Origin of the sequence: Marinobacter persicus (genome assembly GCF_002934325.1) — a bacterium.
In the GTDB taxonomy this organism is placed as follows: domain Bacteria; phylum Pseudomonadota; class Gammaproteobacteria; order Pseudomonadales; family Oleiphilaceae; genus Marinobacter; species Marinobacter persicus_A.
The window spans coordinates 1-56,995 of the sequence record NZ_PTIV01000005.1 but is presented as its reverse complement, the minus strand read 5'-3'; the positions used below and the strand labels follow the sequence as shown (position 1 = coordinate 56,995).

Genomic DNA, 56,995 nt, shown 5'->3' with positions numbered 1-56,995 from the left:
GTACCACCCGCAGCAGCGATGACACCCAGGCAGAAACCCTCAAGGCCCGGGCCCTGCAGGCCATGGCCGAAGCTCGTCAACGAGGGGCGGATACGGCCTGGTTTATTCCCGGAGAACCGGCGCAGGCATGACCGGAGACTGGCTGGCCAACATAACAGCCTGGGTAAGCGCCCACCCCGGCTGGCTGACTTTCGCACTCTTCGCCACCGCTTGCATCGAGTCGCTGGCCATCGCCGGCATTCTGGTGCCCGGCGTCGCCCTGCTGTTTGCGCTATCCATACTGGCCGGCAATGGCGGCGTGGCGCTTCCCGAGATTCTCTTCTGGGCGGGGACTGGCGCGGTCGTCGGCGACACACTGAGCTTTGCGCTGGGACGGCTCCTGCAAGGCCGCCTGCATTCAGTCTGGCCATTCAGCCGATACCCACGGGTTGTCGACCGGGGGGAGCATTTTTTCCAGATCCATGGCGGTAAAAGCGTGATCATTGGGCGCTTTGTCGGTCCCATACGCCCGGTGATGCCACTGATCGCCGGCGCCTTCCATATGTCGTGGGCCAGGTTTGTCGCCTTCAACGTGCTGTCCGCCGCTGGCTGGGCCATCGTCTATGTGATGCCGGGATATGCCCTGGGCACGGCCGTCGCCAGCGAGATTCAACCCCCGCCGCATTTCTATCCGGTTCTGGGGGTTGCCGGGGCAACCCTGTTAATCACCTACGTTGTCGCCCTGAGGCTGGGACTGGGCCTGGGAGAAGGCAGCCGGATCTATCGCTGGCTCGAGCAGCGCATGGTCAGCTACGACGCCACCCATCGTTTCTGGCGGCTTTACACCAACGAACGGCCGAGCCGCCGGGGCGAGTTTCCGCTGCCTTCACTGGTCATGGCGGCGGCGGGCGCTGCATTGTTCGCGATTTTAGCCGCGCTGGTATCCCATAGCCCGACACTGGCCAAGATCAATACCCAGGTGCTGGAATGGTTCACTCTGCTGCGCCAACCAGCTCTGGATCTTCCGATGGTGGCCGTTACCATGCTGGGAGACCCGCCCATCCTGCTGGCAGCGGCACTGCTGACGGTTCTGACCCTGGGCTTTCGGGGCTATTACGCTGCTGCTGGCCATGTTGCAGCCGCAGCCGTGGTTACAACGGTCACGGTAATGGCTCTGAAGAGCGGCATTGGCATTCCGCGCCCCAATCTGGTGGCTGAGCCGCCCCAGTCCGGAGGTTTTCCCAGCGGCCACACCGCCGGCGCCACTGTATTCTTCACTCTGGCCGCCAGCTTCGTTGCCGCCGAGGGTCGCAAAAAGCAGCGCTGGCAAACCTACCTGCTGATGTCATTGCCCCTGATACCCGTGGCGCTCAGCCGGCTGTATCTGGGAGTCCACTGGTTCACGGACGTACTGGGCGGATTGCTGCTGGGGCTGGCCATTACCGGCGCCACCCGGGCCAGCTACAGCCGTTATGACCGGGTTGCCCTGAAAGGGGACGTGTTTACCTGGGTCGCACTGGCGTTATGGCTGGGCTTTATTGCCCTGTACTTCACCAGCCACTGGCAAAGCGCCATTGCCGCTTATCGCCCCTGGCCGGGTTAGTCGCCCATCGGCCTCAGGAGCCTTTCAGGTTTTCCAGGAACGCCTGCAGACGCTCCAGTCGCTCCAACGGACTCTGCAACTCCAGCAGGTGCTGCTTCTGATGGCTCTCCAAAGGCAGAAGCTCGCTCAGGCGCCAGCCCACGTGACGTGCATCGTGGTAATCCACGTCCATATCCAGCTCCCGGATGGCGGGGTGCCGGCCCAATGCCTTGAGCACGGATGAGAGCTCGTACAGGTGCTCTGGCACCTCCGCGATTTCTTCAGGCGGCAGTTGCTCCACGTCCCCCAGGTTGAGGCCATCGCTCTGCTGGGCGTTTTTCAGAACCCGGACCTTCCGGTCGCCTTCCACTGTAATGCCCAGCAGGCCATTATCCAGTTGCTGAAAATCCACGATCCGCACATAGGTGCCAATGTCATAGAAGTCGGTCCTGAGTGACACCTCCGTGCCTTCACGTAGCAGGACCACCACAAAACCGCGATCCTCTTTGAGGCAACGAGTCAGCATGTCGAGATAACGGGGCTCGAACAACTGCATGGGAATACGCCCCCCTGGCAGAATTACCGAATTCAGGGGGAACAGCGGAATATCCTTGATCACATGGTTCACAACTCGACAGGCTCCGGCAGCGTTATCGTATCGACAGAAGCTTGTGCACTTCGTCCACTTTTTCACGGGCTTCGCTGAGCAGCTGCAGGCTCCGGGAAGCATTCAGGTCCAGCTCGCCCAGCCGTTGCCAGGCGGGCACCTGCTCAAAAGGCGGCAACTGATCATTCTGGCCACTGCCGATCATCGAGTGCAGCTGGGCCACAATCACCACGTCCGCCAGCTGAGGTTCGGGTTCCGGGCATTCGTGATGCCAGTCCTCGGCGTAGCGGGCCACATCGACAAACGCTTTCGGGAAAGCCCAGTTCTCCAGCACCGCACAACCAATATCGGCACGCAGATCGGCCACAGCATGCCGCAGGTTCTTTTCATCGGCAAACAGCTTGGGGTGGTGCTCGGCCTGGACCAGAATCGGCACTACGCCGATGTCATGCAGCAGCCCCGCCAGCATGGCCTGCTCCGGGTCGATGCGCGTGGCATGCTCTGCCAGCACGCGGGACAATGCCGCCACCTCGCGGGAATGCCGCCAGAGCTGCTCCATGTGAGCCTGCAGGGAGGCACGCCGTGTCTTGAACACCTCTTGCATGGCGAAAACCGTGACCAGCTGACGGGTGGTCTGCATGCCCAGACGAATCACTGCATCGCGAACATTGTGTACTTCGCCAAGGCCCCGGTAGAGCGGACTGTTACAGGCCCGCACCAGCTTTACCGCAATGGCCGGGTCAGCGGAGATCGCCGTGGCGACGTCCCCGGCCGATGTGTCCTCCCGGTCAACGATCCGGCGCACCTTCCAGGCCACATCCGGTACGCTGGGCAAGCGCACCTGGTTGGACCGTAGCTCGGCGTAGAACTCCATCAGCAGATGATTTTCCTCGGTCTCATCATCCACGGCATCACTGGACTGCATCTCGGATTGCAGCGCCGGGGCCGAGCGCAGCATCTGGCCGAGCACTTCCTGCTCCACCACCAGAAACTCGCAGTATTCCACGGCAGTCACGTCATACATTCGTGGCTGCAGGCGGGCGATAGGGTTAAGGGCCTTGTCTGTGCCGGCATCGATGGTCAACTGGCGGCCGTCCGGTGACTCCAGCTCCACCGCCCCCGTGATCAGAAAATACTCCAGCCCATCCCGGACTCCGCGCTCCATAACCCGTTCACCCACATTATGGGTTCGGCGCTCTGCCCGATGCGCCAGCAAGACCAATTGGTCATCCGTCAGGCGATTCAGGGGCTGGAACTGCTTCAGGCGACGCAGCGAGAGGCTTTGCCGGTCTGCCATAGATTATTCTCCGAAAATTGGTTAAAACTCACGACCCAACTGTTACTCAGTGTAAGCGCATGCCACCAAAACAGCCATGCGACCTGCGCCGAATCTGGTATCCTGTGTTTTTTTGACTCACCGCACAGCAAGAGAGAACCGCACACCATGCCTCAGTATCGTTCCTACACCTCCACCGGCGGTCGTAACATGGCCGGCGCCCGTGCACTCTGGCGTGCCACTGGCATGAAGAATGACGATTTCGGCAAGCCGATCATTGCCGTCGCCAACTCCTTCACCCAGTTTGTGCCCGGCCACGTACACCTGAAAGACCTGGGCCAGCTGGTGTGTCGGGAAATTGAAGAGGCCGGCGGTGTGGCCAAGGAATTCAATACCATTGCCGTCGACGATGGCATCGCCATGGGCCACGATGGCATGCTCTATTCCCTGCCGTCCCGGGAAATCATCGCCGATTCCGTGGAATACATGGTCAACGCCCATTGTGCCGACGCGCTGGTGTGTATCTCCAACTGCGACAAGATCACCCCGGGCATGCTCATGGCTGCCATGCGCCTCAACATTCCGGTGATTTTCGTCTCCGGCGGCCCCATGGAAGCCGGCAAGACCAAGCTCTCCGAGCACAAGCTGGACCTGGTGGATGCCATGGTCATCGCCGCCGACCCGTCCGTCTCCGATGAGCAGGTGGAAGAATACGAGCGCAGCGCCTGCCCCACCTGCGGCTCCTGCTCCGGCATGTTCACCGCCAACTCCATGAACTGCCTGACCGAAGCCATCGGCCTGTCGCTGCCGGGCAATGGCTCCCTGCTGGCCACCCACGCCGACCGGGAACAATTGTTCCTGAACGCCGGGCGTCAGATCGTCGAGAACGCCAAGCGCTACTATGAGCAGAATGATGCCAGCGTACTGCCCCGCAGCATTGCCTCCTTCGAGGCCTTCGAGAACGCCATGATCATGGACATCGCCATGGGCGGTTCCACCAACACCATCCTGCATCTGCTGGCTGCGGCCCAGGAAGGTGGCGTGGACTTCACCATGGCCCACATCGACAAACTCTCCCGCCAGGTACCGCAGCTGTGCAAGGTGGCCCCCAACTCGCCGCTGTACCACATGGAAGATGTACACCGGGCCGGTGGCATCATGGGCATCCTGGGTGAGCTGGAACGCGGGGGGCTGATCAATACCGATCTGCCCACTGTGCACAGCAAGACCATGAAAGAAGCGCTGGAAATCTGGGACATCATGCGCTCCCCGTCACCGGAAGTGGTGGAGTTCTATAAAGCTGGCCCGGCAGGCATTCCCACCCAAACCGCCTTCAGCCAGAGCACCCGCTGGCCGAGCCTGGACGGTGACCGGGAAAATGGCTGCATCCGCTCCGTGGCCAACGCCTACTCTTCCGAAGGCGGCCTGGCCGTGCTCTACGGCAACATCGCCCTGGACGGCTGCGTGGTGAAAACCGCCGGCGTGGATGAAAGCATCTACGTGTTTGAAGGCAAAGCCCGGGTCTTCGAAAGCCAGGACGCGGCGGTAAAAGGCATCCTGGACGACGAAGTGAAATCCGGCGAGGTGGTTATCATCCGCTACGAAGGCCCGAAAGGCGGGCCGGGCATGCAGGAAATGCTCTACCCCACCAGCTACCTGAAATCCAAGGGGCTGGGCAAGGAATGCGCCCTGCTGACCGACGGCCGCTTCTCCGGCGGCACTTCAGGACTGTCCATCGGCCACGCCTCGCCAGAAGCAGCGGCCGGCGGAGCCATTGGCCTGATCGAGACCGGCGACACCATCCTGATCGACATCCCGAACCGCAGCATCGACGTCAAGCTCACTAACGAAGAGCTGCAAAAACGCCGTGAGGCACGGGATGCCAAAGGCTGGAAGCCAGAACTGCCACGGGACCGCAAGGTATCTGGGGCGCTGAAGGCCTACGCCCTGCTGGCCACCAGCGCCGACAAGGGCGCGGTTCGCGATCTTGCCAAACTGGACTGATTGCAGCCCCGATAAAAAAGCCCGCCCGGGATTTCCCTGGCGGGCTTTTTTGTGGGCGAGTGGAACAGGCCCTGCCCCTGACGCCCGAGGTAACTGCGGCTCAACTTTCCCTCGTCGACGCATCCTCCCGGGCCGAAACATCGGTCTGAGCCGCCAGATGGGCCTCATGGCCGAACTCCCGAATGAAGATACCCCAGAACGCCATGAACAGGGCCGCGACCAACGGCCCCATCACAAACCCGTTGATGCCAAAGACAACGATGCCCCCCAGCGTGGAAAGCAACACCAGATAATCCGGCATCTTGGTATCCCGCCCGACGAAAATGGGGCGCAGCAGGTTGTCCGCCAGGCCGATAACCACCACGCCGTAACCCGTTAGCACGAGGGCTGGAATTGCCTCCCCTATCGCCGCCAGGTAAAGCGCAACGGGCACCCACACAATAGCTGCCCCGACAGCCGGCAACAGCGACACCACCGCCATCACCACGCCCCACAACAAGGCGCCGGTAATGCCCAGCACCCAGAAAATCAGACCACCCAGCGCCCCCTGAATCACGGCAATCAACAAGTTACCCTTGACCGTGGCCCGGGTTACTTCGGCAAATTTGGCAAACAGTAGACGCTCCCGTTCGTCGCCCAACGGCAATGCCCGGATCAACAGCTCAATCAGTTTCTGGCCGTCGCGGATCAGGAAAAACGTCAGGTACACCATCAACGCCAGCGCCAGGAAAAACTGGAAGGTATTCTGGCCAATGCCCAGGGCCTGCTTGGCCAGGAACTGACTCCCCCCCAGAAACGCGCTTACCGCGCGATCCCTCAACTCACCGAAGTTGACGTCAAACTGGGCGAGAAAGGCCTGTATGGCGGGGAAGGACTCGTTGATCTGGTCGATGTATTCCCCCGGGCGAATTTCGCCTTCCTGTATCTGCTGGTAGACCCCCATCCCCTCGGCGATCAGCGCGGCTCCAAGGCCCAGCACAGGGATCACCACAATAACAATACCGATCGCCAGGGTAATCAGGGCATTCAGGTTGGGCCGATCACCCAACCGCCTCTCCAGCAACCGCTCCACCGGGTGAAAGATCACCGCCATGGCCACCGCCCAGAAAATCGGGCCGAAAAACGGCTTCATCAGCAACACGAAGGCCAGGGAGACTCCAAGCAACATGGCAAGGAAGGTCCGTGTCTCAAGTTTCGCGTACATATTCCAGAGCATCCTGTTTGAGAATGGGCGTAAGGCAAATACCCGATTGGCCACAAGCCTACCACGGTGCTTGCCCGGTGTAGCCAACTTCGGGTTATAGTAGATGGCTGATTGTGCACCAATTAACCAGCCAGGTTGGAACTATTGGAGAATTTTACCGTCGAAACCGCTTTGGAAGCGGCTGCCGAGTTGCAAAAAATACTGGCCGCCCGCACTCATCGCCGCAAGGTGATGGGCCAGGAAGTGGAAGTGCCGGGACAACTGGGCGAAGCTCTGAAGCTACCGACCATCACTCGCCGTCTGAACAGCAAGCAGCAACGCCAGAGAGAGCTGGGGCTGGAAGCATTCGAGGCGCTGTGGCCAACGCTGTCCGGCCATACCCGCCAACAGGTTCTTGATGCCATCGGCTGGTATGACCCGGATGAGCTAGACTGGGAAGACAAACGCTCCAATCGACGGCCAGTGGTCGGTTCGGACGACTGATACGTAGTGTTGAAAGGAAAAACACACGCGTACGGGCTGATACTGACTTTGAAGTGTCACAATTCGCCCGTACTGTTAGCTAAGGAGGATTATCATGACAGACAACAATTACTATACGGCCCTTCTTGCAGAACGTAGCGCCGTACCGACTTTGCTTTGCGGCCATTGCCATTCCATCCTGTCCCGTGCCCGGATTTTCCGGAACCAGGGTGAAAACGAGCAGGACTTTGATTGCAGTGTCCTGGCACTGTGCTCCGCCGACGACTGCGGTGCCGTCAACTGCTGCGACGACGCGCTGGCCCACATCGACAACCCCGAACGTTCCTTCGACATTGCCTGCTGAGTGCAGCAGGCACCGCGTTCCCCGGCAATTACCTATCCAGCCCACCGCATTAAACGTGTTAAAGCCGCGCTAAAGTGACTATAATGCGCTGAAACCATGCATTGTCCCGCAATGCCATACCCTTCGAATACCGAGTACATTCATGTCAGAATTGTCTTTTGCCGAACTGGGGCTGGATCCAGCTGTACTGGAAGCCGTCTCCGCCGTTGGCTATGAAACACCCTCGCCCATCCAGGCGCAATCCATCCCGGCACTGATCGCCGGCAACCACCTGTTGGGCGTCGCCCAGACCGGCACCGGCAAAACCGCCGCGTTCGCGCTGCCGCTGTTGAGCCGCATTGATGCGTCGGTCGCGGAACCACAGATTCTGGTGCTCGCGCCTACCCGGGAACTCGCCATTCAGGTGGCCGAGGCGTTCACCACCTACGCCAGCAAGTTCAGCAACTTTCACGTTCTGCCGATTTACGGTGGCCAGGATTTCTCGCCCCAGATTCGCGGCCTGAAGCGTGGCGCCCAGGTGATCGTGGGCACGCCGGGCCGGATGCTGGACCACTTGCGCAAGGGCACACTGAAACTGGGCAGCCTGAAAGCCCTGGTGCTGGATGAAGCCGACGAAATGCTGCGCATGGGTTTCATTGACGACGTGGAAGCGATTCTGGCCAAGACCCCGGACAACTGCCAACGTGCACTGTTCTCCGCCACCATGCCGCCGCAGATCAAGAAGGTCGCCCAGACCTACCTGAAGAATGCGACAGAAGTAAAGATTGAGAGCGAAACCCGCACGGTTGAGCGCATCTCACAGTTCGTGCTGCCGGTGTACGCGGAGCGCAAGCTTGACGCCCTGACCCGTATTCTGGAAGTGGAACCGTTCGACGCCTCCATTATCTTCGTGCGCACCAAGGCCGAAACCACGCTGCTGGCCGAAAAACTGTCGGCCCGGGGCCATGCGGTCGCGCCGCTTAATGGTGATCTGAACCAGCGTCAGCGTGAAATGACGGTTGAAGATCTCAAGCGTGGCAAGAAAGACATCATCGTGGCCACCGACGTGGCCGCCCGTGGCCTCGACGTGCCCCGGATCACCCACGTGATCAACTACGATGTGCCCTACGACACCGAGGCTTACATTCACCGCGTGGGCCGAACCGGTCGTGCGGGACGCAAGGGCAAGGCAATCCTGCTGGTGACGCCCCGCGAGCGTAGCTGGCTGCGCACCCTGGAGCGAGCCACCAACTCGCCCATGGAACCGTACCAGCTGCCATCGCCGGACGCGCTGCAGAAGATGCGGGTGGAACAGTTCGAACAGCAACTGCTGAGCTTCACCGACGATCCGAGATCCGCCAAGGCCATCGCCCTGCTGGACGAAATTGCCGAGCGCAACGACATGGACATGGCTGCCGTCGCCGGCGCCCTGGCCTGCTGGATGGAAGCCTCCCAGCCGGATTCGCTGCCACTGAAGCAGCCCGAAGCCTTGCCGGAGATTTCCACGGCACCGCGTCGGGACCGCAACGGACCGCCACGGGGCAAGAAAAACTTCCGTAAAGGCCCCCCGGGCAAGAACTTCCGCAAGGGCGGCAAGCCCGGAGGTTTCTCGAAAGGTGGCAAGGGCAAGCCCAACGGCAAACCCTCAGGAAAAGGCCCCAAGCGCGGCTAACACCGCGCCTGTTCAACGCCGTCGGTCAGGCTGACTGGCGGCGTTGGTACACCACGAAACTGTAGTCATAGGGGTTGTTGTCAGACGCCTCGAAATCTTCCCGCCCGATTTCTTCCCACTCGTCCCAGTTCACTTCCGGAAACCAGGCATCGCCGTCCACATCGGCATGCACCAGAGTCACGTACATGCGATCCACCTGGGGCAACGCTTCGGCGTAGATCTGCCCACCGCCGATGATCATGACTTCGTCACTGCCATCGAGTGTGGCCTGGGCTTCGGCTTTGACCAAGGCGGCGTCCAGTGAGTCCGCCGGTGTTGTACCGGTCGGCGCCTGCCATTCCGGATTACGGGAAATCACCACGTTCATGCGCCCAGGCAGAGGTCGGCCAATGGAGTCCCAGGTTTTCCGGCCCATGACGATGGGCTTGCCCATGGTGGCCTGCTTGAAGTACTTCAGATCGCCCGGCAGGTACCAGGGCAGCTTGTTATTCCGGCCGATAACCCGGTTCTGGGCCATGGCCACGATCAGTGCCTTTCTCATTGGTTCGAATCCTGTTTTTTGGCTCAGATGGCAATCGGCGCTTTAATGACCGGGTATGGCTCATAACCCTCGAACTCGAAGTCCTCAAGTTCATAGTCAAAAATGGAGTCCGGCTTGCGCTTGATGACCAGTTTCGGCAAGGCCCGGGGCTCCCGCGTCAGTTGCTCAAAAACAATGTCATCGGTCAGGTGATTCTGGTACAGGTGGCAGTCTCCAAAGGTATGAACGAACTCACCGACGTCCAGATCACACTGCTGGGCAATCATGTGGGTCAACAGCGCATAGCTGGCGATGTTGAACGGCACACCAAGGAACAGGTCCGCGCTGCGCTGGTACAGCTGGCAGGAGAGCTTGCCGTCGGCCACGTAGAACTGGAACAGGCAGTGGCACGGCGCCAGGGCCATGCGGCCTTCGCGGACGTTGTCCTGGGGCCCAATGGTTTCATCCGGGAGCTCGGCCGGGTTCCAGGCGGAGACGATTAGCCGACGGGAGTTGGGCTTGGTGCGGATCTGCTCAATCACCTCGCTGATCTGGTCCACCGTGCTGCCATCCGGGCACTGCCAGCTGCGCCACTGTTTGCCGTAGATCGGACCAAGGTCACCGTTTTCCAGAGCCCACTCGTTCCAGATGGACACCTTGCGCTCTTTCAGCCAGTTGTTGTCGGTCGAACCCTGAAGAAACCAAAGCAGTTCGTAAATGATGCTGCGCAGGTGCACTTTCTTCGTGGTCACCAGGGGAAAGCCTTCATTCAGGTCGAAACGCAGCTGACGCCCGAACACCGAACGGGTGCCCACGCCGGTGCGATCCCCCTTGTCAATTCCGTTGTCGACGACGTCTTGCATCAGGTCGAGGTAGGCTTTCATCAGGCGTTTCTCCGATAAGCAATAAACATAAGCACGGCACCGGCCAGGATCATGGGCAGGGAAAGCACCTGCCCCATGGTCAGCCAGCCAAAGGCAAGGTAACCCAACTGCGGGTCCGGCTGGCGAACGAATTCCACCAGGAAACGGAACACCCCATAACCGATCAGGAACAGACCAGAGACGGCCATTTTCGGGCGAGGCTTCGACGAAAACCACCACAGGATCACAAATAGCGCCACGCCTTCGAGGGCGAACTGGTAAAGCTGGGAGGGATGACGCGCCAAACTGTCGGGCGCCATCGGAAACACCATGCCCCAGGGCACGTCCGTGGGTTTGCCCCAGAGCTCGCCGTTAATAAAGTTGCCAATACGTCCGGCACCCAATCCGATGGGCACCAGGGGTGCTACAAAATCAGCGATGCGCCAGAAGCCGGCATCGGTCTTGCGCCCATACCACCACATAGCCAGCATCACACCCAACAAGCCACCGTGGAAGGACATGCCACCTTCCCAAACCCTCAGCAACCAGAGCGGGTCGGCCAGGAAGGCATCAAAATTATAGAAAATCACATAACCAAAGCGCCCCCCGAGAATCACACCCAGCGCCAGGTAAAACAGCAGATCGCCCACCTGTTGCTCATCAAGCGGCGACCAGGGCTTGTGGCTTCTCATGCGCCCCAACAGCCACCCGGCCAGAAAACCAAAGAGGTAGGTCAGGCCATACCAGTGAATCTGCACCGGCCCCAGGGCAATCGCCACGGGGTCAAATTGTGGATGCTGAAGCATCAATAACCTCTCAGCTCAGAATAAAACGAAGCCCCACAACCAGGAGCACAATAGCGAAGATGCGTTTGAGTAGTTTGGCGTCCAGCCGGTGTGCGAGGTTGGCACCTACCCTGGCAAAAAACACGCTGGTCAGGATAACGCCAAACAGGGCGGGCAGATAGACATACCCCAAGCTGTAATCCGGCAGGTGCGGGTGTGACCAGCCCGTCCACATATTGCCGGCGGCACCCGCCAGGGCAATGGGCAAACCACAGGCAGACGACGTGCCCACGGCCTGCTGCATGCGCACATTACACCAGCTCAGGTACGGGACGGTCAGTGTGCCGCCGCCGATCCCAAAAATGGCCGACGCCCAGCCGATACCGCTACCAGCGACGCCCAGACCCACGCTCCCTGGCACATCACGTCCGGGCTTGGGGTTAACCATGACCAACATTTTCAGCCCCACTGAGATGGCAAAGATGCCGATGACCATCTGCAGCAGGTCGCCGCTCATGAAGGCGACGGTCCAGGCACCGAGAATGGCGCCACCAACAATGCCCACTGTCATCGGACGAAAGAGATCCCAGCGAACGGACCGGTGTTTATTATGCTGCCGGATGGAGGAGAGGGACGTGAACACAATGGTGGCCAGTGAGGTGCCGACGGCCAGGTGAGCGCTGACCTCCTCACTGATGCCCTGAAGCTCGAAACTGAAAATGAGCGCCGGGACAATCACCAGGCCGCCACCGATACCAAACAGCCCGGCCATCACACCAGCCAGAGCGCCCAGTCCCAGGTAACCTGCAAATACCGCTAACAAATCCATAAGTGTCCACACCCGCCTGAGTCAGGGCTGGTATGATACACATCGCATGCGGCGACTTCACTTCACCGTTGCCGTTTCTCAAAACCAGCGCCCGAATGATTTATGTGCCTGATTGCCTTCACTCTTGGTCAGAACCCACACTTCCCGCTCGTGCTCGCCGCCAATCGGGACGAAGTCTTTAATCGCCCAACCCGAGCCATGGACTGGTGGCGGACAGACGACGGCACCCGGATTCTTGCCGGCAAGGACCTGCGCTCCAATGGCACCTGGCTGGCGATTACCGAAGATGGCCGCATCAGCGCCGTGACCAACGTCCGCGAAGGCATGACCGATACCGCGGAACGCTCGCGGGGCGAATTACCCCTGCGCGCCCTGATCGAACCCAGGCACCAACTGTTCCAGAGCCTGAACAACCACGCCAGCCAATACGCCGGCTTCAACCTGATTCAACTGAACGCAGAAAGTGGTTGGTATTATAGCAACCGGGACGCACACCCTGGCCGCAGCATCTACCAGGGCGCTTTTGGGCTTAGCAATCATCTGCTCGAGACCCCCTGGCCCAAGTTGCTGCGCCTGCGCCAGGCCCTGACCAGAACAGTAACCACAGCCGACAACAATGCCGAAAAGCTGCATCGGGAGCTGATAGAACTGTTGCAGGACCCGACACCGGCGCCCGACCACCTGTTGCCGGATACAGGTGTGGGCCTGGATACCGAGCGCCTGCTGTCATCGCCGTTCATTACCGGTGAGCATTATGGCACCCGCGCCACCACTGTCTTCACCATCAGCGCCGAAGGACAGATTCGGGTAACCGAGCAAAGCTGGGGACCCATGGCAGAAAAAGCTGAATGTCGGCAATTTGGCTGGCAGCGATAGCCCTCGGGCTCTGATATAATCCCCGAAAATTCTGCCACCCGACCGGAGGGCCCGATGGCCGGTGACAATAAGACAACCTCCATAGCCGACTTCGAAAAGTCCCTGGATGAGCTGGAACAGCTCGTACGCAACCTTGAGCAGGGCGAATTATCGCTGGAGCAATCGCTGAGCGCCTTTGAACGGGGCGTCAAGCTTACCCGCGAATGCCAGCAGGCACTGAAAAGTGCCGAACAACGGGTGGAGCAACTGGTGCAGACCGGCGATGGCAGCCTGGAAACACGACCATTCTCACCGGACGATGCCAGCTAATGACCGAACAGAACCTGGCAGCAATGGAATTCCTCAATACCTGCCGTGAGCTGGTGGATACCGAACTGGACCGCTGCATTGAGCAGGACGGCGCCTCGGAGCGTCTGCAGGCGGCCATGCGTTACAGTGTCCTTGGCGGTGGAAAGCGCATTCGCCCGGCATTATGCCTGGCCGCAGCCCGGGCCATGGATGTCGCTCTGGAAGCCGCACTGGCCCCGGCCTGTGCGCTGGAGCTGGTGCATGCCTACTCCCTGATCCACGACGATCTGCCTGCCATGGACGACGACAACCTGCGCCGGGGCCGGCCGACCACCCACATCGCCTTTGACGAAGCCTCCGCCATCCTGGCGGGAGACGCCCTGCAGGCACTGGCGTTCGACCTGCTGGCCAATGACCATGACCGGACCAGCAAAGCGCGCCTGGCCATGGTCCGGGAACTCGCCCATGCCGCTGGCCACAAGGGCATGGTGGGAGGCCAGGCCATCGACCTGGAATCGGTTGGCAAAGCACTGACCCTCCACGAGCTGGAGAACATGCATCGTCACAAGACCGGCGCCCTGATTGAAGCCAGTGTCCGCATGGGCGCTCTGTGCAGCCCGGAACCCGATGCAGACCGGCTCGAGGCACTGACCACCTATGCCCGGGCCCTGGGTCTGGCCTTTCAGGTGCAGGATGACCTGCTGGATATCGAAGGCAGCACCGAGGTAATCGGCAAACCCCAGGGCTCCGATATGGCCCGGGAAAAGCCAACCTACCCGTCCCTGCTGGGCATCGAAGGCGCCAGGGAACACTTGCACAAACTACTTGCCCTGGCCCAGGACAGCCTGGCGGACTTTGGCCCCGAAGCCGATCCGTTGCGAACGATGGCAGATTACGTGGTCGCGCGCAGCCATTGAACCACCCCGAGCCAAAAGCGCACACTTGGTCGTAACCGACTATACAATCACCGGATAGCCCATAAGACCCGAGCAGATGCAGGACATTTACACATTCAAAGAAATCCCGTCACAGCGGCCCAACACTCCGCTGCTGGACCGGATTGAGCTTCCGGCCCAACTCCGCGAGCTTCCGGCAGAAGACCTGCCGCGCCTTGCCCGTGAACTGCGGGCCTTCCTGTTGTGGTCCGTGGGCCAGACCGGCGGGCATTTTGGTGCCGGCCTTGGCGTGCTCGAGCTTACCGTGGCCCTGCACTATGTGTTCAACACGCCCTTTGACCGCCTGCTGTGGGATGTCGGCCACCAGGCCTATCCCCACAAGATCCTGACCGGGCGCCGGGACCGGATGGGCAGCATCCGTCGCAAGGGCGGACTGGCTGGTTTCCCGAAACGGGCCGAGAGCGAATACGATACCTTCGGCGTGGGCCACTCCAGCACCTCCATCAGCGCCGCACTGGGCATGTCCATCGCCGCCCGCCTGCAGAAATCCGGGCGCAAGAGCATTGCGGTGATTGGCGATGGCGCCATGACCGCCGGCATGGCCTTCGAAGCGCTGAATCACGCCGGGCACCTGCACGCTGACATGCTGGTGATCCTGAACGACAACGACATGTCGATCTCCCAGAACGTGGGCGGGCTGTCCAATTACTTTGCCAAACTACTGGCCAGCCGCACCTACAACCACATGCGCAACAGCAGCAAGAAGGTGCTGAAAGCCGCGCCACCGCTGATGCAACTGGCGAAGAAGACCGAAGAACACTTCAAGGGCATGATTGCCCCCGGCACCCTGTTCGAGGAACTGGGCTTCAACTACATCGGCCCCATCGATGGCCATGACCTGCCGTTGCTGGTGGAAACCCTGGAAAACCTGCGCGAGCTAGAGGGCCCGCAGTTCCTGCATGTCGTCACCACCAAGGGCAAGGGCTTTGCGCCGGCCGAGGCAGACCCGGTGGGCTACCATGCCATTAACAAGATAGAACCGGTGCCGGCCAACAAGTCCGAACCGGCCAAACCGTCCAGCCCCGGGCCCAAGTACGCCAACGTGTTCGGGCAATGGCTGTGTGATGCGGCTGAGCAGGATGCCCGGGTGGTGGGCATCACCCCGGCCATGTGCGAGGGCTCGGACCTGGTGGCCTTCTCTAAACGCTTCCCGGACCGCTACTTTGACGTGGCCATTGCCGAGCAGCACGCCGTCACCTTGGCCGCCGGTCTCGCCTGCGATGGCGCCAAGCCGGTAGTGGCGATCTACTCCACCTTCCTGCAGCGCGCCTATGACCAGCTGATTCACGACGTGGCCATTCAGGATCTGGACGTACTGTTTGCCATTGACCGGGCGGGCCTGGTGGGCGAAGACGGCCCCACCCACGCCGGCGCGTTCGACATCAGCTACCTGCGCTGCATCCCCGGCATGGTGGTCATGACCCCGTCAGATGAAAACGAAACCCGTCAGTTGCTGCACACCGGCCTGCATCATCAGGGACCGGCGGCCGTTCGCTATCCGCGAGGCACCGGCCCGGGCACGGAAATCCAGCAGGAACTGACGGCTCTGCCGTTGGGTAAGGGGCGCCGGGTCCGCGACGGCAAACAGGTGGCTATCCTGAACTTCGGCACCCTGCTGCATTCTGCCCTGGAAGCGGCCGACGGCCTGAACGCCACCGTGGCGGACATGCGGTTCGTAAAACCCCTGGATGAAGCGCTGGTGCGGGAACTGGCCGAGCAGCACGATCTGCTGGTGACCCTGGAAGAGAACGCCATCGCCGGCGGCGCGGGCAGCGCCGTGTGCGAATACCTGAACGCCAACCAGCTCACGGTGCCAGTGCTCCAGCTTGGGTTACCGGACCGGTTTGTCGATCACGGCAAGCACGGGGAACTGCTCAGTGAGTGCGGGCTGGACGCCGAGGGTATCGGTCAGGCAATTGTGGATCGGCTGGCTAGCCTGTAGACAGCGGAGGACTGCCAGCGGGGGAGGCCTTTCCGGGAACCGCTACAAGCACATCCATGTGCGCTTCTCTCAGGCCATCCCTGGCCTTCGAAATTCCCGGAAAGGCCTCCCCCGCTGGCGATCATTGACCACAGGGTGCCCTCCGGTCAGAGTTTAAAACGGATCATCGTCCTGGTGGGTCTCCAGCCAGTGCCCCAGCTTGCTCTGCTTGGTATTGAGATAGCTTTCATTGTGGGGATTGCGCCCCACATGCAGGGGCATGCGCTCGGCAATGCGAATACCATACGATTCCAGCGCTTTGACTTTCCTGGGATTGTTGGTCATCAAACGCAGTGCTGATACCCCAAGGTGGTCAAGCATGTCCTTGCACATGCTGTAGTCGCGCAGGTCAGCGGCAAACCCCAGACGCTCGTTGGCCTCCACCGTATCGGCGCCCTGGTCCTGCAGGTGATAGGCGCGGATCTTGTTCAACAGACCAATACCACGACCTTCCTGGCGCAGGTACATCAAAATCCCCCGTCCTTCCCGGGCAATGCTGCGCAGAGCCTCCTCCAACTGATAACCACAGTCACAGCGCATGCTGTAGAGCGCGTCGCCGGTCAGGCATTCGGAATGGGTTCGCGCCAACACAGGCTCGCCGGAGCTGATATCACCCAGCGTCAGTGCCACGTGCTCCTTGCCGGTCTCCGGCTCCTCGAAGCCGTGCATATCAAAGACTCCGAAAGGGGTGGGCAAACGGCAGGTTTCAATGTAACGAACGGCCACTGTGTTTCCTCGTGGTTCCAGGGAGTTGATCGGTGGCTCCCTAACAAATGGGACCAGGCATTCTACCATGGGCTAACCCGGCATGGGGATGATCCGCAGGATTACCGCCACCAGAAGCCGATGCCCGCAATGCCCTGGGCGCCCAGCGACCGAGCCTTTTCCTCGTCTTCCAGGCCCAGCCCCCCAAGGCCATAGACCGGCACCGTTGCCTGGGTCACCAGCTCGGCAAAAGCCTGCCAACCCAGGGCCGGACGTCCGGGATGACTCTCGGTGGGCTGAACCGCTCCCAGTAAAACGTAATCGGCTCCCAGTCGCTCTGCATGACGCAATTGCTCTGCGTTATGGCAGGACACCCCCAACCAGGCATCAGCTGGCACAGGACGCTCTGAGAGCCTCTCAGCCTCCCGCCAGGGCAAGTGCACCCCCCTGGCTCCGGGTATCGACCGCAACAACTCCGGCGCACCGTGAAGCAGCAGATCCGTGGCTTTACCGCCACACACTGTCATCGCTTGATGGGCGAAGCCGAGATAAGCCTCGGCATCGAGGTCCGGTGCCCGCAGGATCATCAGCTCGGGACTCCTACGAGCCAATGCCGCTTTCAGTTCGCTCAACCCACTCTCCGCATCCATTACCGGGCCGGTCAGGGCCAAACGGTGAGGCAGGCGCAACGCACGAATGACAGGGCGGTTGGCAGCGGGAAAGTCACGGTCTGAGAGTTCCGATGGGCTCCGCCATTCAATGGGCTGGCCTTCCCGCCCCTCCGGCTCACCCTCGGCGCGGTCCGTCTCCCAAACATCCAGGAACACTCGCTTGTCGCCGTAATCGTGACGGATGCCGATGACCGGCCAAAGGCTTTCAGGCGGCACCCTGAGGCCCGTTTCCTCAGCAATCTCTCGCACCAGCGCCTGCTGCACGGTTTCCTCCGGCTCCACCTTGCCGCCCGGAAATTCCAGCAGTCCCCCCTGGTGAACGTGGTCCGGGCGGCGGGCAATCAGTACCCTGCCATTCCGGATAATCACGGCTACCGCAACATGAACCTCTTTTACCGTCGGCTCTGCCATGGTCAGGTGCGATACTCGGCGTTGATGGTGACGTACTCATGGGAGAAATCGCAGGTCCAGACGGTTTCACGGAGGTCACCACGCTGGAGGTCGATGGCGATGGTAATTTCTTCCTGATCCATCACCGCCTGCCCGCGCTCTTCCGAGTAGTCCTCGGCCCGGCCGCCGTTGCGCACCAGGCAGACGTCCCCCAGGTAGATCTCAATGGCCTCCAAGTCCAGGTCGGGCACGCCAGCCCGGCCAACCGCCGCCAGGATGCGCCCCCAGTTGGGATCCGAGGCAAACAGCGCGGTTTTCACCAGCGGCGAGTGCGCCACGGTGTAGGCAACGTCCAGCGCCTCCTGCTGGGTTCCGGCCCCGGACACGTCGATGGTGACGAATTTGGTGGCACCTTCACCATCTCGCACGATGGCGTGGGCCAAATCCAGGTATACCTGCCGCAAGGCCTCACGCAGTTTGGGCAACTGCGGGCTGTCGGCGGTAATTTCAGGGCCACCGTACTGGCCGCTGGCCATCAGCATGCAGGCATCGTTCGTGGAGGTGTCGCTGTCGATGGTAATCCGGTTAAACGACTTCTCCCCCAACTCCGAGGCCAGGGTCTGAAGCAGACCCGGTTCAATAGCCGCATCGGTCGCGATAAACCCGAGCATGGTGGCCATGTTGGGGCGAATCATTCCCGCGCCCTTGCTGATACCGGAGATGGTGACCGTATGGCCATCCAGGTCCACCTGGCAGGAGGCGCCCTTCGGCCGGGTATCGGTCGTCATGATCCCGCTGGCGGCCTCGGCCCAGCGATCCTCACGAACATCGACCAGGGCTTCGGGCATGGCAGTGACGATCTTGTCGACCGGCAGGGGCTCGCCAATCACGCCGGTTGAGAATGGCAAGACCTGGGAGGGGTCGGCGCCGGCCTGCTCGGCCAGGGCCTGGCAGCAGCGCTCGGCGTCGGCCATGCCTTGCTTGCCGGTACCGGCGTTGGCGTTACCTGTATTGATCAGCAGGTATCGGGGGGCTGTCTCGGCCAGATGGCGACGGCTGATCACCACCGGGGCGGCACAGAACTGGTTCTGGGTGAAGATGCCGGCGACCCGCGCGCTCGCGGCCAGCTCAAAAATCACCACATCCTTGCGTCCGGGCTTTTTGATACCGGCACTGGCAATACCGATGCGCACGCCGGGCACTGGGAAAAATTCGGGCAAGGTTCCTGGACCTACCGCCATGACTGTCTCCTCGAATTATGCAAATCTAGAAACGACGAAACCCGCAAGCTGCCAGCGGTGCTGGCCGTTTGCGGGTTCCGTTCTCAAGTCAGTGAAACGCCGGTGTCAGGCCACCTTGCCGCAACACTGTTTGTATTTCTTGCCGGACCCGCAGGGGCATGGCTCGTTTCGACCGACCTTGCGCTCCTGGCGAACGAAGGTCTCCGGCGTGGCTGACTGGCCTTGCTGGCCTCCACCGCCCTCGCCTTCTGCCTGATCCGTCGCGCTGGCCTGGTCGTGGCGCAGTTTGGCACGGGCCATTTCCTGCTCCAACTCTTCCTTGCGCCGGCGTTCGATTTCTTCCATCTCTTCCTGGCTCTGTACCCGCACATGGCACAGTACCCGGGTGACATCCTGCTTCATGGTATCGAGCATGGTTTCAAACAGGTTGAACGCCTCGCGCTTGTATTCCTGCTTGGGGTTCTTCTGGGCATAACCGCGCAGGTGAATACCCCGGCGCAGGTGGTCCATGTTGGAGAGGTGTTCTTTCCACAGGGTATCGAGCACCTGCAGGAACACCTGCTTCTCGAACTTGCGCATGGCCTCGGAGCCGGCAATCTCTTCCTTGGCCTTGTACTCGGCCACAACGGCTTCGAGGATGCGCTCGCGCAGGCTCTCTTCGTAGAGTTTGTTGTCCTCTTCCAACCACTGCTGGATCGGCAGCTCAATCGCCATTTCCGATTGCAGATGCGCTTCCAGGCCCTCTATATCCCATTGCTCCGGCATGCTCTGGGGCGGGATAAAGTCACTGATCGCGTTATCCACGACATCCGCGCGGATGGTGTCGATCATTTCGGAAATGTCTTCCGATGCCATCACCTCATTGCGCTGGTTGTAAATCACCGTCCGCTGGTCGTTGGCCACGTCGTCGTATTCCAACAACGTTTTACGCATGTCGAAGTTGCGGCCTTCCACCTTGCGCTGGGACTTTTCAATGGCGTTGGTCACCATCCGGTGCTCGATGGCCTCACCATTTTTCATACCCATGGCCTGCATCAGGTTCTTCACCCGCTCCGGAGCAAAAATCCGCATCAGGTTATCTTCCAGCGACAGGAAGAAACGGGAGGAACCTGGGTCCCCCTGACGACCGGCACGCCCGCGCAACTGGTTGTCGATACGGCGGGATTCGTGGCGTTCGGTACCGATGATGTGCAGGCCACCGGCTTCCAGTACCTGTTGGTGACGCTCTTCCCATTCCTGCTTGAGCTGGTTGATCTGCTCGTCGGACGGGTTGTCCATGAGCGCGGCTTCGTGCTCCCAGTTACCCCCAAGCACGATGTCGGTACCACGACCGGCCATGTTGGTAGCAATGGTGACCGCCCCAGGGCGACCCGCCTGGGCAATGATGTGGGCTTCGGATTCGTGCTGCTTGGCGTTCAGGATCTTGTGATCAATACGCACCTTTTTCAGCAGTGCTGACAGCACTTCGGAAGCATCCACGGATGCGGTACCCACCAGTACCGGACGACCTTCGCCGGTGACGTACTTGATCTCGTCGATAATGGCGTGGAACTTTTCTTCCTGGGTCATGTACACCAGGTCGTTATAGTCGACCCGTTGAATCGGCTTGTTGGGCGGAATCACCACCACATCCAGGCCATAAATCTGGCGGAATTCAAACGCCTCGGTGTCGGCAGTACCGGTCATGCCGGCCAGCTTGTCGTACAGGCGGAAATAGTTCTGGAAGGTGGTGGAGGCCAGGGTCTGGCTTTCGGCCTGGATCTTGAGCCCTTCTTTCGCCTCGATGGCCTGGTGCAGGCCCTCGCTCCAGCGCCGTCCCGGCATGGTGCGACCGGTGTGCTCGTCAACGATGACCACCTGACCACCCTGAACGATGTAGTCCACATCTTTGTGGAACAGGTGATGCGCACGCAGACCGGAATGCACGTGGTGCAGCAGGCTCAGGTTGGCGGCCGAATACAGGCTCTCGCCTTCACGCAGCAGGCCCTCGTTGAGCAGCAGGTCCTCGACTTTTTCGTGGCCGGCCTCGGTCAGCTCCACCTGACGGGATTTCTCATCAATGGTGAAGTCACCCGTGGCCTCACCTTCTTCGCTGACTTCGCCCTTTTCCAGGCTTGGGATCAGTTGGTTGATGGCCTGGTACAGCTTGGAGGAATCTTCGGCGGCACCGGAAATAACCAGCGGCGTCCGGGCTTCGTCGATCAGGATGGAGTCCACTTCGTCGACAATGGCGAAGTTCAGCCCACGCTGGACCTTGTCCTGAATACTGAACGCCATGTTATCGCGCAGGTAGTCAAAGCCGAACTCGTTGTTGGTGCCGTAGGTAATGTCAGCCTGATAGGCGGCGCGCTTTTCTTCCTGGGGCTGGCCGGCCGCCACGACGCCTACCTGCATACCCAGGAAACGGTAGAGTTTACCCATCCACTCGGCATCACGACGGGCCAGGTAATCGTTGACGGTCACCACGTGGACGCCTTTGCCGGACAACGCGTTCAGGTACACCGCAGCAGTGGCCACCAGGGTTTTACCTTCACCGGTTTTCATCTCGGCAATCCGGCCTTCGTGCAGGGTCATACCACCGACCAGCTGTACGTCATAATGGCGCATGCCCATCACCCGGCGGCTGGCCTCCCGCACGGTAGCAAAGACCTCGGCCAGTATCGCATCCAGCGATTCACCTTTTTCCAGCCGTTGGCGAAACTCTTCCGTCTTACCCTGCAACTCGCTGTCCGACAACGCGCCAAAGGTTTCTTCAAGATCGTTGATGCGCGAGACAACTTTACGCATCCGCTTGATTTCACGAGCGTTCTTACTGCCGAACATCTTGGTTGCAAGTTTTGAGAACATAGACCACTGCTTCTTCAGTTAAACGAGGGAAGCAGGCATTCTAACCTTATTTGGCGACAGGAAAAAAGGTAGGTATTAAACGGCGGAATCAGCGGCTTGCGCGGTGCATGTATTTTTCCGGATCTTCCGTGCGGCCATTGCGGATGACCTCAAAATGGACATGCGGACCAGTGGAGCGCCCGGTGCTTCCCATCTGGGCAATTAACTGTCCTTTTTCAACCACATCGCCAACTTTGACCGCCAGCGACTTGGCGTGACCGTAACGGGTGACCAGGCCGTCCCCATGGTTGATTTCCACCAGATTGCCATAGCCGTGGCGGTCCCCGGCAAAACTGACCACACCACCGGCGACGGAAATGACGTCGCCGCCATCACGGCCCGCGACGTCAATACCCGCATGCCATGCGCGCCTGCCATTAAAAGGATCAGAACGATAGCCATACTTGGAGGAGACCCAGCCCCAGGTCACCGGCCTGCCCTCGACGTATTGCTGGTCTTCCAGCTGCTGGCGTGACACCAGCTTGTCCAGGATCCGGAGCTGCCTGGCCCGGTCTTCGAGCTGACGCTCCATCTGCGTGATCATAGCGCTCAATTCGCCGGTGCTGAAGGAATCATCTGCGTGCCGGGTGGAGGCGGGCCCGCCGACAGCGGCAGGCTGTTCAAAATTGAACTCGCTGCCAGCCACGAGCCCGGAGTCAATGAAGTGTTGCCCAAGGGCATCCAGTCGAAGCATTCGCCCCTGCAGTTGACCCACCCGCATCGTCAGTGTGTCAATTCGCTGCTGCACAGTCTGCTTCAGTTGTGCCACTTCCGAGCGCTCACGTTCCAGCGTTTGCTGCCAACCCGCCAGTTGTTCTGCCTCCGCAGCCCGCTCCTGCGCAACTTGGTGGATGGCAAAACCATATCCCCCCAGTGCCGCCAGCAGGGCCAGGGCTACCGCAAATGCAGCAATGCGCGCGTAGAATCGGATGTTCTCTGTATTCATAGTGGACTCGCAACCTTGCCGGCAGGGACATTCTGGATCACCCATCTGACGGGCAGGTCTGTTATGCTTGAAGAAAGATGCCAAATATTAACCAACACACCAACCGTTCGTCGAGAAACATCGACTATGTCCAAGCATTCTGACCAGAAACCGGTCTTTGGCGATAACAACGCCAATCACTCGTCAACGCTTCAGCAATTGATGACAAAGGCCGAACTGCACCAGGAAGCAGAGCGACAGGTCATCGCGGCACTGCCGGAGGGCCTGGAGGTTGGTACGCGTTTCGTCAGCTGTCAGGACGGAGAGTTGGTGCTGTCAACAGACAATGCCAGCAAGGCGACACGCCTGAGATTCCGGCAACACGAAATTATGGAGAAGATCCGGGAGAACGAACTCTTCCGATACGTCTGGAAGGTGCGCATCAAGGTCAGCCCACCCCGTTTCCAGTCACGACCGCAAGCGGAAAAGACACCCCTCAGTAAAGAAAATGCCCGGCTCCTCCACGAGGAGGCCGGGCACACGAAGGATACAGCGTTACGCGAGGTTCTCGAAAAACTCGCAAGCCATGTCCGGGACTAAGGCATCCCGCCTTAGACCGACGCGGCCAAAACGGGCTTCATGTAAGAGATCGGGGCGGTTGCCTCATCATCGAAGGTAACCACTTCCCAGGCATCTTCTTCCGCCCGTAGCTTCCGCAAAAGCTTGTTGTTCAGATCATGGCCGGATTTCAGGCCACGGAATTCACCGATCAGGCTGTTACCCAGCAGGTAGAGATCACCGATCGCATCCAGCACCTTGTGCTTGACGAATTCATCGTCGTAACGAAGGCCGTCCTCGTTGAGGATCTTGTAATCATCCACCACAACTGCGTTGTCAACGCTGCCGCCGAGAGCCAGGTTCATGGAACGCAGCTTCTCGATGTCGCGCATGAAGCCAAAGGTCCGGGCGCGGGACACTTCCTTTACAAAGGAGGTGCTGGAGAAATCAACCGTCGCGGTCTGGGCGCGGCCCTTGAACACCGGATGGTCGAAATCAATGCCAAAGCTCACCTTGAAACCTTCAAACGGCAGGAACGTCGCCACCTTGCCATCTTCTTCGATGGTCACTTCCCGCTTGATGCGGATAAAGCGCTTGGCGGCATCCTGCTCGGCAATACCGGCGGATTGCAGCAGGAACACAAACGGTCCTGCGGAGCCATCCATAATCGGCACTTCCGGCGCGCTCAGTTCGACAATGCAGTTGTCGATGCCCAGACCAGCCATGGCCGAGAGCAGGTGCTCCACGGTCCCGACACGGACACCGTCTTTCACCAGTGTCGTGGACATCATGGTCTCACCCACACTTTCCGCGCAGGCCTTGATCTCAACCACAGGGTCGAGATCGGTCCGGCGGAACACGATGCCCGCATCAACCGGTGCCGGCTTCAGGGTCAGGTACACCTTTTCCCCTGAATGCAAGCCAACACCCGTGGCGCGGATGGTGTTTTTGAGTGTCCGTTGTCTGATCATCGGTTCATCATTCCGTCACAAAAAGTCGATATTCTGGTCGCACAAAACTGGCGCGAGAATATCAGAATTCAAGACTGAGTACCATTTAGCCAGAATGACTTTCACGTAATTGTGAAATAGCTTCCAGCTATGGCCAGCCAAACCCTTGGTTACGCCAAAGGTAGAAGGCTATCAGTCTGCCTGACGACGAAGGAATGCGGGAATATCGAGATAGTCCACGCCCTGCTCTTCGTTGTCCTTGCTCTGGTCCAGCGCCACATTACCCTGGGCAGAAGCACGACGGCGCAACACCGCCGGACGGTCCAGCTGGTTGTAATCCGTTGTGCCATCCAGGGTGCGGGAGTTGTCCACCACCTTGGTGGGCTTGTCACGCTCGCCGCCCAGGCCCGTGGCCACAACGGTCACCTTCAGCTCGTCGGTCATTTCCTGGTCGATCACGGTGCCGACAACCACGGTTGCGGAGTCTGAGGCAAACTCACGCACAATGTCGCCAACTTCCGAGAATTCGCCCAGATTAAGGTCGATGCCAGCGGTGATGTTGACCAGGATGCCCTTGGCGCCCTGCAGGTTGATATCTTCCAGCAGCGGGCTGCGAACAGCCGCTTCCGCCGCCTCGCGTGCACGGTTTTCGCCGGTGGCGTGGCCGGTACCCATCATCGCCATGCCCATCTCGGACATCACGGTTTTCACGTCGGCAAAGTCGACGTTGATCATGCCGTTGCGGGTGATCAGGTCGGCAATACCCTGGACCGCGCCCAGCAACACATCGTTGGCGGAGGCAAAGGCATCCAGCAGGCTGGTTTTCTTGCCCATCACCGCCAGCAGCTTTTCGTTGGGGATGGTGATCAGGGAATCCACGTTTTCTTCCAGCTCTTTCAGGCCGGTCTCGGCCACACTCATGCGCTTGCCGCCTTCGAACTGGAACGGCTTGGTCACTACGGCCACGGTCAGGATACCCAATTCGCGGGCCACTTCGGCGACAATCGGCGCGGCACCGGTGCCGGTACCACCACCCATGCCGGCGGTGATGAACACCATGTCCGAACCGCTCAGGGCTTCGGCGATGCGGTCCCGGTCTTCCAGGGCCGACTGACGGCCAATTTCAGGGTTGGCGCCAGCACCCAAACCTTTGGTGATGTTGCCACCAAGCTGGATGATCTGGCGGGCGTCCAGGTCTTTCAGTGCCTGGGCATCGGTGTTGGCGCAGATAAATTCCACACCTTCCACGTCGCTGTTAAGCATATGGCGCACGGCGTTACCGCCACCACCGCCAACACCGACGACTTTGATAACTGCGTTTTGTTGGGCATTATCAACGAGTTCAAACATGTCCCCTACTCCTTCGTGCTGTTGCCGGTCTTTCCAGACCGGTTTTGCAATCGTTATGGTTTTTTCGAGATACCTTCGTGTACTGCACGCGGCCCGCGATCAGAAATGACCGGTAAACCACGCTTTCATCCGCTCGACCAGCGAGGGTGCATCCTCACCCTTGAGCGGTGGCTCCTGGCCCAAGTCCATTTGCCGGAAGCCATGAATCAACAACCCAACGCCGGTGGCGTAAATCGGGTTGTTGACTACTTCGGTCATGCCGGAGACCGCTTGCGGACAAGCCAGTCTCACGGGCATGTGGAAGATTTCCTCCGCCAGCTCCACCACACCTTCCATGGTGGAGGAACCACCGGTAATCACGATGCCTGCCGGCACCATATCCTCGAACCCTGAACGGCGCAGTTCCGACTGCACCAGGGTGAACAGTTCTTCGTAGCGGGGCTCCACCACTTCCGCCAGCGCCTGGCGTGACAGATCCCGTGGCGCCCGGTCGCCAACACTGGGTACCTTGATGGTCTCATCGGCCCCGGCCAGTTGCGTCAACGCACAGGCGTACTTGATCTTGATTTCCTCGGCGTTCTGCGTGGGTGTGCGCAGCGCCATGGCAATATCATTGGTGACCTGATCCCCGGCGATGGGAATCACGGCGGTATGGCGAATGGCGCCACCGGTAAACACCGCGATGTCGGTGGTACCACCGCCGATATCGACCACGCACACGCCCAGTTCTTTCTCGTCCTCGGTCAGGATGGCGTGGCTGGAAGCCAGCTGTTCCAGAATGATGTCATCCACCTCAAGACCGCAGCGCTTCACGCACTTTTCGATGTTCTGAGCGGCGTTCACGGCACAGGTCACCAGATGCACCTTCGCCTCCAGGCGCACGCCGGACATCCCCATGGGCTCCTTGATGCCTTCCTGGTTATCAATGACAAACTCCTGCGGCAGGATGTGCAGAATTTTCTGGTCCGCCGGAATCGCAACCGCCTGGGCGGCGTCGATCACCCGATCCACATCCGCCTGTGTCACCTCCCGGTCTCGGATGGCGACAATGCCGTGCGAGTTCAGGCTCTTGATATGGCTGCCCGCAATACCCGCATACACCGAGTGAATGCGACAACCCGCCATCAGCTCGGCCTCTTCCACCGCTCTCTGGATGGCCTGCACGGTGGTTTCGATGTTCACCACAACGCCACGCTTGAGGCCCCGGGAGGGATGCGAACCGATACCCACCACTTCGATGGTGCCATCCATCTTGCGTTTGCCGACAATGGCCACCACTTTCGAGGTACCGATGTCCAGGCCGACAATCATGTTTTCCGTTTCAACCGATGACATGTGTTTCACCAAACCCCAGGTTCGTAATAATCGTTATCAGGATTTCGGAGTGGCCATGGCCACATCCGCCTTCCACTGCACCGCCACACCGTTGGAGTAGCGGGCATCAACCCGACTGACTTCGTTCAATCTCGATGCCAGCCGGTTTTCGTACACTGTTATGAATCGTTCAAAGCGCCGCGACACCTGGTCGCGACCCAATACCACCTCAACGCCACTGTTAAGCGTCAATGTCCAGGCCCCTCGGGTTTCCAGCGACAACCCCGCAAAGCCAAGTCCGTGCCCAACCAGCCGCTCACTCATGGTCCGGGCCATGGTAATCACTTCGCGCACCCGCTCGTCCGGCCCAGCCAATCGCGGCAAACGTCCGGCCACCTCAGGATTGGGCGGCGTAAACAGCTCGCCCGAACGGCTGACCAGGCGGCCATCGGTCCAGTAGGCCAACGGTTTCTTTTCCCGGATATCGATTTCCAGCCGTCCAGGCCAAACCCGTTTGACTGCGGCAGAGGCCACCCAGGGACGCTGTTCAAGCTCCGACTTGATGGCTTCCAGATCAGTGGCAAAGTAACTCTTGCCCACCCATTCACCGGCAGCCCGCTCGATGGCTACCCGGCTTTCTCCGATAAAGTCACCGTGAACGTCCACCGCCACGATCTGCTGGTCCATGGCCGTCAAGGCCCGGTCCATGGCCCAGGGCAGCATGGCCGCCAGTAGAACCACGGTTGCGCCAATACCCACTTTCAACCAGGGCACCGCCGCCAACACTGCCTTGACCAGACCAAACCGGTCCGGCTCCGGGCCCAGGGTTGTCGCTCCCCGGCGCCTGGGAGGATCGGGCGGCACGGCCCGCGTTCTCACCAGCAGCGTTGTCAACATGTCAGCTCTCCGACAATGTGTCTTTCAGTATCCGAACCACGAGTTCTTCAAAGCTGATACCTGCGGCACTGGCGGCCATCGGCACCAGGCTGTGATCGGTCATGCCAGGCACGGTATTGACTTCCAGCAGCCAGAAGTCGCCGTTGGCATCCTGCATGATGTCCACACGACCCCAGGTACGGCAGCCCACCACCCGGAATGCATCCAGGGCCAGTTGCTGCAGCCGAAGCTCGTCGTCCGGCAACAAACCGCAAGGAATGCGGTAATTTGTGTCGTCCGCCAGGTACTTGGCGTCGTAGTCGTAAAACGCATGCTCAGTACTGGCGCTCAGGCCGATGGCCGGCAGGGCACGATCCTGAAGCAGGCTGACGGTAAATTCCGGACCTTCGATCCAGCGCTCCACCAGCACAAGGTCGTCCAGCTCGGCGGCCACCCGGTAGGCATCCACCAGTTCCTCGACGCTGGACACTTTGCGAATGCCAATACTCGAGCCCTCATGGGCCGGCTTGACACTCAACGGTGTTCCCAGACTGGCCACGATGTTTTCAGCTTCGGCTTCCGAGGTCATGGCACGAAAGGCCGGTGTGGGCAGACCACAACCCTGGAAAACGTATTTGGTGCGCAACTTGTCCATGGCCAACGATGAGGCCAGCACCCGGCTACCGGTATACGGAATGCCGGCCTGCTCCAGGATGGCCTGGAGGATACCGTCTTCGCCGCCACGCCCGTGCAGGGCGATGAACACCCGGTCAAACTCCGGCGCCTCAACGGTACGCAGCAAGCAGCCCTGAATATCCATGCCAAAGGCATCGACACCCGCCGCTTGCAGGGCTTTCAGTACCGCCCGGCCACTTTTCAGCGAAACCTCACGCTCGGCGGAATCCCCGCCCATGAACACGGCCACCCGCCCCAGGGCCTTCACCAGCTCTGGCGGTGCCTGATACTCCTGTGAATGGGTATGAATGGTTTCACTCACTTTTCGCTACTCCTGCCGCAGCCAGACGTGCCGCGACGCCTCCGATATCGCCGGCGCCCTGAGTGATCAGGAGGTCGCCATCGCGCAAAACATTGCTCAACACGCTTTCGATGTTGTCGTTCTTTTCAACAAAAACCGGCTCCACATTGCCACGCTGGCGAATACTGCGGCACAACGCCCGACTATCAGCGCCCGGTATTGCCGACTCCCCGGCGGCATACACCTCCATCAGCAACAACGCATCAACCTCTGACAGCACCCGCACAAAGTCTTCGTACAAGTCACGGGTGCGGCTGAAACGGTGCGGCTGGTAAAGCATCACGATGCGACGTCCCGGCCAGGCTTCCCGGGCCGCACGAATGACCGCCTGGACTTCCGTCGGGTGGTGGCCGTAGTCGTCCACGAGCGTGACGCTGCCCTGTTCAATCTGGTATTCGCCATAGACCTGGAACCGACGCCCAACGCCCGCGAAACCTGCAAGCCCCGAGCAGATGGCCTGGTCATCCACGCCCTCATCGGTGGCCACCGCAATGGCCGCCAGGGCATTGAGGACGTTATGCCGGCCCGGCATTTTCAGCTCTACCTGAAGATCCGGTCGGCCGCCGGGGCGACGAACCACGAAGCGGGTTTTCAGGCCATCCGAGTAAATCTCCTCGGCACGGTAGTCCGCTTCGGGGTTATCAATGCCATAGGTGATGATGGCCCTGGAAATCCGGGGAATGATCTCACGCACGTACGCATCGTCCACGCACATAACGGCCACGCCATAAAACGGCAGGTTGTGCAGGAAATCGACAAACGTCTGCTTCAGCTTTTCGATGTCGCCACCGTAGGTGTCCATGTGGTCAGCTTCAATGTTCGTGACCACGGAAATCACCGGCGTCAGGTGCAGGAACGAGGCATCACTCTCATCCGCCTCGGCCACCAGGTACCGGGAACCACCCAGCTGGGCGTTAGTGCCGGCGCTATTGAGCTTGCCGCCGATGACGAAGGTCGGGTCAAGTCCAGCTTCTCCCAGCACGGAGGCAATCAGACTGGTTGTCGTGGTTTTGCCGTGGGTACCGGCAATCGCAATGCCGTGGCGATAGCGCATGATTTCCGCCAGCATTTCCGCCCGGGGTACGATGGGCACCCGACGACTGCGGGCAGCAGACACTTCAGGGTTGTCTGAAGAAACTGCAGTTGAAACGACCACGACATCCGCCTTGGCGCTGTTTTCCTCGCGATGGCCGATCTGCACTTCCACACCCAGGGCCCGCAGGCGCCCGGTTACCGGACTGTCCTTGATGTCGGAGCCGGAAACTTCATAGCCTTGGTTTTTCAGCACCTCGGCGATGCCACTCATGCCGGCGCCGCCAATACCCACAAAATGGATATGGCGAATCCGGCGCATTTCCGGCACCTGATAGACCAGCGGCGGATTGGTTGCATCAGCCATTGGCGGCCTCCAGACAGTAATTCACGACTCTCTCCGTTGCATCCGGGCGGGCCAGCGAGCGGGCGGCCATCGCCATGTTCATCACTTTGTTTCGATCACCGGCCAGCCCTTTCAGGGTGTCTGCCAGCACTTCGGGCGTCAGTTGGGGCTGCGGCACCAGGTAAGCGCCACCCGCCTTCAACATGTGTTCGGCATTTCGGGTCTGATGATCATCCACCGCATGCGGGAATGGCACCAATACCGCACCAATACCTGCGGCGCACAGTTCGGAGATCGTCAGCGCGCCGGCACGGCAGATCACCACATCCGCCCAGGCATAGGCCTCGGCCATGTCTCGAATGAACGGCTCCACCGAGGCTGCGACGCCGGCCTTTTCATAGGCCTGTTCCGCGTCTTCATGGTTGCGTTCACCACACTGGTGACGGACCTGCGGACGGTCTTCTTCGGGCAACAACGCGAGCGCCTGGGGCACCTGTTCGTTAAATACCCGGGCACCCAGGCTGCCGCCTATCACCAGCACCCGCAGAGGCCCTGAGCGTCCTTCGAGCCGCCGTTCCGGCGTCGGCAGGTTGGCCAGGTCCTTTCGGACCGGGTTACCAGTGCAGCGGGTTACCACCTGGGCGCCAAAGCTGTCCGGAAAGGCCTCCAGCACGGTGTGGGCAAACCGTGTCAGCCAGCGGTTGGTCATGCCCGCCACCGCATTCTGCTCATGGATGACCAGCGGCCGCCTTTGCAGCCACGCGGCCACACCACCGGGCCCGGTGACAAAACCGCCCATGCCAACCACGCAATCCGGCCGAATCTGGCGCAATACCGTCCAGGCCTCGCCCAACGCCCGCATCAGGCGGAACGGTGCCGTCAGCAAGGCCAACTTGCCCTTACCTCGCAAACCGGAAATATGGATCAGCGAAAGAGGGATGTCGGTTTCGCCAATCAATCGCTCTTCCATACCGCCGGAGGCTCCCAGCCAGTAAACCTGGTGCCCCTGCTCCTGCAGCGCCCGGGCCGTAGCCAGGGCGGGGAAAACGTGACCACCGGTGCCACCGGCCATCATCAGGAAACGACGCTGATTAGTCATAGGCGGCTCCTCCCCGCGGGTTACCCGCCTGCTCCGAAGCCATGCGCTGCTTGTCCAGTCGTTCCATCTCCACCCGCGCCAGAATACCCAGACAGGCACAGGTCACCATCAGGCTCGAACCGCCATAACTGACCAAAGGCAGGGTCAGTCCCTTGGTGGGCAGCAACCCCGTGCTGACCGCCATGTTGATGCCGGCCTGCAACCCAATCAGCATGGAAATGCCGTAACTGAAACAGGCGGCAAACGGCATGCTCGCCTTCTCCGCCCGCCGGGCGATAACAAAGCCACTGACCACGAGTGCGACAAACAGGAACAGCACAAACAGGGCACCCAACAGGCCGAATTCTTCGGAGATGATGGCGAAGATGAAATCGGTATGCGCCTCCGGCAGAAAGAACAGTTTCTGGATGGAGTTACCCAGCCCCACCCCGGTCCATTCACCCCGACCAAAAGCAATCAGGGATTGGGTCAGCTGATATCCCGTGTTGAACTGGTCCTGCCACGGGTCCAGATAGCTCACCACCCGCTTCAAACGGTAGGGTTCGCTGACCACCAGTCCAACGCCACTGGCCGCCAGCAGCACAATCAGCGGCACAAACCGGTTCAGACGCACGCCACTGAGAAAAATCATGGCGGCCGACGCCGTTACCAGAACCACCGTCGCGCCGAAGTCCGGCTGCATGAGCAGCAACAACGTCGCAACAATCAGCACCAGGATCGGCTTCAGGAACCCGGGCCAGGTATTGATCAATTCCTCCCGGCGACGGACGACGTAACCGGCGAGATAGGCGATCAGGCACAGCTTGGCAATCTCGGATACCTGCACGTTGAACAGCCCGAGTGGCAGCCAACGGGTAGAGCCATTCACCGTCAGCGCCAGGGGGGTCATCATCAGTGCCAATGAAACCATGCCAATCGCCAGCAACAACCAGCCGCTTCGCTCCCACCAGGAAATCGGCACATTGACGGCCACCAGCGCCGCTGCGCAGCCCATCAGGGCAAAAATCACCTGGCGCACCACATAGTGATAGGCATTACCCATGGTGGCGGCTGCCACATCCATGGAAGCCGATGAGATCATGACCACACCGATAACCAGCAATGCAAAGGCACTCACCACCAGCACCGTCAGTGGCTGGAGCTCAAACTTTGGCGTTGAGTTCACTGGCATCGTGTCGGTCGCCTGCATCACAGCCCCTCCACCAGTGCGCGGAACTGGTCACCGCGGTCGTTGTAGCTGTCGAACATGTCAAAGCTGGCGCAGGCCGGGGACAACAGCACCCGGTCACCCGCCTCTGCCAGGGCACCCGCCCTCGTTACCGCCTCGGCAAGAGTTTGGGCGCGAATCACCGGCACGGGTGAGCCCACCGCTGTGGCAATGGCATCTGCGTCCTGCCCAATCAGTACCAGCGCGCGGCAATGATGCGCCACGGGCTCGGCCAACGGGCCAAAATCAGCGCCTTTGCCATCACCGCCGGCGATCAGGACGATTTTCCCCTGGACCGGAGCCAGGCTCTCAATCGCCGCCACCGTGGCGCCGACGTTGGTGCCTTTGGAGTCGTTGATGTATTCCACACCAGCCAGGCTGCGGATAAATTCGCACCGGTGTGGCAACCCCCGGAAGCTCCGAGCCACCTCCAACATGGTGTCCATCGGCAGGCCCGCCGCATGTCCCAGCGCTAGGGACGCCATCACGTTACTGATGTTGTGTCGGCCCATCAGTTTCAATTCGCTGTCGAGCAACAGGTTGTCAAAGCCGAAGGTGATCCAGGTGCCTTGCTCGTCATCCCGGGTACTGAAGGTCTCCGGGTTCACCCGATTAAAGCCAAAGCAGAGGAAGCGCAGGGTGTCCCTAGCCATGGGCGTGCTGAGGGCATCGTCCAGGTTGACGATGGCATTCTGGCAACCGTTGTAGATCCGCTGCTTGGCCTGGAAATACGCCATCTTGTCCGGGTAACGATCCATGTGGTCGTCGCTGACGTTTAATACCGTTGCTGCCAACGCCCCCAGCTCGTGAGTGGTTTCCAGCTGAAAACTGGAGACTTCCAGAATGTACAGGTCCGCGCCCTGGCCCAGCAGGTCCAGGGCCGGGGTACCGATGTTGCCACCCACCTGGACGTTGCGACCGGCGGCCTTTGCCATCTTCCCCAGCAGGGTGGTGACGGTGGTTTTACCGTTTGACCCGGTGATGGCAATGATCGGGGCATCGGCGGCCTCGGCGAACAGGTCAATGTCACCCCGGATCAAGGCCCCTTTTTCAGCCGCACCGGCAATCGCGGGCTCGGCGATATTGATCCCCGGGCTAACCACCAGTTCGTTGAAGTTGGCAAAATACTCGGCATCAAACGCGCCCAGGTGCACCGGTACATCCGGCCAACCAGCCTTCAGTTCATCCAGGCCCGGCGGATTCTGCCGGCTGTCGACCACGGCGATCTCACGGCCCTGTTCGGACAGATAGCGCACGCAGGAAAGCCCGGTTTTACCGAGCCCTACGATCAATGTGCGACGATCCGAAACAATGAGACTCATAGTCGTAACAGCTTCCTATCGGATTTTCAGACTGGCCAGGCCAATCAATACGAGAACCACGGTAATGACCCAGAACCGCACGATAACGCGCGGCTCGGGCCAGCCCTTCAATTCAAAATGATGATGAAGCGGCGCCATCCGGAAGATCCGGCGCCCGGTCAGCTTGAACGACGCCACTTGCAGGATCACCGAGATGGTTTCCATCACAAAAACGCCACCCATAATGAACAGTACAATTTCCTGACGAACAATAACCGCCACCACGCCCAGGGCAGCGCCCAGCGCAAGGGCACCCACATCGCCCATAAAGACCTGGGCCGGATAGGTGTTGAACCAGAGAAAGCCCAGCCCGGCGCCCACCAGCGCGCAACAGAACACGATCAACTCGCCCACCCCCGGCAAGTGGGGAATCAGCAGGTATTCGGCAAACTGCGCGTGCCCGGTGACGTAGGCAAAAATAGCCAGGGCACCCGCCACCATGACAGTGGGCATGATCGCCAGGCCATCCAGGCCATCGGTGAGATTGACCGCATTACTGCTACCGACGATCACGAAATATGAGAGCAGGATGAACAGAACCGGCCCCATGGTGATCGACACGTTTTTCAGGAACGGCAAATACAAGGAGGTCTCCTGAGGCAGTGAAGAACTGAAATACAACACAATGGCCGCAGCAGCACCGATCACCGACTGCCAGAAGTATTTCCAGCGCCCCGGCAGGCCGCGCGGATTGCGCTCAACCACCTTCCGGTAGTCATCAATCCAGCCAATCACACCGAATAGCATGGTAACGAGCAGCACCACCCAGACGTAGCGGTTACCCAGATCCGCCCAAAGCAATGTGGAAACGGCAATAGCCACCAGGATCAGCGCACCGCCCATGGTGGGCGTGCCGGCCTTGCTCAGATGTGTCTGGGGTCCGTCGTCTCTTACCGCCTGGCCAATCTGGTACTGACTGAGCTTGCGGATCATGAACGGCCCAATCAGCAGCGAGATCAACAGCGCCGTCAACACGCCCAGAATGGCGCGCAGGGTCAGGTACTGAAACACCGTCAGCGCCGTGAAATATTGTGAGAGTATCTCTGTCAGCCAGAGCAGCATGAATTTGTCACCTTGTTCTGAATGCCTTCCACCACACGATCCATGGCGGAACTGCGAGAACCCTTCACCAGTACAGTCATTGGACCGGGGGCTGTATCCCCGATCGCCTGAACGGCCTGGTCATGGTTCTGCATAACTTCTGATTTTGCCCCGAATCCCTCGGCATAGGCCTCACCTCCCGGCCCCACAGCCAGCAAACGTTCAATGCCTCTGATACGGGCATGCTCTCCCACTTCCCTGTGCAACGCCTCCGAGTCTTGTCCCAACTCGGCCATGGCGCCGAATACCGCCACCCGGGTGCCCGAAAAACCGGCCAACACATCCAGCGCCGCTTTCATGGAGGTCGGGTTGGCGTTGTAACTGTCGTCAATCAGCGTCAGTTGTTCCGATACCTTGATGATCTGCAACCGGCCTTTGACCGGGGTCAGGACGGACAGCCCTTCTGCCAGTTGCTGGTCCGAGGCCCCAAGTTCGCGGCAGGCGGCGATGGCCAGCATGGCGTTCATCAGGTTGTGCTCTCCCGCCAGCGGCAGCTCCAGCCGGAATTGCCACCCCTCCGGCCCATACACATCGGCAGACACGCCCTGCTCACTCACCTGCCGGTTATCGGCGCGGTAGTCGGCGTCCGGGTAACCAGCCAGCGATACGCTGCGTACCCGGCGGCCATCGGCCCGCTTCAGCCACTGCTCAAAGGCCGGATCGTCCCGATTCAGCACCACAGTCCCGTTTTCCGGGACCCCATCAATAATCTCGCCTTTCGCGCTCACGATATTCTGGTAGCTTCCAAAGCCCTCCAGATGGGCCTGACCCGCGTTGGTCAGGATCGCCACTTCCGGGCGCACCAGGGCCACGGTCCAGGCAATCTCGCCCAGCCCACTGGCACCCAGTTCGATGGCGCCATAGGCATGCCCTGGCTCCAGCCGGAACAGGGTCAGGGGCACGCCAATGTGGTTGTTCAGGTTGCCCTCGGTCGCCAGCGCAGACCCCATGCGCTCGAGAATCGACGCGGTCATCTGGCGCACGGTGGTCTTGCCGCTGCTGCCGGTAATGGCAATCAGCCGGGCAGCACTCTCGTTCCGGTTTCCCGATGCCAGAGCCGCCAGGGCCGTCAATGTATCCGGCACCACCAGTTGAGGCAGTGCCACCGAGCTATCCGCTGCATCCACCACGGCTGCCACCGCTCCCTGGCTCCGAGCCTGCTCCAGGAACTGGTGGCCATCGAATCGATCACCACGCAGGGCGACAAACAGTTGCCCGGCGCTCACGGTTCGGGTGTCCGTGGACACGCCACTAAACCGCAGGGAATCCAGGTCAGCATCGGCACCAGCAGGCCGCGCTTCCAACCACTGACAGGCCTGTGACAACAAAAAGTCGCGCATCATGCCACACCCCCACTCTGGTGCAAGCACTCATGGACCTGCTCGGCGTCACTGAACCGCAACTTCTCGCCCTGAATCTCCTGATAGTCCTCGTGGCCCTTGCCAGCGATCAGGACCACGTCGTCCGGTCCGGCCATTCCAATCGCGTGGGCAATGGCTTCTGCCCGGCCATGTAGCACTTCGTGATGTGCGCTTCCCGAAAAACCCTGAATAATGTCATTGGCAATAGCTTTCGGTGCTTCGCTGCGTGGGTTGTCATCGGTCACAATCACCAGGTCGGCGCCCTTTTCGGCCTCGCGGGCCATCTCGGCTCGCTTGCCCCGGTCCCGGTCGCCACCACATCCAAACACGCAGATCAAACGACCCCGGGTATGCGGGCGCAAGGCGGCCAACGCGTTGGCCAGGGCATCCGGCGTGTGGGCGTAGTCCACTACCGCCTGGCGGCCATCGGCTCCGGCAAAACGTTCCAGCCTTCCCGGCGGAGGAACCAGGCTGGCACAGGCCTTGACGGCGGCATCCTGCGGTACTCGCAACATCAATACAGTTGCTAACGCAGCCAACAGATTGCCGGCGTTAAAACTTCCCAACAAAGGTGCTTCCAGCTCAAACTCACCCCATTGACCATCCACCAGGGCCTGGAAACCTGTGGCTGTCGGCGTGAACCGTTTGAGCCAAAGCTCGGTCTGGGCTTCGTGCAGGCTGTAACGCACGCGGTCACATTGCCCTTCAAGCTGACCATAGAGCTGGCGCCCGAACGGGTCATCAAAATTGATCACGGCAAAGTGCAACTCTTCACGCAGGAAAAGGCTGGCTTTCGCCTGGCCGTAGGCTTCCATACTGCCGTGATAGTCCAGGTGATCCCGGGTGAGATTGGTGAATACCGCCCCGGTCATGGCCAGCTTGTCGACCCGCCCCTGGTCCAGGGCATGGGACGAGACTTCCATGACCGCCGCCCGGCCACCATCGGCCAGAATCCGGCTGAGTTCACGATTTACCTGCACCACGTCTGGCGTGGTGTGGGTCGCCGGTCGCAAATGCCCGGGCATACCATATCCCAGTGTGCCCAAGAGCCCGCAGGGTGTGCCGGCCGCCTGCAGCAAAAGGGCAATGTAATGGCTCACGGAGGTTTTGCCATTGGTGCCCGTGACACCAATCACCCGAAGATGCCGCGATGGGTGATCAAAAAAACGGGTGGCGATACGTCCCAGCTGGCTGCGCAATTCCGGCACGGGAACGATGAGGGCCTCCCGATGCTCATGGCATTCGGCAGGCTGATCCGTTTCCAGCAGCACCGCTGTCGCTCCTGCGGCAATCGCCTCCCCTACGTACTGTTCAGGCGCGGACCGGGCGCCAGCCAGGGCGATGAACGCATCGCCGGGACGAACCTTTCGGCTATCTGTCTGCAGGCCATGAACGGTCACATCAAAGACCGACGGAACCACCACGATTCCCTGGAGCAAGGTGCTGATGGAGGTGATGCACATAGCTTTACCCCCTCTCCCCGGCAGCCGCTTGCGGGCGACTGGTCCCGCTGACTTCCAGCTCAGGCTTCACGTTCAGCAGTCGCAGGGCGTCCCCCATGACACGGGCAAAAACGGGCGCTGCCACTTCACCCCCGTAATATTCGCCAGCCTGTGGCGCATCCACCGCTACAACGGTGACAATCCGGGGATTATCCATCGGCGCCATGCCCGCAAAAATGGCCTTGTACTGATCTTTCTCGTAGCCACTTGCGCCCACCAGATGCACCGTGCCGGTCTTGCCGCCGGCGGTATAGAGGTTTGGCTGGGCCCGCCCGCCGGTACCGCGAGCCACGGCTTCCTTCAGCATCTCGCGGACGGCCATGCTTACTTTTTCTGACACCACCCGGACACCCTCGGGCTTTTCATCCTGACGGATCAGGCTGACAGGGTAACGAATACCGCCATTGGCCAGCACCATATAGGCTTGGGCCAGTTGAAGGGCGTTAACACTCAGCCCGTAACCGTAAGACAGGGTTGCCTCCTCGACCGGCTGCCACTGGGAGCGCGCCGGCAGAACGCCCACCGCCTCCCCCGGGAAACCAATGCCGGTGCCCTGGCCAATACCCAGCCGGGCATAGAAGGTGCGCAATTCATCGCCACCCAGGTCGTTGGCGATTTTACTCGCGCCCACGTTACTGGATTTGACAATAATCTCGCCGAGATCCATCGCTCCGTAGTTGCGATGGTCACGGATAGTAAAGCGGCCAAAGCGACGATAACCGGGGGAGGTGTCAACAATCGTATCCGGCTTGTATTTACCCGATTCCAGTGCGGCGGCAATGGTAAACGGCTTCATTGTGGAACCCGGCTCAAACAGATCCGTAATGGCCTTATTGCGAAGGTTGGCCGGCGCCAGCTGTGAACGGTCATTGGGGTTGTAAGACCCCTGATTGACCATGGCCAGCACCTCGCCGGTACTAACATCCAGCATCACCAGCGTGCCGCCACGGGCATTATGGGCTTCCACCACCGCCTTGAGTTCACGGTAGGCCAGATACTGCAGACGCAGATCAATGCTCAGGTGAAGGTCTTTTCCTGGGCGCGCATCTTTAATCAACATCAGATCCTTGATGACTCGCCCATGATTGTCTTTGAGAACCCTCTTGCGCCCTGGCTCGCCAACCAGCCAGCGGTTGTAGGCCAGCTCAATGCCTTCCTGGCCCTGCTCATCAATATCGGTAAACCCCACAACATGGGCAGTCACTTCGCCGGCCGGATAATAACGGCGGTATTCCCGGCGGGCATGGACACCGGGGACGCCAAGCTCCAGCGCCTCTTGGGCCAGGGACGGCTGGATTTTGCGGCGCAGGAACATGAATTCACGTCCGGCGTAGTTTTCGAGACGCTGACGCAAACTTGCCCTTGACAGATCAAGCACGGAGGCGAGTTTGGTCAGACCAGGGTCATCGGGATCCACTTGTGATGGATTGGCCCAAACGGTCTGAACCGGCGTACTCACCGCCAACGGTTCGCCATAACGATCGGTAATGACGCCCCGATGGGCATCAATGGATTCCACCCGAATGGACCGGACGTCACCCTGTTGACGCAGGAACTCTGTATCAAGCAACTGTAAATCGACCAGGCGCCAACCAATACCGGCCATGACCAGCAGGAACACGCCCAGCACCGTGCCGAAACGCCAGGCCTTCAACCCTGACGCCAGCTTCAGCTTCCAGCCTGTGCTTTGGTTTCCTTGACCAGCCATTGATCACCTAACCCCGTTGTGTCGTTGTTATCGGGTTGCTACCGGTGACATCAAAGGCACCAGGACAATGTCTTCACGCCCTGGCACCACCATATCGAAACGCGCGGCAGCCAGCTTTTCGACTCGGCCGTGCGCGCTCAAGGCACTTTGCTCCAGCAGCAACTGACTCCATTCCCGCTGATAAGCGTCACGCTGTTCCTGCAAACCAGAAAGTGCATTGAAAAGCTTGCGGCTTTCGTAGGCGCTGACCACCACCCCAATCGCCGATGCCGTCATCACAGCGACCAGGGCCAGGGTAATCAAGACACGGGTTTCGCCGGTTGCCTGAAAGACCTGCCGAGACACCCGCACGGCCGTGGCAAAGCCCTCGCGCACCTTTTGCCGGCTAATCCGACTGGTTTTCGTTGGTTGTTCAATCGCTACCGCACCCATGGCGTCGCGCTCCCCTGAATCTGCTTTTAATCCGCTTTCCGCTCAAGCACCCGCATGACAGCACTTCGGGCGCGAACGTTTTCGTCAATTTCCTGCTGGTTCGCCTTGCTGGCTTTACCAATCAACCGATAGCCAGAGGCCTCTTGATCCGCTGTTACCGGAACCCCCTTGGGAATTTTCGGCCCCCGAGCGAGGTCCCTCATGAAACGTTTGACCACCCTGTCTTCCAGGGAGTGGAAGCTGATCACCACCAACCGCCCTCCGGGTGCCAGGCGATCGACCGCCGCTTTCAGCCCTACTTCCAGGTCTTCCAGCTCCCGGTTTATAAAAATCCGGATTGCCTGAAAGGTCCGAGTAGCCGGGTGCTTGTGTTTTTCTTTCTTGGGCACCGCTTCGGAAACCAGCTCCGCCAGCTGACGCGTGGTTTCAATGGGCATCTCCTGGCGACGCTCCACCACAAGACGCGCAATACGGCGGGAAAATCTTTCCTCGCCGTAACGGAAGATGACATTGGCAATGTCTTTTTCGTCGGCATGAGCCAACCACTCTGCGGCACTGGGAGCCTGCAGGGGGTTCATGCGCATATCCAACGGCCCCTCGCGCATAAAGGAAAAACCTCGACTGGCGTCGTCCAACTGGGGGGACGACACTCCAAGGTCCATCAACACGCCGTTAACCTGCGGCCAGTTCTGACTATCGAGAGCCTGCGACAGCTCGGCAAAGGAACCGTGGTACCAGGAGAAACGAGAGTCCACATCCGACAACGCCCGCGCCACCTCAATGGCCTGGGGGTCCTTGTCGATGCCCAGTAACCGACCTTCGCCGGCCAGCCGGCCGAGAATCAGGCGGCTATGACCACCGCGCCCAAAGGTGGCATCGACATAACGACCAGCTTCATCATTGACGAGGTAGTCCACCGCAGCATCCAGCAGTACCGACCGATGCTGGTAATCCTCACCGTCCTTTGATCCTGTTTCCGCCGTCATAGCGATAGCGCCTTCATTTCCGGTGGCATTTCGTCATCACCGGGTGATTCATCCACACAGGCGAACCAGCGCTCTTCACTCCAGAGCTCCAGCTTATTGCCCAGACCAACCAGCATCAGTTTCTTTTCCAGGCCGGCGTGATTTCTCAGAGTCGGCGGCACCAGAATCCGACCATTGGAGTCCAACTCCATTTCGGCTGCATGCCCGAGAATCAGACGATGGAGCCGCTGGACTGCCTTGTTCATGTTCGGCAACGCCTTAATTTTTGGTAGCAAAAGCTCCCATTCCGGCTCCGGGTACAGCAACAGGCAACGGTCTTCATCAGCATTGGCGGTCAGCACAATACGGCCACCGCAAAGTTGCACGAGCTTTTCGCGCACCTTTGCCGGGATCGCGAGGCGACCCTTTGCGTCCATATTGATGGCATGGCTGCCAAGGAAGTTGTCCATTTATGCCGAGTCCGGGCTGCTGAGATCCACAAATAACCACTAAAAACCACTTTTTCCCACTTCTGCACACTATAGAAACCCGCAATAGACAATGCAAGCTCAGTGAGCTTCGGTGTGTAGTCAAAAGTTCCTTTCAGGACAGCAACTTACGGAAGGGTAATTTAGGATAAACCTGAAGACGGGAAGAGAAAGAGAGGAAAAACAATTACCTGCAATAGACTCTGAAGAGTAATTCTAAGGTCTAAGATTTTTTGGGTATAAAAAGAAAAGTGAGCTCGCCGATAAGCCGGGTTCTGTCTTGGACAGTCATTCATCTAGGGTCTGCGTCACCACAGACCTCAAGCAACCTACCCGAGTCCAGCGCGGGCCACGCCATTGGACTCCTATTTGGTCTTGCTCCAGGTGGGGTTTACCATCGCCGTGGACTGTTGCCAGCCACGCGGTGCGCTCTTACCGCACCATTTCAACCTTACCGGCGCCCGAAGGCGCTTAGGCGGTATACTTTCTGTTGCACTTTCCGTCGGCTCGCGCCGCCCAGGCGTTACCTGGCACCTTGCCCTGTGGAGCCCGGACTTTCCTCCCCCGGCATAACCGGCGGCGACTGTCTGGCGAGCTCGGGGCTGACAATACCCGCGGCGCCACGCCCTTGCAAGACATTACTGATCTTTAAGGGCCAATGCGCGCTGATAGAGTTCGTTCTTACTGAGACCAGAAACGTCTGCCACAATACGCGCCGCTTTCTTGACCGGCAATTCAGCCACCAGCAGCGACAACAGCCTGTCCGCATCCAAGACGCCGGCTTCTTGGGACCCGGCGGGCGGTGCCCCGTGCACCATCACCACAAACTCACCGCGCGCACCGTTGGGGTCCGCCTCGAGGCTCTCTCGGACGGACTGGGCCGTCCCGCCGTAGAATGTCTCGAACGTTTTGGTCAGTTCCCGACCCAGGACACATTCACGCTCCCCGCCCATCACCTCAACCAGATCTTCCATCAAGGCCAGGATCCGATGCGGAGATTCGTAAAACACCAGCGTGGCCGGCTGCTCCCGCAACTCTTCCAATGCTGCCCTTCTGCCGCTCCGCTTTGCCGGCAAAAAACCCGCAAACAGAAAACGATCGGTCGGCAGGCCTGCGGCCGACAACCCCGCCACTAATGCGCACGGCCCCGGCACTGGCGAAACTCGAAAGCCGGCTTCGCGGACCTCCCGAACCACCACGTACCCGGGATCGGAGATCAACGGCGTGCCCGCGTCCGAGATCAGGGCAATATCCTGCCCGGCTTTAAGCGCCTCGAGAATTCGTACCACCCGGTCACGCTCATTATGATCATGCAGCGCCAACATGGGCTTGCTGAGCCCCAGGTGCTGCAATAACCGACCGCTATGGCGCGTATCTTCAGCAGCCACCAGGCCCACCCGCGACAGGACCAGCTGAGCCCGCTCGGAAAGATCCTGTAGATTACCAATCGGTGTTGCGACCACGTATAGAACGCCGCCTGGACGTTCACTGTGAGACTCTGGGCTGGGCATAGAACAAGCTCCGGGTGTGATAAAAGCAATCCCGACAAAGCCAATTCATGACCTCAACGCCATGTGAATCGTGCCGGGAGCTGGTAAACTTGCCACCGAACTCGCGGCATCACAAGCCCATTCATCCGGAGACAACCGAGCCTGCCATGAAAAAGCCAAGCTGCCCCCCTACTATTCCGGCCATGCTGCTCCTGCTATCGCTGGTGCTGAGCGGCTGTGCAACGACCGACCTGGGAAGCCACCAGGCCAACTCGCCAGCTCAGGCGCTGTCGCTGGCAGCGGATGAAGAGAACCGGACTTTGGCTCAGAGCTATCTGCTGCGCACCGCCAACCGGTTCCAGGACCAGGGAAATCACGCCAACGCCCGGACCCTGCTTCGTGACAACCAACTGGTAAGCCTGTCCCCCGAATTGAAAAAGCAGTGGCAACTTCTGGCCATGGCCAGCGCCGTCGCGCTTGAAGACAAGCGCTGGGCAACAGATCTTGCCAAACAGCTTGAACCGGAGGGTTTCCTGGCCTATCCAGATGAACTCATGGCCCGAGCTGCCCGGCTGCAGTCTCAAACTTTTGCGCTGGCCGGACAGCCACTGGATGCCGCGAAATCGTTGATCCTCCTCGGCCAACTCAACAGCAGCATCCAGCCTCAACCGTTGCACGACCAGATCTGGGGATACTTCAAGGATCTGGATACCACCGAACTGCAGGCAGCGACGAAAACTGCAACCGGCTTTGAAATTCAGGGCTGGCTGGAGTTGGCAACAACCCTTCAGGACCGCGCCGCTAGCCTGGATGTTCAGGGCCGCAAGGTCCGGCAATGGCAAAACAACTGGCCGAGCCACCCCGCGGCACAGGTCCCACCTACCGAGCTGCGCCTGCTGGCAGAACTGGCCTTAACCCGGCCTGAAAACATTGTACTGGCCCTGCCGTTTGAGGGCCGCCTGGCCAGCGCCGGTCAGGCAATTCGAGATGGCTTCCTGGCAGCCTACTATACCGACGACACCGCAGATCGGGACAAAACCGATATCCGCATTCTCGATACCAGCGGTCGGTCTTTTTCGGAACTTTATCAGGAACTGAGCAACTCCCAGGCTGACCTGGTGATAGGCCCGCTGGACAAACAGGCCCTGGGCGAGCTCTCCCGGATGAACACCCTGCCCATACCGGTTCTAGGCCTGAATTATTTGCCTGAAAAAAGCCGCATTCCGGATGGACTCCACCAATTCGGCCTGTCTGCGGAAGACGAAGCGCGCCAGATTGCCGAACGGTTGGCCAATCAACAGATCCAGCATGTGCTGGTTCTGATTCCCCACGGAGACTGGGGTGATCGGGTGGAAGCCGCACTGCTCGACCGTATGGCGAAGCTCGACGTAGACGCACTGGACATTGTCCGTTTCATGCCCGATGAAAACCTGCGCTCGGTCACTGCCGACCTGCTGGGCATCACCACCTCCCGTAACCGCGCCATTGAGGTTGAGCGTACCATTGGCCTGGACGTGGAGTTCGAGCCCCGGCGGCGACAGGACGCAGAAGGCATTGTCATGGTCGCATCCCCCACCATCGCACGGCAGCTCAACCCTCTGTTTGCGTTTTATTATGGCGGAGACCTGCCTGTCTATTCGCCTTCAATCGTCTACGAGGGCACGCCAAATGCCTCTCGCGACAGGGACCTGAACCAGGTGAACTTTACCGACATCCCCTGGGTACTTGAGCCGGAATTGGCACTCAGAAGCGAAACTTCAAAGCACTTCAGCAACACCCAAGGGCAACTGGGCCGGCTCTTTGCCATGGGCGCAGATGCCTGGCAGATCAGCAAGCGCCTCCCCCTGTTACGTCAGATCGAAGACGCCAGCATTGATGGCCTGACAGGCACACTGACCATGGAACCGGACGGCAGCATTCATCGCCACCAGCTTTGGGCCCGCTTCCGCAATGGCAAGGCCGTGTTGACGGAAACGCCAGACACAACAGAGGAAAAGGAAGGCAACACCGCCCCCTGATTCAAAGTGAGATATCGCCATGGAAGGCGCCAGAGACCGGGGCACCCGTTACGAAGGTGTGGCCGCACGTTACTTGCAGAGCAAAGGCGTAAGCATTATTGAGCGCAACGTATACAGCCGGGGTGGGGAAATTGACCTGATCGGCTGGGACGGCGGCGTGCTGGTCTTTTTTGAAGTGCGATTTCGCAAAGCCGATGGCCTGGTGGATCCCGCAAGCTCAATCACCAGGCATAAGCAGCAACGCCTGTTGCGAGCCGCAGCTTTTTACCTTCATCGCAACGGACAATGGGATGCACCAACCAGAATTGATGTCATTGGCATCACGCCCGGTCAAACCAGCCGGTACCGGGTACAATGGATCAAAAATGCGATTCAGGCGAGTTAATTCAGCATCATGAGCGACACCGAACACAAGATTCATCAGTGGTTTGCCACTCACATGGAGCAGACAGCCCAGGCGGCCAGCACCGTAGCCCCTTTGATTGAAAGTGTGGCGGATGCCTGTGTCAGCAGCCTTCTGCAGGATGGCAAAATCATTGCTTGCGCCAATGGCAACGCCAATGTGCTGACGCAGTATTTCTGTACCGCGATGCTTTCAAGACTGGAGCAGGAGCGACCAGCTCTACCAGCCATCAATCTCGGCGCGGATGCCACAACCTACTCTGCAATCTGCCGCGAGAACCGCTTTAACGACACCTTCTCCCGGCAGGTTCAGGCGGTTGGAAAGCCCGGAGACTTACTCTTTGTGGTTGTCGATGACGGCCACAAAGCCAACCTGATTCAAGCCATCCAGGCCGCTCACGACCGGGAAATGCAGGTCGTCGTCCTTAGTGCCCGGGAGAAGTCCGACATCACCTCGCTTATGCACCCGGAAGACCACGAATTGACCCTGAATGACCTCCCACCCCATGAAGCCACGCCATTGCTGATGGTTATCATCAACGCCATCTGCGACCAGATTGACCAGAAACTTTTCGGCGGGTAATAAAAAAGCCGGATTAACCGGCTCTTTTGTTATTTGACCACTTTCAATGTGGGCTTGCCATTCGGCCGCTCTTCCTGCTGCGGAGGCGTACCGTGATCATCCGTACCATCAGGATCCGGTGAGCCCGGCTCACTGCCGAACACCATACCCTCGCCATTTTCCTTGGCATAGATGGCAACCACAGCCTGCAGCGGAATGAACACCTGCATCGGGACGCCGCCAAACCGTGCGCTGAACTCAAGCGCACCGTTGCCAACCACCAGTCCGCGTACCGCGCCTGGGCTGATATTCAGCACAATCTGACCGTTCGCCACATGCTCGGTCGGGACCTGAACGCCCTGAACGCCCGCATCAACCACAATGTACGGCGTGCAGTCGTTATCCAGGATCCATTCATTCAGGGCGCGAACCAGATAGGGCCGGCTTGAATTCATGCTAAAGCTCATGTCTGACACGGTTTCCACTCCTGCCGCTGTGATCGGAGGTCGAAATTCAGCTTCGGATGTCTTCTTCCAGGTCGGAAAGGCTTGCCTTGAACCCTTCCCGCGCGAAGATGCTATCCATATATTTGAGTAGAGGCTTGGCCTGCTTTTCGTTCAGCTCAATGCCCATTGCGGGCAGCCGCCAAAGGATGGGCGCGATGCAGCAATCCACAATGGTGAACTCTTCCGACAGGAAGTACGGCATCTCACCGAACAGCGGTGCGGTCGCCAGCAGGCTTTCTTTCAACTCCTTGCGCGCGGCCTCGGCAGCTTTGCTATTAGGCTGGGCCAGGATAGTGTCCACCAGACCACACCAATCCTTCTGGATGCGGTGAATCATGAGCCGGCTATTTGCCCTAGCAACCGGGTAGACAGGCAGCAGGGGAGGATGAGGAAAGCGCTCATCCAGATATTCCATCATGATGTTTGGCTCGTACAGAGCCAAGTCCCGATCCACCAGGGTCGGCAAGGCGTTGTACGGGTTCAGGTCAGCCAGTTCGGCCGGCGGATTGTCTGGATCCACATCCACAATGTCCACCGTAACACCCTTCTCGGCCAGAACAATACGGACACGGTGGCTGTAATGGCTGGTGGGATCCGAGAAAAATGTCATTGATGACCGTTTGGTCACAACGCCCATATAGTTACCTCACGATTCTAAAAACCGAAAATATTCCTGAAACGCAAAAACCAGCGGACCCGAAACGGGCCCGCTGGGTATCAGCGCGGGAGATTATACCCTAATTTTCAGTGTACGTCTTTCCAGTACTCGCGGTTGAGCAAGTAGGCGACGACAAAGAAAATGGCCACAAAGATCAGCACGAAAATACCCAGACGTTCGCGCTCAACCTTGACCGGATCTGCCATGTAAGACAGGAAGTTGGTCAGGTCCCACATAGCCTGGTCAAACTCCTGACCGTCCATGGAGCCTTCCAGCGCGTACTCTGGGCAAACGTCGGCGTTATTGACGTTACCGCTGAGAGGCTCAACGCTCGCATGCACACCAATGTTCGGCTCCACGGCACACAGGCCTTGCAGACCTACCAGCACGTGAGGCATACCAACCTTGGGGAACACCACATTGTTCACGCCCAGCGGACGGGACTCATCCTTGTAGAAGCCACGCAGGTAGGAATATACCCAGGACTCACCACGCAGACGGGCTTCCAGAGTCAGGTCGGGTGGCGGTGCACCGAACCAGCCTGCAGCCATGTCCTTATTCATGGAGATTTTCATCAGCTCGCCGATCTTGGCGCTAGTGAAAATCAGGTTTTCTTCATACAGATCTTCGGGAATCCCAAGGTCCTGAGCCACTCGCTTATAACGAGCGTATTTCATGGAGTGACAGCCCATGCAGTAGTTGGTGAACATTGCGGCACCGCGCTGCAGGGATTCCTTGTTGGTATGATCCGGCTCCATGTGATCGAGAGGAACCGCGCCACCGGCTGCCAGGCCGATGGCCGGCAGCATGGCGAAAACGAGACCAAAAATCAGCTTTCTCATTATCCTGTCACCCTCTCTGGAACTGGCTTGGTTTTCTCCATGCGCGTGTAGAACGGCATAAGAATAAAGTACAGGAAGTACAGTGCAGTCAGGATCTGGGCCACAGTGGTACGACCTGGCGTAGCCGGAACCAGACCAAGGTAACCCAGGATCACAAAGCTGACCGCAAAGATGGCCAGGGCAATCTTGCTCAACCAACCCTTGTACCGGATGGAACGAACCGGACTGCGATCCAGCCAGGGGAGAACGAACAGGATAGCGATGGCACCACCCATGACCACGACACCCCAGAACTTCGCGGGCAGACCAAACAGGTCCACGGTCACTGCGCGCAGCATTGCGTAGAAGGGCGTGAAGTACCAGACGGGCGCAATGTGCGCAGGCGTCTGAAGCGGATTCGCCGGCTGGAAATTAGGCTTCTCGAGGAACAGGCCACCCATTTCCGGGAAGAAAAACACCACGATGAAGAAGATGAAGAAGAAGACTGCAACACCCACGAGATCGTGAACGCTGTAGTAAGGGTGGAACGGAATACCGTCTTTCGGGATGCCATTCTCATCCTTGTTCTTCTTGATATCGATACCATCGGGGTTGTTGGAACCCACTTCGTGCAGTGCCAGGATGTGCAGCACCACCAGCCCCAGCAGGACGATCGGCAACGCGACCACGTGCAGGGCAAAGAAGCGGTTCAGGGTGATGCCGGAAATCAGGTAGTCACCACGGATCCACAGGGAAAGGTCTTCACCGATGACCGGGATCGCACCAAACAGGTTCACGATAACCTGGGCGCCCCAGTAGGACATCTGACCCCAAGGCAGCAGGTAGCCCATGAAGGCTTCCGCCATAAGAACCAGGTAGATCAGCATGCCGAAGATCCAGATCAGCTCACGCGGCTTCTGGTAGGAGCCGTACATGAGCCCGCGGAACATATGCAGGTAAACCACAATGAAGAAGGCAGAAGCGCCAGTGGAGTGCAGGTACCGCAGCAACCAGCCCCACTCAACATCACGCATGATGTACTCAACGGAGGCAAACGCACCTTCGGCTGAAGGGTTGTAGCTCATGGTAAGCCAGATACCGGTCAGCAGCTGGTTAACCAGAACAAGCATGGCCAGGGAGCCAAAGAAGTACCACATGTTGAAGTTTTTCGGAGCGTAGTACTTCGCCAGGTGTTTGTTCCAGGCATCAACAATTGGCAGACGGTCGTCCACCCAATTAATCAGTTTCTGCATCACGCTGCCTCCGGATCAAGACCAACGGTCAGGGTCGATTCGTCATCAAACCGGTACGGCGGCACCTCAAGGTTCAGAGGAGCCGGCACCCCTTCAAAAACGCGACCCGCGAGGTCGAACTTGGAACCGTGACACGGGCAGAAGAAGCCGCCCAGCCAGTTTTCTCCAAGGTCCGCCGGAGCCACTTCCGGACGATAAGTCGGAACACAGCCCAAGTGGGTACAGATGCCCACCAGCACGGCAAATTCCGGCTTCAGGGAGCGCAGAGGGCCATTGATATACTCTGGCTGCTGACTCGCTTCCTTGGACTCAGGATCTCTGAGCCGAGGCGCCATTGCCTTGACGTTTTCAATCATTTCCGGTGTCCGGCGGACAATCCAAACTGGCTTGCCTCGCCAGTTAACGGTGATCTGCTGACCCGGTTCAATTTTGTCGACATTGACTGTTACCGGTGCACCGGCTGCTTTCGCTTTTGCACTGGGGTTCCAGGACTGCACGAAAGGAACGGCCGCACCGACGACGCCGACACCACCTACCACAGACGTGGCACCGATCAGAAACCGGCGCCGGCCTTGGCTCACGTCGCCATTACTCATTATGGTTTTCTCCCATCAGGCGAGGCGCAGACGGGGCAAACCGTCACTGCGCATCTCAAAGGACTTCACAACCCAAAATTGTAAGCGCTGAAATGGTAATGAAATTGCCCCAAGCTTACAAGCCGGAAAGGCTTACAGACCTGCCAGGACTGCGCCAGATCAAAATTTTTCAGAGTGTCCAGACATAAAAAAACCCGGCCAAAAGCCGGGTTTTCCAACGACAGAAAATGTCGATTAACGCTTGGAAAACTGCGGACGCTTACGCGCCTTGCGCAGACCAACCTTTTTACGCTCAACCTTACGAGCGTCACGGGTTACATAACCCGCCGCGCGCAGAGCCGGACGCAGAGTTTCGTCATAGTCCATCAGGGCACGGGTCAGACCGTGACGGATCGCGCCCGCCTGACCACTGGTGCCACCACCAGAAACCGTAATGTTGATATCAAAACGGTCAGTTGATTCAGCAACCACCAGCGGCTGGCGAACAATCATGCGCAGAGTCGGACGACCGAAAAACTGCTCAATGCTGCGACCGTTGATGGAAATGTTGCCGCTTCCCGGCTTGATGAAAACCCGAGCCGTGGATGATTTGCGGCGACCAGTACCGTAATTTTGTGCTACAGACATATCCGCCTTCCGTTAAATGTCGAGTTCTTTGGGCTGCTGAGCTGCATGAGGATGCTCAGTGCCGGCGTAGACTTTCAGCTTCTTAAACATGGCGCGGCCGAGCGGGCCTTTCGGAAGCATGCCTTTGACAGACTTCTGAATGATTTGCTCGGGAGCCTTGTCTACCAGCTTCTCGAAGTTGATGGATTTGATTCCACCCGGAAAGCCGGTGTGGCTGTAGTACATCTTTGCAGATGCCTTTTTGCCGGTAACCTGCACCTGGCTGGCATTGATAACAACGATGTAGTCGCCAGTGTCCACGTGAGGAGTATACTCAGGCTTATGCTTGCCCCGCAGACGACGGGCGATTTCGGTTGACAGACGACCGAGCGTCTTGCCGGCTGCGTCTACAACGTACCAGTCACGTTTTACTGTTTCTGGTTTCGCACTCAGAGTCTTCATTGATTCCGCCTTGAACGCTATAAAAGAAACGTTGAAAACCACCACCGGTAAATGCAAGGCATCCGGAGGAGGTTCATACCTGTTATGTTGGCAGTGACACTATTCGGGGCTGAGATAGTGACATCGCCTTGAAAAGCCAGGGCGCGAAGTATACTCGATGGTCAACGTAAAGCCAACCCCACCCTCGTTGCTTTCGCTAATCCCCTATGTTTCTGGAGCCAGCAACCGGGAATCGGTGCCATACAGTTCTGCGGCATTGGCCAGCAACTGGTCAGCAAGCGCCTGTTCACCTTCACCTTTCAGAGCAACCAGGGCCCGAAAAATGCCCGGCAGAACGGCCGGGGAATTCTGTCCTTTGTCCACCCCGGCCGGCGCCATGTCCGGCGCATCGGTCTCCAGCACCAGGGCGGAAGCCGGCAGCCGGTCAATGGCGTCGCGGGTCTTTTTGGCCCGCTCGAAGGTAATAACACCACCAACACCGATAAAACAGCCCAGGTCGACAAGCTTCTTCGCCTGCTGATAGCTGCCTGAAAAACCATGGATAAGCGCCCGGCCCTGCCAGTGCTTTTCGCGCAGGATACCGTGCACCTGATCGTGAGTTTTCACCGAATGCACGACCAGCGGCAGCTCATGGGCGGCGGCGATGTCAATTTGCGAACGGAACCAGGGCTCCTGAACGTCCAGATCGCCATGCAGCGCATCAAGACCACACTCTCCAACCGCCAGACAACCTTCAGGTTTTGAATTCAGCAGCGCCTCCAGCCGCTCGAGGTCCGATTCGTCATGCTCGTCAACGAACCACGGATGAATTCCCAGGCAATACCAGATACCGGACTTCGGCCGAACCAGCGATGCTATCCGGGGCCAATCCGGCCGGCGCACGCCGGGGATCACCAGTCCCCTAAGGCCCTGCTGGTAGGCCCTCGCCCATTCATCATCTCTTACCCCGTCAAAGCGGGGAAAATCAAAGTGGCAATGGCTGTCAAACAATATGGGCGTCGACATCATTACCTCCCGGGGTCAGTGCTCCCGTGTCTTCTGGAACCGGATCTCCGGATAACGCTCCTGGGCCAGGTTCAGATTTACCATGGTCGGGGCGATGTAGGCCAGGCGATCACTGCCGTCGAGGGCCAGGTTGTCCTGATTCCGACGCTGGAACTCATCGAGTTTGCGTTCGTCGTCGCAGGCGACCCAGCGAGCGGTAGCCACGTTGATGGGTTCGTAGATCGCTTCCACCTTGTACTCACTCTTGAGGCGACTGACCACCACGTCAAACTGGAGCACCCCAACTGCGCCCACAATCAGATCATTGTTCTGGAGCGGACGGAAGACTTGGACCGCGCCCTCTTCCGACAGCTGGATCAGGCCTTTCTGTAGCTGCTTGGCCTTGAGCGGGTCTTTCAGACGAATACGGCGGAACAGCTCCGGGGCAAAGTTCGGAATGCCCGTGAACTTCATGTTCTCGCCCGCAGTGAACGTATCGCCCAACTGGATGGTGCCGTGGTTATGCAGGCCAATAATGTCGCCGGCAAAGGCCTCATCGGCGTGCTCACGGTCACCGGCCATGAAAGTCAGCGCGTCCGAGAAGCGGACATCCTTGCCAATACGGACATGACGCGCCTTCATGCCCTGCTGGTAGCGGCCGGAAACGATCCGCAGAAACGCCACGCGATCACGATGCTGCGGGTCCATGTTCGCCTGTATCTTAAAGACAAACCCGGAGAAGCCCTCTTCCGCCGGCTCGACCTTGCGGGCGTCGGTCTCACGACCCTGGGGCGATGGCGCCCACTCCACCAGCCCGTCCAGCATATGGTCAACACCGAAGTTACCCAGTGCGGTACCGAAGAACACAGGCGTCAGTTCCCCTTTCAGGAACGCCTCATGATCGAACTCATGGGACGCACCTTTTACCAGTTCAATCTCATCCCGCAGGTCGTCCGCATAGCTGCCAATGGCTTCGTCCAGATCCGGGTTGTCCAGCCCCTTGACGATCCGCTTCTCCTGGATAGTATGCCCATGGCCGGAGTGGTACAGAATCACCTCGTCTCTTAGCAGATGATAGACGCCCTTGAAGCTTTTACCCATGCCGATGGGCCAGGTGATTGGCGCACAGGCAATCTTGAGCACCTCCTCCACTTCATCCATGAGTTCGATCGGATCCCGGGTATCCCGGTCCAGTTTGTTCATGAAAGTAAGAATCGGGGTATCCCGCAGCCGGGTAACTTCCATCAGCTTGATGGTCCGGTCCTCAACGCCCTTGGCGCTGTCGATAACCATGAGGCAGGAATCGACGGCGGTTAATGTGCGATAGGTGTCTTCGGAAAAGTCTTCGTGTCCCGGGGTATCCAGCAGGTTGACCAGTTTTCCGCCATAGGGAAACTGCATGACGGAGGTAGTGACCGAGATACCCCGCTCTTTCTCCATTTCCATCCAGTCCGATTTGGCATGCTGGCCGGATTTCTTGCCTTTGACCGTGCCCGCTTTCTGGATGGCCTGGCCAAACAGCAGCACCTTTTCGGTGATGGTGGTTTTACCGGCATCCGGGTGCGAGATGATGGCAAAGGTGCGGCGCTTGGCCACTTCCTGGGAAAGGTTAGACATAAAAACGGTAACCTGAATGGTATGGATGAAAAGCGGTAATTATACGGCCTAGGGCGGGCTCAGGTGAACCTCAGGGACATCACCCTTGCCGTTTCGCGCGTGGCGCCATTGGGGTAATAACCTGGCCTGCGGCCAATTTCTTCAAAGCCCTCACTCAGATACAGTGCTGCTGCCCCTTGGTTACTTTCCCGGACCTCAAGGATCATCATCGCCATTCCGTCATGGGCGGCCTCGGCCAGCGCATGACGCAATAGATAACGACCGGCGCCACAGCCACGGATATCCGGGTGAATGCAGATATTCAGCAAATGCGCCTCATCGACCATGTAATTAACAATTGCATAGCCCAGCACCTGCTCTTCCCGAGCCAGGGCCCATAGCCGGTAATTATCCTGAAAACAATCCAGGAATACAGACTCCGACCAGGGATGGGAATGGCTGAGCCGTTCGATTTCCTGCACCCGGACCAAGTCCCCGGGTAACAACGGCCTGATCGCCACTCCCTGCAGCGGCAGCTCTCGCAAGGAATCCGGGGCAATCATGAGGGCCGACGACAGGGCTTTATCAGAGCCCACAATTCCCGTTTGAGTCCGGGATCGCCAGCCAGGGCCGCAAGGCTGGCTGAAAGCTGGACCTCCGGCTCCCGTCCCAGGGCCTCAGTCAGCCAGTCACCGCCGGTCCCCAGGACAATCACCGTCTTATCAGCATGGCCCTGCAACCGGTCTGCAAGAATGTCCGTCAGGTGGGAGGGGTTATTGAGGCCAACACTCAGATTATTGAACAGTGGCCAACGGAGTGTTCCCAGTGCTTCGGGGCTTGTCTCGTTCAAGGCGCCCAGTATATTGCCTGCCAGGGACTGCTGCAGCGCCATGCTGGTCTGTTCAGAGAGTGTTGCCAGTAGAAGGTGGTGCCTGCCTGCCCACACCTGGAGTGTCAGGTTTGGTATGCCAGGCGTATCCGCGCGATTCCCGGCGGTCACCACAGCAGCTTCTTCGACAGGACCTTCGGCTTCCCTTTCGGTGGGTTCGACCTGGTCGGACGCCACACGGGCAACGGACCGTTCCTGGGGTGCCGACTCCCCATCCATCAGGGACTGCAGCCGCGCAATATGATCACGGCCCTTTCCAGGCTCCTGTGCTGGCCGGACTGGAGCCGGCCCCGGCTCAGGCACGGAAACCGGCTCCGCCTCCCCTTCCGCGAAGTCGTAAGCGGGGCTTGGGGCAGCGCCGGGCAGAGCCTCACGGGCATACCACATCCGAATGCCAGCAGCGGCCAGATAGAACTGCCTTTGCGCTTCCGTCCCGATCACATTCACTCCAACTCTTCCCAAACGGTCCTGCTCAGACGTCCGCACTTTGTGGATGCTGACGAACTGCCCCACGGGTGATCAGGTTGAGGGCCTCGATGTAGGCCTTTGCCGAGGCAATGATGATATCGGTGTCTGCGCCGACACCATTCACAATCCGTCCACCACGCTCCAGACGCACAGTCACCTCACCCTGGGCATCGGTACCACTGGTAATGGCATTAACCGAGTACAACTGCAGATTGCACCCGGAATCCACCAGGGATTCAATGGCCTTGAAGGTGGCATCCACCGGGCCACTGCCTTCGGCTTCAACGGTGTGCTCCTTGTCTTCGATAGTCATGGTCAGGATGGCCTTGGGAATCACGCCGGTTTCCGAACACACCTGCATGCATACCAGATCGTAAGGGCCGACTTCCTCTTTCTGGCGGGTATCGCTGGCGATGGCCTGCAGATCTTCGTCAAAGATTTCGTGCTTAAGGTCAGCCAGTGCTTTAAAGCGCGTGAACGCCTCGTTCAGCTCGGTTTCGGTCTCAAACTTGATGCCCAATTCCAGCAAACGGGTCCGGAAGGCATTGCGACCGGAGTGCTTGCCCAGCACCAGGCTGTTGGTATGCCAGCCGACATCCTGTGCGCGCATGATTTCATAGGTTTCCCGATGCTTGAGCACCCCATCCTGGTGAATGCCGGATTCGTGGGCAAAGGCGTTGGCACCAACGATGGCTTTATTCGGCTGTACGGGGAATCCGGTAATGGTGGATACCAGCCGGGAAGCCGGCACAATGTGCTGGGTATCGATACGGGTATCGATATTAAAGAGGTCCTGGCGGGTGCGAACCGCCATAACAATCTCTTCCAGCGAGGCATTGCCCGCACGCTCGCCCAGTCCGTTGATGGTACATTCCACCTGCCGCGCACCGTTGGTAACCGCCGCAACAGAGTTGGCGACAGCAAGGCCCAGGTCATTATGGCAATGGACGGAGAAAATAGCCTTGTCCGCATTGGGTATGCGTTTCATTAGCTGCCGGATGGTCTCACCGAACTGCTCCGGGATCGCGTAGCCAACGGTATCCGGAATGTTGATGGTACGGGCGCCCGCATCAATGGCCGCTTCAATGATTCGACACAGGAAGTCCAGTTCCGAACGGCCGGCGTCTTCGCAGGAAAACTCCACGTCATCAACATGGTTACGCGCGCGTTTGACCGCTTTCACCGCCTGCTCAACGACTTGCTCCGGCTGCATCTGTAGCTTGTGCTGCATGTGGATGGGCGAGGTGGCAATAAAGGTATGAATCCTGCCCCGTTCAGCAGGGCGGACGGCTTCCGCGGCCCGATCAATGTCCTTGTCCAGTGCGCGCGCCAGGCTGCAGATTGTGGAATCCTTCACCGATTCGGCGATGCCCTTGATGGCCTCAAAGTCGCCCTGGCTGGCGATGGCAAAGCCTGCTTCGATAACGTCCACACGCAGCTTTTCCAGCGCTTTGGCAATGCGGAGTTTTTCCGCCTTGTTCATGGTTGCGCCGGGGCTTTGTTCGCCGTCACGCAGGGTGGTATCGAAAATGACCAAATGATCGGTTGCGGCCATTGCAGGGACTCCCTTGAAAATTATTGATGTCGTTATGGGCGAGAGTATATCACTTCCGGGCTCGAGACGTTTTTCCAGGCAATAAAAAACCCCCGACGGCGAACCGGCGGGGGTTTTGGTATTAAGAGCCTGACGATGACCTACTCTCACATGGGCGAACCACACTACCATCGGCGCAGGTCTGTTTCACTTCTGAGTTCGGGATGGGATCAGGTGGTTCCAGACCGCTATGGTCGTCAGGCAAAAACGTTGATCACTGGGAGGCGAGAAAGAACGTGATGTTGATTTCCGAGCTTTTGGCTCGTTGCGTTATCCGCAATTGTCTTGGGTGTTATATAGTCAAGCCGCACGAGCAATTAGTACTGGTTAGCTCAACGCCTCGCAGCGCTTACACATCC

54 protein-coding genes, 1 rRNA gene, 1 other RNA gene and 1 pseudogene (1 of these 57 cut by a window edge) are annotated in these 56,995 nt (G+C 59.3%); 14 read left to right on the top strand and 43 right to left on the bottom strand.

What is annotated here, in order from left to right; genetic code table 11:
* Both BY454_RS04355 and BY454_RS04350 read left to right on the top strand, forming a co-directional pair.
* A protein-coding gene (locus tag BY454_RS04355; RefSeq protein WP_104415579.1) for a GGDEF domain-containing protein crosses the window boundary here: on the top strand, positions 1-131 show its 3' end. 868 nt of this gene lie to the left of the window's left edge; the window shows 131 of its 999 coding nt (coding positions 869-999); its start codon lies off the left edge, out of view; the stop codon is at positions 129-131.
* A complete protein-coding gene (locus BY454_RS04350) occupies positions 128-1,582 on the top strand; it encodes a phosphatase PAP2 family protein (RefSeq protein WP_104415578.1) in 1,455 nt (484 codons plus the stop codon). Before BY454_RS04355 ends, BY454_RS04350 begins: the two co-directional genes overlap by 4 nt.
* Positions 1,583-1,595: 13 nt before the next feature.
* Here the strand turns inward: BY454_RS04350 and BY454_RS04345 are convergent, their stop codons facing one another.
* Positions 1,596-2,189: an LON peptidase substrate-binding domain-containing protein gene (locus tag BY454_RS04345; RefSeq protein ID WP_258075560.1), complete on the bottom strand. Its 594-nt coding sequence runs from the start codon at positions 2,187-2,189 to the stop codon at positions 1,596-1,598.
* Between the two features lie 22 nt (positions 2,190-2,211).
* Entirely contained in the window at positions 2,212-3,465 is a 1,254-nt protein-coding gene (locus BY454_RS04340; protein ID WP_104415576.1) for an HDOD domain-containing protein, read from the bottom strand.
* A gap of 147 nt (positions 3,466-3,612) precedes the next feature.
* Between BY454_RS04340 and ilvD the strand changes: the two genes are divergently transcribed.
* On the top strand, positions 3,613-5,448 hold the full coding sequence (ilvD, locus tag BY454_RS04335; protein ID WP_104415575.1) for a dihydroxy-acid dehydratase: 1,836 nt from the start codon (positions 3,613-3,615) through the stop codon (positions 5,446-5,448).
* A 100-nt stretch (positions 5,449-5,548) separates the two neighbouring features.
* Here the strand turns inward: ilvD and BY454_RS04330 are convergent, their stop codons facing one another.
* A complete protein-coding gene (locus tag BY454_RS04330) occupies positions 5,549-6,652 on the bottom strand; it encodes an AI-2E family transporter (protein WP_104415574.1) in 1,104 nt (367 codons plus the stop codon).
* A gap of 144 nt (positions 6,653-6,796) precedes the next feature.
* On the opposite strand from BY454_RS04330, the gene BY454_RS04325 reads away from it, so the two are divergent.
* The 3 genes from BY454_RS04325 (at position 6,797) to BY454_RS04315 (ending at position 9,129) form a co-directional block, all read left to right on the top strand.
* Positions 6,797-7,135, top strand: coding sequence for a hypothetical protein (locus BY454_RS04325; protein WP_374953536.1), 339 nt, complete (start codon positions 6,797-6,799; stop codon positions 7,133-7,135).
* Positions 7,136-7,229: 94 nt separating this feature from the next.
* Complete coding sequence (locus BY454_RS04320; protein ID WP_104415572.1) at positions 7,230-7,478, top strand: hypothetical protein; 249 nt, start codon at positions 7,230-7,232, stop codon at positions 7,476-7,478.
* A 142-nt stretch (positions 7,479-7,620) separates the two neighbouring features.
* Positions 7,621-9,129 (top strand): DEAD/DEAH box helicase, encoded by a 1,509-nt coding sequence (locus BY454_RS04315; protein ID WP_104415571.1) that lies wholly within the window; start codon positions 7,621-7,623, stop codon positions 9,127-9,129.
* Between the two features lie 25 nt (positions 9,130-9,154).
* On the opposite strand, the gene BY454_RS04310 is transcribed toward BY454_RS04315, so the two are convergent.
* From BY454_RS04310 to BY454_RS04295, 4 genes are read right to left on the bottom strand one after another with little or no spacing between them, the layout of a single operon-like run.
* A complete protein-coding gene (locus tag BY454_RS04310) occupies positions 9,155-9,670 on the bottom strand; it encodes a dihydrofolate reductase (RefSeq protein WP_104415570.1) in 516 nt (171 codons plus the stop codon).
* Positions 9,671-9,693: 23 nt separating this feature from the next.
* Entirely contained in the window at positions 9,694-10,533 is an 840-nt protein-coding gene (locus BY454_RS04305) for a thymidylate synthase (RefSeq protein WP_104415569.1), read from the bottom strand.
* Positions 10,533-11,318 carry a prolipoprotein diacylglyceryl transferase gene (lgt, locus tag BY454_RS04300; RefSeq protein WP_104415568.1) on the bottom strand — a complete coding sequence of 262 codons (786 nt, stop codon included), beginning with the start codon at positions 11,316-11,318 and terminating at the stop codon, positions 10,533-10,535. Before lgt ends, BY454_RS04305 begins: the two co-directional genes overlap by 1 nt.
* 10 nt (positions 11,319-11,328) lie before the next feature.
* Positions 11,329-12,126, bottom strand: coding sequence for a sulfite exporter TauE/SafE family protein (locus tag BY454_RS04295; RefSeq protein WP_104415567.1), 798 nt, complete (start codon positions 12,124-12,126; stop codon positions 11,329-11,331).
* 102 nt (positions 12,127-12,228) lie between these two features.
* Here BY454_RS04295 and BY454_RS04290 point away from each other — a divergent pair, with 102 nt between their 5' ends.
* The 4 genes from BY454_RS04290 (at position 12,229) to dxs (ending at position 16,188) form a co-directional block, all read left to right on the top strand.
* Complete coding sequence (locus tag BY454_RS04290) at positions 12,229-13,002, top strand: NRDE family protein (protein ID WP_104415566.1); 774 nt, start codon at positions 12,229-12,231, stop codon at positions 13,000-13,002.
* Between the two features lie 54 nt (positions 13,003-13,056).
* On the top strand, positions 13,057-13,311 hold the full coding sequence (locus BY454_RS04285; RefSeq protein WP_104415565.1) for an exodeoxyribonuclease VII small subunit: 255 nt from the start codon (positions 13,057-13,059) through the stop codon (positions 13,309-13,311).
* Positions 13,311-14,207, top strand: coding sequence for a polyprenyl synthetase family protein (locus tag BY454_RS04280; protein ID WP_104415564.1), 897 nt, complete (start codon positions 13,311-13,313; stop codon positions 14,205-14,207). Before BY454_RS04285 ends, BY454_RS04280 begins: the two co-directional genes overlap by 1 nt.
* A 76-nt stretch (positions 14,208-14,283) precedes the next feature.
* A complete protein-coding gene (gene dxs, locus BY454_RS04275) occupies positions 14,284-16,188 on the top strand; it encodes a 1-deoxy-D-xylulose-5-phosphate synthase (protein ID WP_104415563.1) in 1,905 nt (634 codons plus the stop codon).
* 153 nt (positions 16,189-16,341) lie between these two features.
* On the opposite strand, the gene ribA is transcribed toward dxs, so the two are convergent.
* The 5 genes from ribA to BY454_RS04250 all read right to left on the bottom strand — a co-directional run bounded on the left by ribA (position 16,342) and on the right by BY454_RS04250 (position 23,066).
* Positions 16,342-16,953 carry a GTP cyclohydrolase II gene (gene ribA / locus BY454_RS04270; RefSeq protein ID WP_104415562.1) on the bottom strand — a complete coding sequence of 204 codons (612 nt, stop codon included), beginning with the start codon at positions 16,951-16,953 and terminating at the stop codon, positions 16,342-16,344.
* Between the two features lie 101 nt (positions 16,954-17,054).
* Complete coding sequence (locus BY454_RS04265; protein ID WP_104415561.1) at positions 17,055-18,014, bottom strand: Nudix family hydrolase; 960 nt, start codon at positions 18,012-18,014, stop codon at positions 17,055-17,057.
* A gap of 2 nt (positions 18,015-18,016) precedes the next feature.
* Positions 18,017-19,234: a bifunctional glutamate N-acetyltransferase/amino-acid acetyltransferase ArgJ gene (gene argJ / locus BY454_RS04260; RefSeq protein WP_104415560.1), complete on the bottom strand. Its 1,218-nt coding sequence runs from the start codon at positions 19,232-19,234 to the stop codon at positions 18,017-18,019.
* 105 nt (positions 19,235-19,339) lie between these two features.
* Positions 19,340-22,081 carry a preprotein translocase subunit SecA gene (secA, locus tag BY454_RS04255; RefSeq protein WP_104415559.1) on the bottom strand — a complete coding sequence of 914 codons (2,742 nt, stop codon included), beginning with the start codon at positions 22,079-22,081 and terminating at the stop codon, positions 19,340-19,342.
* Positions 22,082-22,169: 88 nt separating this feature from the next.
* Complete coding sequence (locus tag BY454_RS04250; RefSeq protein ID WP_258075559.1) at positions 22,170-23,066, bottom strand: M23 family metallopeptidase; 897 nt, start codon at positions 23,064-23,066, stop codon at positions 22,170-22,172.
* A gap of 126 nt (positions 23,067-23,192) precedes the next feature.
* Here BY454_RS04250 and BY454_RS04245 point away from each other — a divergent pair, with 126 nt between their 5' ends.
* Positions 23,193-23,645, top strand: a complete 453-nt coding sequence (locus tag BY454_RS04245) for a DUF721 domain-containing protein (protein WP_104415557.1) — start codon at positions 23,193-23,195, stop codon at positions 23,643-23,645.
* An 11-nt stretch (positions 23,646-23,656) separates the two neighbouring features.
* Here BY454_RS04245 and lpxC read toward each other — a convergent pair whose 3' ends face one another.
* The 18 genes and pseudogenes from lpxC to rsmI form a co-directional block, all read right to left on the bottom strand.
* Complete coding sequence (lpxC, locus tag BY454_RS04240) at positions 23,657-24,574, bottom strand: UDP-3-O-acyl-N-acetylglucosamine deacetylase (protein ID WP_104415556.1); 918 nt, start codon at positions 24,572-24,574, stop codon at positions 23,657-23,659.
* Positions 24,575-24,916: 342 nt separating this feature from the next.
* Positions 24,917-25,903 (bottom strand): annotated as a pseudogene (gene ftsZ / locus BY454_RS04235) (cell division protein FtsZ); the annotation flags it as partial.
* 99 nt (positions 25,904-26,002) lie between these two features.
* Positions 26,003-27,238, bottom strand: a complete 1,236-nt coding sequence (ftsA, locus tag BY454_RS04225) for a cell division protein FtsA (RefSeq protein WP_104415554.1) — start codon at positions 27,236-27,238, stop codon at positions 26,003-26,005.
* Between the two features lie 36 nt (positions 27,239-27,274).
* A complete protein-coding gene (locus BY454_RS04220) occupies positions 27,275-28,114 on the bottom strand; it encodes a cell division protein FtsQ/DivIB (protein ID WP_104415553.1) in 840 nt (279 codons plus the stop codon).
* A gap of 1 nt (position 28,115) precedes the next feature.
* Positions 28,116-29,090 (bottom strand): D-alanine--D-alanine ligase, encoded by a 975-nt coding sequence (locus BY454_RS04215; RefSeq protein WP_308471493.1) that lies wholly within the window; start codon positions 29,088-29,090, stop codon positions 28,116-28,118.
* Positions 29,083-30,528 (bottom strand): UDP-N-acetylmuramate--L-alanine ligase, encoded by a 1,446-nt coding sequence (gene murC / locus BY454_RS04210; RefSeq protein WP_104415552.1) that lies wholly within the window; start codon positions 30,526-30,528, stop codon positions 29,083-29,085. The genes BY454_RS04215 and murC overlap by 8 nt, the downstream gene beginning before the upstream one ends.
* The gene (gene murG, locus BY454_RS04205; protein WP_104415551.1) at positions 30,521-31,606 is read right to left on the bottom strand and encodes an undecaprenyldiphospho-muramoylpentapeptide beta-N-acetylglucosaminyltransferase; all 1,086 of its coding nucleotides are present in this window, start codon (positions 31,604-31,606) and stop codon (positions 30,521-30,523) included. The genes murC and murG overlap by 8 nt, the downstream gene beginning before the upstream one ends.
* The gene (gene ftsW, locus BY454_RS04200; protein WP_104415550.1) at positions 31,599-32,795 is read right to left on the bottom strand and encodes a putative lipid II flippase FtsW; all 1,197 of its coding nucleotides are present in this window, start codon (positions 32,793-32,795) and stop codon (positions 31,599-31,601) included. The genes murG and ftsW overlap by 8 nt, the downstream gene beginning before the upstream one ends.
* Positions 32,795-34,135 (bottom strand): UDP-N-acetylmuramoyl-L-alanine--D-glutamate ligase, encoded by a 1,341-nt coding sequence (gene murD, locus BY454_RS04195; RefSeq protein ID WP_104415549.1) that lies wholly within the window; start codon positions 34,133-34,135, stop codon positions 32,795-32,797. The genes ftsW and murD overlap by 1 nt, the downstream gene beginning before the upstream one ends.
* Before the next feature lie 15 nt (positions 34,136-34,150).
* Entirely contained in the window at positions 34,151-35,236 is a 1,086-nt protein-coding gene (gene mraY / locus BY454_RS04190; RefSeq protein WP_104415548.1) for a phospho-N-acetylmuramoyl-pentapeptide-transferase, read from the bottom strand.
* Positions 35,221-36,618, bottom strand: coding sequence for a UDP-N-acetylmuramoyl-tripeptide--D-alanyl-D-alanine ligase (locus tag BY454_RS04185; protein ID WP_104415547.1), 1,398 nt, complete (start codon positions 36,616-36,618; stop codon positions 35,221-35,223). The genes mraY and BY454_RS04185 overlap by 16 nt, the downstream gene beginning before the upstream one ends.
* Complete coding sequence (locus BY454_RS04180) at positions 36,615-38,099, bottom strand: UDP-N-acetylmuramoyl-L-alanyl-D-glutamate--2,6-diaminopimelate ligase (RefSeq protein WP_104415546.1); 1,485 nt, start codon at positions 38,097-38,099, stop codon at positions 36,615-36,617. Before BY454_RS04180 ends, BY454_RS04185 begins: the two co-directional genes overlap by 4 nt.
* A gap of 4 nt (positions 38,100-38,103) precedes the next feature.
* A complete protein-coding gene (locus BY454_RS04175) occupies positions 38,104-39,846 on the bottom strand; it encodes a peptidoglycan D,D-transpeptidase FtsI family protein (protein ID WP_104415545.1) in 1,743 nt (580 codons plus the stop codon).
* Positions 39,847-39,873: 27 nt separating this feature from the next.
* Positions 39,874-40,278 (bottom strand): cell division protein FtsL, encoded by a 405-nt coding sequence (ftsL, locus tag BY454_RS04170; protein WP_104415544.1) that lies wholly within the window; start codon positions 40,276-40,278, stop codon positions 39,874-39,876.
* A 26-nt stretch (positions 40,279-40,304) separates the two neighbouring features.
* Positions 40,305-41,264 (bottom strand): 16S rRNA (cytosine(1402)-N(4))-methyltransferase RsmH, encoded by a 960-nt coding sequence (gene rsmH, locus BY454_RS04165; RefSeq protein ID WP_104415543.1) that lies wholly within the window; start codon positions 41,262-41,264, stop codon positions 40,305-40,307.
* Positions 41,261-41,713 carry a division/cell wall cluster transcriptional repressor MraZ gene (gene mraZ, locus BY454_RS04160; protein ID WP_104415542.1) on the bottom strand — a complete coding sequence of 151 codons (453 nt, stop codon included), beginning with the start codon at positions 41,711-41,713 and terminating at the stop codon, positions 41,261-41,263. Before mraZ ends, rsmH begins: the two co-directional genes overlap by 4 nt.
* A gap of 266 nt (positions 41,714-41,979) precedes the next feature.
* An RNA gene (gene rnpB, locus BY454_RS04155) (RNase P RNA component class A) lies at positions 41,980-42,330 on the bottom strand.
* Between the two features lie 39 nt (positions 42,331-42,369).
* On the bottom strand, positions 42,370-43,242 hold the full coding sequence (gene rsmI, locus BY454_RS04150; RefSeq protein ID WP_104425539.1) for a 16S rRNA (cytidine(1402)-2'-O)-methyltransferase: 873 nt from the start codon (positions 43,240-43,242) through the stop codon (positions 42,370-42,372).
* Positions 43,243-43,388: 146 nt separating this feature from the next.
* Here rsmI and BY454_RS04145 point away from each other — a divergent pair, with 146 nt between their 5' ends.
* Genes BY454_RS04145 through BY454_RS04135 form a run of 3 tightly spaced genes read left to right on the top strand, consistent with a single transcriptional unit; the run spans position 43,389 to position 46,224 of the window.
* Positions 43,389-45,239 (top strand): penicillin-binding protein activator, encoded by a 1,851-nt coding sequence (locus BY454_RS04145; protein ID WP_104415540.1) that lies wholly within the window; start codon positions 43,389-43,391, stop codon positions 45,237-45,239.
* A 19-nt stretch (positions 45,240-45,258) separates the two neighbouring features.
* A complete protein-coding gene (locus BY454_RS04140; RefSeq protein WP_104415539.1) occupies positions 45,259-45,624 on the top strand; it encodes a YraN family protein in 366 nt (121 codons plus the stop codon).
* A gap of 9 nt (positions 45,625-45,633) precedes the next feature.
* Entirely contained in the window at positions 45,634-46,224 is a 591-nt protein-coding gene (locus BY454_RS04135) for an SIS domain-containing protein (protein ID WP_104415538.1), read from the top strand.
* 29 nt (positions 46,225-46,253) lie between these two features.
* Here the strand turns inward: BY454_RS04135 and BY454_RS04130 are convergent, their stop codons facing one another.
* From BY454_RS04130 to rrf, 13 genes are all read right to left on the bottom strand, one after another.
* The gene (locus tag BY454_RS04130; RefSeq protein WP_258075558.1) at positions 46,254-46,658 is read right to left on the bottom strand and encodes a ClpXP protease specificity-enhancing factor; all 405 of its coding nucleotides are present in this window, start codon (positions 46,656-46,658) and stop codon (positions 46,254-46,256) included.
* 58 nt (positions 46,659-46,716) lie between these two features.
* Positions 46,717-47,346, bottom strand: coding sequence for a glutathione S-transferase N-terminal domain-containing protein (locus BY454_RS04125; RefSeq protein ID WP_104415536.1), 630 nt, complete (start codon positions 47,344-47,346; stop codon positions 46,717-46,719).
* Positions 47,347-47,453: 107 nt separating this feature from the next.
* Complete coding sequence (locus tag BY454_RS04120) at positions 47,454-48,209, bottom strand: cytochrome c1 (RefSeq protein WP_104415535.1); 756 nt, start codon at positions 48,207-48,209, stop codon at positions 47,454-47,456.
* Positions 48,209-49,441, bottom strand: a complete 1,233-nt coding sequence (locus BY454_RS04115; RefSeq protein ID WP_104415534.1) for a cytochrome b — start codon at positions 49,439-49,441, stop codon at positions 48,209-48,211. The genes BY454_RS04120 and BY454_RS04115 overlap by 1 nt, the downstream gene beginning before the upstream one ends.
* Positions 49,441-50,037: a ubiquinol-cytochrome c reductase iron-sulfur subunit gene (gene petA, locus BY454_RS04110; RefSeq protein WP_104415533.1), complete on the bottom strand. Its 597-nt coding sequence runs from the start codon at positions 50,035-50,037 to the stop codon at positions 49,441-49,443. The genes BY454_RS04115 and petA overlap by 1 nt, the downstream gene beginning before the upstream one ends.
* A 234-nt stretch (positions 50,038-50,271) precedes the next feature.
* The gene (gene rpsI, locus BY454_RS04105) at positions 50,272-50,664 is read right to left on the bottom strand and encodes a 30S ribosomal protein S9 (protein ID WP_104415532.1); all 393 of its coding nucleotides are present in this window, start codon (positions 50,662-50,664) and stop codon (positions 50,272-50,274) included.
* A 12-nt stretch (positions 50,665-50,676) separates the two neighbouring features.
* A complete protein-coding gene (gene rplM / locus BY454_RS04100; RefSeq protein WP_091704371.1) occupies positions 50,677-51,105 on the bottom strand; it encodes a 50S ribosomal protein L13 in 429 nt (142 codons plus the stop codon).
* A gap of 204 nt (positions 51,106-51,309) precedes the next feature.
* On the bottom strand, positions 51,310-52,110 hold the full coding sequence (locus BY454_RS04095) for a TatD family hydrolase (protein ID WP_104415531.1): 801 nt from the start codon (positions 52,108-52,110) through the stop codon (positions 51,310-51,312).
* A gap of 15 nt (positions 52,111-52,125) precedes the next feature.
* On the bottom strand, positions 52,126-53,706 hold the full coding sequence (gene prfC, locus BY454_RS04090; RefSeq protein WP_104415530.1) for a peptide chain release factor 3: 1,581 nt from the start codon (positions 53,704-53,706) through the stop codon (positions 52,126-52,128).
* A gap of 59 nt (positions 53,707-53,765) precedes the next feature.
* Positions 53,766-54,281: a ribosomal protein S18-alanine N-acetyltransferase gene (gene rimI / locus BY454_RS04085; RefSeq protein WP_308471492.1), complete on the bottom strand. Its 516-nt coding sequence runs from the start codon at positions 54,279-54,281 to the stop codon at positions 53,766-53,768.
* The gene (locus tag BY454_RS04080; RefSeq protein WP_146082685.1) at positions 54,245-55,015 is read right to left on the bottom strand and encodes a hypothetical protein; all 771 of its coding nucleotides are present in this window, start codon (positions 55,013-55,015) and stop codon (positions 54,245-54,247) included. The genes rimI and BY454_RS04080 overlap by 37 nt, the downstream gene beginning before the upstream one ends.
* 31 nt (positions 55,016-55,046) lie before the next feature.
* Positions 55,047-56,597, bottom strand: coding sequence for a 2-isopropylmalate synthase (locus BY454_RS04075; protein WP_104415528.1), 1,551 nt, complete (start codon positions 56,595-56,597; stop codon positions 55,047-55,049).
* A 127-nt stretch (positions 56,598-56,724) separates the two neighbouring features.
* Positions 56,725-56,838, bottom strand: a 5S ribosomal RNA gene (gene rrf, locus BY454_RS04070).
* Positions 56,839-56,995 lie beyond the last annotated feature (157 nt).

What these genes read in the sequence shown, in the direction of transcription:
- BY454_RS04350 (WP_104415578.1), top strand. Translation starts at nt 128, where the DNA reads ATGACCGGAGACTGGCTGGCCAACATAACAGCCTGGGTAAGCGCCCAC.
- BY454_RS04340 (WP_104415576.1), bottom strand. Translation starts at nt 3,465, where the DNA reads ATGGCAGACCGGCAAAGCCTCTCGCTGCGTCGCCTGAAGCAGTTCCAG.
- ilvD (WP_104415575.1), top strand. Translation starts at nt 3,613, where the DNA reads ATGCCTCAGTATCGTTCCTACACCTCCACCGGCGGTCGTAACATGGCC.
- BY454_RS04330 (WP_104415574.1), bottom strand. Translation starts at nt 6,652, where the DNA reads ATGTACGCGAAACTTGAGACACGGACCTTCCTTGCCATGTTGCTTGGA.
- BY454_RS04320 (WP_104415572.1), top strand. Translation starts at nt 7,230, where the DNA reads ATGACAGACAACAATTACTATACGGCCCTTCTTGCAGAACGTAGCGCC.
- BY454_RS04315 (WP_104415571.1), top strand. Translation starts at nt 7,621, where the DNA reads ATGTCAGAATTGTCTTTTGCCGAACTGGGGCTGGATCCAGCTGTACTG.
- BY454_RS04310 (WP_104415570.1), bottom strand. Translation starts at nt 9,670, where the DNA reads ATGAGAAAGGCACTGATCGTGGCCATGGCCCAGAACCGGGTTATCGGC.
- BY454_RS04305 (WP_104415569.1), bottom strand. Translation starts at nt 10,533, where the DNA reads ATGAAAGCCTACCTCGACCTGATGCAAGACGTCGTCGACAACGGAATT.
- lgt (WP_104415568.1), bottom strand. Translation starts at nt 11,318, where the DNA reads ATGCTTCAGCATCCACAATTTGACCCCGTGGCGATTGCCCTGGGGCCG.
- BY454_RS04295 (WP_104415567.1), bottom strand. Translation starts at nt 12,126, where the DNA reads ATGGATTTGTTAGCGGTATTTGCAGGTTACCTGGGACTGGGCGCTCTG.
- BY454_RS04290 (WP_104415566.1), top strand. Translation starts at nt 12,229, where the DNA reads ATGTGCCTGATTGCCTTCACTCTTGGTCAGAACCCACACTTCCCGCTC.
- BY454_RS04285 (WP_104415565.1), top strand. Translation starts at nt 13,057, where the DNA reads ATGGCCGGTGACAATAAGACAACCTCCATAGCCGACTTCGAAAAGTCC.
- BY454_RS04280 (WP_104415564.1), top strand. Translation starts at nt 13,311, where the DNA reads ATGACCGAACAGAACCTGGCAGCAATGGAATTCCTCAATACCTGCCGT.
- dxs (WP_104415563.1), top strand. Translation starts at nt 14,284, where the DNA reads ATGCAGGACATTTACACATTCAAAGAAATCCCGTCACAGCGGCCCAAC.
- BY454_RS04265 (WP_104415561.1), bottom strand. Translation starts at nt 18,014, where the DNA reads ATGGCAGAGCCGACGGTAAAAGAGGTTCATGTTGCGGTAGCCGTGATT.
- argJ (WP_104415560.1), bottom strand. Translation starts at nt 19,234, where the DNA reads ATGGCGGTAGGTCCAGGAACCTTGCCCGAATTTTTCCCAGTGCCCGGC.
- secA (WP_104415559.1), bottom strand. Translation starts at nt 22,081, where the DNA reads ATGTTCTCAAAACTTGCAACCAAGATGTTCGGCAGTAAGAACGCTCGT.
- BY454_RS04250 (WP_258075559.1), bottom strand. Translation starts at nt 23,066, where the DNA reads ATGAATACAGAGAACATCCGATTCTACGCGCGCATTGCTGCATTTGCG.
- BY454_RS04245 (WP_104415557.1), top strand. Translation starts at nt 23,193, where the DNA reads ATGTCCAAGCATTCTGACCAGAAACCGGTCTTTGGCGATAACAACGCC.
- lpxC (WP_104415556.1), bottom strand. Translation starts at nt 24,574, where the DNA reads ATGATCAGACAACGGACACTCAAAAACACCATCCGCGCCACGGGTGTT.
- ftsA (WP_104415554.1), bottom strand. Translation starts at nt 27,238, where the DNA reads ATGTCATCGGTTGAAACGGAAAACATGATTGTCGGCCTGGACATCGGT.
- BY454_RS04220 (WP_104415553.1), bottom strand. Translation starts at nt 28,114, where the DNA reads ATGTTGACAACGCTGCTGGTGAGAACGCGGGCCGTGCCGCCCGATCCT.
- murC (WP_104415552.1), bottom strand. Translation starts at nt 30,528, where the DNA reads ATGGCTGATGCAACCAATCCGCCGCTGGTCTATCAGGTGCCGGAAATG.
- murG (WP_104415551.1), bottom strand. Translation starts at nt 31,606, where the DNA reads ATGACTAATCAGCGTCGTTTCCTGATGATGGCCGGTGGCACCGGTGGT.
- ftsW (WP_104415550.1), bottom strand. Translation starts at nt 32,795, where the DNA reads ATGCAGGCGACCGACACGATGCCAGTGAACTCAACGCCAAAGTTTGAG.
- murD (WP_104415549.1), bottom strand. Translation starts at nt 34,135, where the DNA reads ATGAGTCTCATTGTTTCGGATCGTCGCACATTGATCGTAGGGCTCGGT.
- mraY (WP_104415548.1), bottom strand. Translation starts at nt 35,236, where the DNA reads ATGCTGCTCTGGCTGACAGAGATACTCTCACAATATTTCACGGCGCTG.
- BY454_RS04185 (WP_104415547.1), bottom strand. Translation starts at nt 36,618, where the DNA reads ATGATGCGCGACTTTTTGTTGTCACAGGCCTGTCAGTGGTTGGAAGCG.
- BY454_RS04180 (WP_104415546.1), bottom strand. Translation starts at nt 38,099, where the DNA reads ATGTGCATCACCTCCATCAGCACCTTGCTCCAGGGAATCGTGGTGGTT.
- BY454_RS04175 (WP_104415545.1), bottom strand. Translation starts at nt 39,846, where the DNA reads ATGGCTGGTCAAGGAAACCAAAGCACAGGCTGGAAGCTGAAGCTGGCG.
- ftsL (WP_104415544.1), bottom strand. Translation starts at nt 40,278, where the DNA reads ATGGGTGCGGTAGCGATTGAACAACCAACGAAAACCAGTCGGATTAGC.
- rsmH (WP_104415543.1), bottom strand. Translation starts at nt 41,264, where the DNA reads ATGACGGCGGAAACAGGATCAAAGGACGGTGAGGATTACCAGCATCGG.
- mraZ (WP_104415542.1), bottom strand. Translation starts at nt 41,713, where the DNA reads ATGGACAACTTCCTTGGCAGCCATGCCATCAATATGGACGCAAAGGGT.
- rsmI (WP_104425539.1), bottom strand. Translation starts at nt 43,242, where the DNA reads ATGCCCAGCCCAGAGTCTCACAGTGAACGTCCAGGCGGCGTTCTATAC.
- BY454_RS04145 (WP_104415540.1), top strand. Translation starts at nt 43,389, where the DNA reads ATGAAAAAGCCAAGCTGCCCCCCTACTATTCCGGCCATGCTGCTCCTG.
- BY454_RS04140 (WP_104415539.1), top strand. Translation starts at nt 45,259, where the DNA reads ATGGAAGGCGCCAGAGACCGGGGCACCCGTTACGAAGGTGTGGCCGCA.
- BY454_RS04135 (WP_104415538.1), top strand. Translation starts at nt 45,634, where the DNA reads ATGAGCGACACCGAACACAAGATTCATCAGTGGTTTGCCACTCACATG.
- BY454_RS04130 (WP_258075558.1), bottom strand. Translation starts at nt 46,658, where the DNA reads ATGAATTCAAGCCGGCCCTATCTGGTTCGCGCCCTGAATGAATGGATC.
- BY454_RS04125 (WP_104415536.1), bottom strand. Translation starts at nt 47,346, where the DNA reads ATGGGCGTTGTGACCAAACGGTCATCAATGACATTTTTCTCGGATCCC.
- BY454_RS04120 (WP_104415535.1), bottom strand. Translation starts at nt 48,209, where the DNA reads ATGAGAAAGCTGATTTTTGGTCTCGTTTTCGCCATGCTGCCGGCCATC.
- BY454_RS04115 (WP_104415534.1), bottom strand. Translation starts at nt 49,441, where the DNA reads ATGCAGAAACTGATTAATTGGGTGGACGACCGTCTGCCAATTGTTGAT.
- petA (WP_104415533.1), bottom strand. Translation starts at nt 50,037, where the DNA reads ATGAGTAATGGCGACGTGAGCCAAGGCCGGCGCCGGTTTCTGATCGGT.
- rpsI (WP_104415532.1), bottom strand. Translation starts at nt 50,664, where the DNA reads ATGTCTGTAGCACAAAATTACGGTACTGGTCGCCGCAAATCATCCACG.
- rplM (WP_091704371.1), bottom strand. Translation starts at nt 51,105, where the DNA reads ATGAAGACTCTGAGTGCGAAACCAGAAACAGTAAAACGTGACTGGTAC.
- BY454_RS04095 (WP_104415531.1), bottom strand. Translation starts at nt 52,110, where the DNA reads ATGTCGACGCCCATATTGTTTGACAGCCATTGCCACTTTGATTTTCCC.
- prfC (WP_104415530.1), bottom strand. Translation starts at nt 53,706, where the DNA reads ATGTCTAACCTTTCCCAGGAAGTGGCCAAGCGCCGCACCTTTGCCATC.
- BY454_RS04075 (WP_104415528.1), bottom strand. Translation starts at nt 56,597, where the DNA reads ATGGCCGCAACCGATCATTTGGTCATTTTCGATACCACCCTGCGTGAC.